The sequence below is a fragment of the Psychrobacter glaciei genome (assembly GCF_014652895.1).
GTDB lineage: Bacteria > Pseudomonadota > Gammaproteobacteria > Pseudomonadales > Moraxellaceae > Psychrobacter > Psychrobacter glaciei.
In genome coordinates, this window is record NZ_BMZR01000003.1 from 332,059 (window position 1) to 389,729 (window position 57,671).

Here is a 57,671-nt window from a genome sequence, read left to right on the forward strand (position 1 = left end):
GCGATACGATCAAGCTCAGCATTCAATGCATCAATATCGGTGATAGTGTTTTTGGTGAACTTATCTAGTGGCAAACCTTGCAATATTTTATGACGGCTAGTATGAGACAACTGGCTCAAATATAGCTTACCTGTCGCTGTACACCACATGGGTGATTTTGCCCCTACAGGGAGATAAATCTGCAATGGTAAGGTCGTTTGTGCACGGTTGGTATAAATCATATCCATATGATAGGGAATACCAATCCCGCAAGTTTCTTTAATTTCGTTAACCAGCTTTTGCAGGATCATCTGCCTTTCATTAAAGAATAGACGTTGTTGCCAGAGCTCAACACTCAGATTGCGTACCCGTTTGCCAGGAATAATACCGCCACCAATATCAACGGTCAAAAAACCATCATCAACTAAGTTTTGAATTAATCTATGGATGGTCGGTTTAGGAATGTCTAGTTCCTGTGAGAGCTCAAGTGGAGAAAGCGGTTTTGAAGCATAGGACACCGCTTCTATGATTTCTAGTACACGGGTAATCGACGATACTTTAGGCATATGTATGGCTCAGTAGGAGTAAAGAAATAAAGCAGACAGCATCACAAGATTTTCATAAATAAGACAAATAGTGACATTACTGACGTTCTATAACAAATCTATCATAACAACTAATTTAGCATAATATTCGGTTGAGGCAAGCGTTAGTCTCGTTATATGAGATCATTTATATCGTTTTATTTGTTAGCGTGAATTTTTATATAAGTAATAAAAGATACGTCAACTCACAAATCACAACAAATGGTAGTAATAAGCTAACTAACTACTATTGAGTTGGTTCAGCGGCTCATTCATCATAATGACATATTTTGTAATACCATCACATGAATATTAAGCCAGCTGATATTCATGTCTGTGCTCTTGAGTTACTTTGAGAGCGTTGTGTAACAGGAACATGAAGTTTTGCGGGTTAGTGTAGTAATTATTACAATTTCTATGCAATCTTTACATAATGGCAAATAAAAAGCGCGTCAATAGGGGTGACTTTTTGAGTCAAAATTGTTTTAATCTGCTCAACAAAATGGTGGTTTAAAAAAAAGCTAAATTATCATTTTTTACGGGCGAGTTATTTCACACTTTAGGAGAGTAATTATGAAACTTATTAAATTATCTGCAATCTCTGCTGCTATTTTAGCATCAACTGCAGCTTTAGCTGCTCAACCTGTTATCGTTGTTGACAGTGCTGATGCCGTCGTATACGAAGCTGAGCCTGTAGCTGTTGCTTACCAAGCTGAGCCTGCTTATGCATACAATGCTGATGCTGGTATGGTACGTAACACGACTGGTGCAGTTGTTGGTGGTACTAAAACTTTCTTTCAAACAGCTGTTAATCCAGCCGCTGTTAGCGCTGAAGTTGGTACACTAGGTTATGGTGCTAACGTTGCTTGGGCAATGAATGACAAAACTGAATTACAAGCCGGTTGGGCAGGTGGTGATGTAGCTGACCTTTTCGGCGGTGACTTTGATGCTAACGGCGTAAACTACGACGTTGATTCTGATTTCAGCAACCCATACCTAGGCGTACAACTACGTCCTGCTGCTAACTGGTTCACTATGGGTGCTGGTATCATCGTACCTGACAACGATATCGACGTGACTGCTAATGCGGATGGTGGTATAAGCGGTTTTTATGAAGTGGATGATGTTAAATATGATGCTAATGGTGTTAGCCTTGAAGGTACACTAGAGCACCGTAACAAGTTGGCACCTTATGCTACTATCGGCTTCCGCCCTAACATTAGCAAAAACTGGGGTGTGTTCGGTGAGATCGGTGCAGCATATATGGGTAAAACTGACGCTACTATCACTAGCTTAAATCCTGATCAAGCTCTTCTTGCAGAAGATTCTAACGGTACTCCTATTGTAGGACTTACTGGTAAAGATTTAGCAGCATCAGCAGAGCAAGAACTTGAAGAAGAAAACTACCTAGAGTGGTTACCAATTGTTAAACTTGGTGCAACTTACCGTTTCTAATCTAATCACAGTCTAAGCACTGTATTTAGATTAAGCGTAAAAAAAGGCGACCTTCGGGTCGTTTTTTTTCGTCTAAAATAAAGGGAAAGTCTTATCTGTGGAGATTGTTGCAAATACTATTTAAAAAACAATAACAGTTTGCTGAGAGGGCAAAACGACAATGCGATAGCTAGCCTTATTATCGCTGATAACAGATAAAGAAGCGTTTTCATTGACGATGTTGATCAGGCTAGGTATTAAGTAGGAATAATCCACTCCTAAGCCTTGTGCCAACTTATACTGATAAACCTTGATAAAACTTTCTTTTATTTGCCATAGTAGCTTAGTGATAGCACTACGTTCACTTGTGGGTAATACTTGTAATGCAGCAGTTTCATGAGGATGGTAAAAACGCTGCGCCACATGCCATGCAACCTCATTGGTCTCTATATCGATCCCCACGGTATGGCGACGACTGATGGCTACTGCGATATGATTGCTTGGCATTCTACTGTTGTTATGCTCAGAATCTTTACCACTATCACTTCGATGACCCATATCTGTATGACTGAAACATACATAATGTTGACTCTCAATCAGTCGATAGGGGAAGCTTGATTCATTTAAGATATCAGTGATTTCTAACTTATTGAGTAAGGCTTTTAGCAGTAACCGAACGCCTTTACGCTGCCGTTGACGTTGGTTGTGAGCAACTTCTTTTACGGATAACTGGCTTTGCAAGGGGTGGTAATACCAGTTAATACGAGATATTTTATGAAAATCCGTATTTAGGACATGAGGAGCTGATAAGCGTGTCGATTTACCCCATATAGCTTTAGTGTTTACATACAGCGGTTCGCTCACTTGTGCGGTTGCACACCATGTCATCGGATCGAGCTGAGTGTACTGAATGTGAGTTAACGGTAAGGTTGGCATTGTTTATATTTAATAATCATTAATGGGTTAGCTCTTTTTAGCATAAAAAGCTTGGAAACGAGTGATTCCGTTATCTTAACGCAATAAAAACTCAAAAGCCCAGCAATATTAATATTACTGGGCTTTTATAAAGCGAATGACGCTTTATTGATTGTTATCAGTTGTACCGGTCTTAGTAAGACAATTCAGCACGACGATTCTGTGCATAGGCGTCTTCAGTATTGCCGGCAGCAGCAGGACGCTCTTCACCATAGCTGATGACACGGATATTGTTGGCAGCAATACCTTGAGCAGCAAGGTAGTTACGTGCTGATTGGGCACGACGTTCACCAAGGGCAATATTGTATTCACGGCTACCGCGCTCATCGGTATGACCAGCGATCACGACACCAGCGGCTGGGTTTGAGCTCAACAAGCCTGCGTGTTGGTTCAAGACGCTGGCCGCTTGTGAGGTGATTTCACTGCTGTCAAAGCCAAAGTAAACAACCGCTTGCAGATTCTCAGCACCAGTAATAACCGCGCTTGAATTGTCTACAATCACGGCACCGTTGTAGCCGACTTGACCACCTGGGATGCCTAATGGCGCAACCACGACTTCAGAGGTAGTACGTTTAGTCGCACAACCAGTGGTTATTGCAACGGCGCTTGAGAGTACAGCGAGGACAGCGATCTTAGAAAAACTGATTGACATGATGAGCTCCTGAAATTTTAATAAAATTTGTTGTTCTGAACTGCTAATGATAAAAATTAGGCAATTATCATCTATCATATACTAAATGTTACTTTATGTAAGTAGTATTACTGTAAACAATCTATAAATTACATAACCGGCTCTACAGTATTCAAATAACCTTTCGACTTCTACCAGCGATGCTTGCCCCAGTTTTCAGGATTGGCCCAGTAGTCAGCGTTCAACCAGTTGGGTAATTGCTTATAATCGTACAAATTAAACTGCCACAGTGTTGGCAATGAGTCAGTTGACGAAGAGGCATGAATAGCACGGCTACCAGCGTCTTTCAAAGAAGGTTCGCTTAAAATATCAAATGGCGTAAAGCCATAAGCTTTTAAGTCTAGGGTGCTATCGAGTGCAATCAGTAGGTGCGCGGCATAAAGATCACGATAGCGCATGAGCAATGGGATATATTGGGGTAGCAGCTCTGCTGATAAGTTGGGTAGCCAAAAGCAAGCGAGCTCATAACGTTCAGGGAGTTGCTGCTGGGTGAGTTCTGACAACGTTGATAACTGTGTTTTCCCTTTTTTATTATCGAGATTTTTTAGGGATGTCTGTAGTGTCAAACGTTCAGCTTTATCTTGCACAATCCATAACAGCTCGGAGCTATCATCAGAGCTATCACTAGTCTGTCTAATAGCAGTTTGCTCAGGTGTTTCTGGTGTGGCTACCTTTATTGCTAACGATGGCAATAGTACATCAATGTAATCCATCAAAAGTGGTAAGGTAATGGTTGCGCGACTAGTAGGTTGCGTTGTCATAAAATAGGCCGTTTATTAAGTATTAGTGATCAATGCCTCTATTAAATCATTTTCATTGATACTATCCAATTGATGATTGACGTTTTTGATCTTTGTTTTGGATGATAGGCGTAATAACCTGAAGGGTGGCTCTTGAAATTTGGCTGTTTAGGTCAATGTAGCTAGGGCGTGTCATCATTTAGATTGTGAGGCTTAAAATGAGGAAAATTGCAGTCAAACAAGACAGGAATTGCCGTAAATATGAATATATTGACAAGATTGTTGACGATGTTTGGCAAAATTTAGCCATTTTAAGACCACTATTAAGACCACTATTAAGACCACTAAATGTATCAATGTGCTAATTGATGATAGGCCCTAAATGTCGCTATCATTCTAACAATCATAAAAATTGTGCTAATTGATTACCCGTTACAACGTAATTTATCATGCTTTTTACCATAAATAATAATAGGAATCCCTATGTCTACTGCTGAAACTGATGCTCAAATTATCAATCCTGACATGCCAGATGTGCCGCCGCATGCACCAAGTAAAATCAACTTAAAAGATTATAAAAAACCAAGCTTTGATGTGGAAACGGTTGATTTAGATATTAAGCTGTTCGAAGATCATGCGCAGGTAGACAGCACCCTAAAGATGGTACGTCAAACAGCAGGAGATCTCGTATTATTCGGTGAGGAGTTGGATCTAATCGCCGTTACGATGAATGGTAAGCCATTAACGGTTGAAGATTATCAACAGCAAGCAGGCACGTTGACGATTGCGAATGTACCTGATGAGCTTGTTTTAGAGATTCAAGTACGCATCTGCCCGCAGACCAATACCGCCCTAGAAGGACTTTATATGGCGGGTAGTGGCGACGACACCATGTTTGTGACTCAATGTGAGCCAGAAGGCTTTCGCAAGATTACTTTTTATCCAGATCGCCCTGATGTGCTCGCGATATTCACCACCCGTCTTGAGGCGGATAAGCGCTATCCGACACTATTGGCCAATGGTAATTTGGTTGAAGCAGGTGAGGTCGCAGATGCGCCAGACCGTCATTATGCGATCTGGCACGATCCGACCAATAAACCAAGCTATCTGTTTGCCTGTGTCGTCGCTGATTTGGATGTATTGACAGATTCTTATACCACCAGCGAAGGTCGAGACATTTTGCTGGAAATATACGCCAAGTCTGCCGATATCGATAAGTGTGATGTCGGTATGCAAGCCCTAAAAGATTCAATGAAATGGGATGAGGTCAATTATGGTCGAGCTTATGATTTAGACCGCTATATGATTGTTGCCGTTAGTCAGTTTAATATGGGCGCGATGGAAAACAAGGGTCTCAATATTTTTAACACTGCTTGTGTGTTGTCTAGCCCTGAGACCACGACGGACTCGCGTAGCTTTAGTGTGAAAGCCATCATCGCGCATGAGTACTTTCATAACTGGACAGGCAATCGCATCACATGCCGCGATTGGTTCCAGCTGTGCTTGAAGGAAGGCTTTACCGTCTACCGTGATCAATCCTTTTCAGCCGATCAGCAGTCGAGTGCCGTACAGCGTATCGATGATGTCGCGACTTTGCGTGCCCATCAGTTTGCCGAGGACGCAGGGCCACTTGCACATCCTGTACGCCCTGAAAGTTTCGTGGAGATTAATAACTTTTACACGACGACCGTCTATGAAAAAGGTGCTGAAATCGTCCGTATGATTGCCAATACCTTGGGGGCTGATAACTTCCGTAAAGGCACGGATGAGTATTTCCGTCGTTACGATGGGCAAGCGGTTACCGTTGAGGACTTCTTGTCTGCGCTCAGTATTACTGATGATAAAATTGAAGACTTTATCGACTGGTATCGTCAGCCCGGTACACCAGTGGTGTCTGGTCATCAAGATTACGATAGCGCCACGCAAACGTTAACCATTACTTTAAGTCAGCAAACCCGTCATGTTAGTGGTTTTGATGCGCCTAAACCTTTACCAATTCCCGTAGCGACCGCATTATTTGACAAAGATTCTGGTGACATCGTTACCGAGCGTATGCTGCTGCTCGATCAAGCAACGCAAACCTTTGTCTTTGAAAATGTGGCTGGTGAGCCGGTCGTATCGCTGCTACGTGATTTCAGTGCGCCAGTCCAGCTTAATTATGATTATCAAGATGAAGATTTGGCATTTTTGCTTAAGCATGAAACCAATGGTTTTAACCGCTGGCAAGTGACACAAATGCTGGTAAATCGCATTTTACTACAGGGACGAGGCTCGAAAAGCAGTCCTGACGTCTATCTGCAAGCAGTCGCCAAGACATTACCTACATTGGCTACTGACGATGCAATGTTGGCAGCGCGTTTGCTCGATATCCCATCAGCGCAAGAGCTGGCATCTGCCATTCATACAGATTACGACCCAGAATTGGTTAAACAACAGCGCGAAGGCTTATATCAACAGCTGGCAGATGCTTTAAAAAATCAATGGGCAACACTTTATAAACAGCTGCCAATGCAGTCTTATGAAGATAGTGCCGAAGCTCGCGGTACTCGTGCCTTGCGCAATGTGGTATTAGACATGGCATTGACGGCTAACGTTGATGGTGCCAATGAATGGGCACAGCAGCAGTATGATAATGCCAGCTGTATGACAGAGCGTTTCGGCGCGTTAAAGGTGATGGTCAATCATCAATTGGCAGATGCGGATGCTTATTTGGCGGACTTTTATAATCGCTTCCAAAATAATGACTTGGTCATCGATTTATGGTTTAGCGTGCAAGCATCAGCTGATACGGTCACTACTGAAGCTATTCAATCGTTGCTCACTCATACTGATTTTGATTGGAATACGCCCAATCGTGTGCGCTCAGTCATCAGTGCCTTTACCTCGCAGCCGACCGTCTTATGGACGGAAGAGGGTTTAGATATCTATATCGCTGTGATTAAAAAGTTGGATGATGCCAACCCTGTCTTAGCATCGCGTTTGTTGCAAGTGCTGGCACGCTGGAATACCTTGTCTGAGCCACGTCGTCAGATGGCGCATGATAAGCTGTTAGATTTACAGCAAGCTGTGTCTTCTAAACATGTGCTTGAAAGCTTAACGAGCGTACTAGGCGCCGCAAATAAGTAGGGCGGCTAGCTTGGGAGGGTGTCCTCAATTTATCTCATTTTTAAAGTGAGGACACGCCCTAAAAAAGCACATGATTTTATAAGTTAAAGCATAAAAAAGCCCGTTTGACACTAATTATGTCAAACGGGCTTTTTGCTGATTGGCCTAATAATGATTCATTATGGCCAATCGCTATTAACGGTTAGGCAATACATCTTTTACCATATCACGTAGACTGTATAGCGCAGTGACTGTGCTATCCCAATCTAAGCAACCATCGGTGATAGATTTACCATACTCAAGCTGGCTCAAATCAGCAGTAAGCTTTTGACTGCCGCCTTTTAGGTGACTCTCAATCATCATACCGATAATGGATTTGTTACCATTTTGAATTTGCTCGGCGACGTTATTAATAACCATCGGCTGCAAGTACGGGTCTTTACCTGAGTTGGCATGACTTGAGTCGATCATAATCTTGCTATTGGTCTTGCCTTTTGCCAGCTCGTTTTCCACTTGCGCAACGGCTGTCTCATCATAGTTAGGCTTGCCATTACCACCGCGAAGTACCACGTGGGCGTAAGGGTTGCCTTTAGATTTGATGATGGAGACTTTACCATCTGATGATAACCCTAAGAAGCTATGGCCTTCTTTAACTGCTTGCATGGCGTTAACTGCGACTGTCATACCGCCGTCTGTACCGTTTTTGAAGCCAACTGGGCATGATAAGCCAGAGCTCATTTCACGATGCGTTTGGCTTTCAGTGGTACGAGCGCCAATTGCTGACCAGCTGATCAAATCTTGCATGTACTGCGGGGTATTTGGATCCAATGCTTCAGTCGCGCAAGGTAAGCCTTTTTCATTCAAATCAAGCAGTAACTTACGAGCGGTACGCAGACCCTTTTCGATATCGAAACTGTCATTCATGTCAGGGTCGTTGATCATACCCTTCCAGCCGACCGTGGTACGTGGTTTTTCAAAATACACGCGCATCACAACAAATATGCTGTCTTCGATCTCTTTTGCCAATATAGCTAAGCGATCGGCATATTCGTGGGCGGCTTTGATATCGTGGATAGAGCAGGGGCCAATGACCACAAACAGACGCTTGTCTTTACCGTCCAAAATATCTTGGATAGTGTTACGACCTTTTAAAACGGTTTTGTAGGCTTCTTCTGATAAAGGCAGCTCAGTTTTTAGCTCATCGGGAGTGATCAAGGGAATAAATTTTTCAATATTCACGTCGTCAATATCTGCATTATGGGTAGCTGTAGTTGTCATGATTATATATCGTCTAGCTGATTTATAGGAATAATCATTATGAGGACAAAAGTGCTGGTTGACAAGGGCAGTCGTGCAGTTAATTGACTGATAACTGGAATGTCCAAACCAAAACTTAGTTATACTTGTATACACTTAGCGCTATATTTGAATTTTCAAATGCACGTTTAGCCTTTCGTTTTTCCGTCTATTAGGGTCAGTTAGATTTTTGGAGGCTTAACGTTCAGCTTTTATGCGTGAATTTAGCTATTTGTATCATCGTCACGTATGATAGCAACATCAACGATAGAAAGTTAAAGCCATGCAGGCTAATAATGTGTATCGGTCATAAGGCACTATCGCTGATTTGCTACGTTATATTTTATAATAACGTTTCATTTATTTTATTTGTATATTTCTAATATTGAGAGCTTGTCATGACAGATTCTGCTACGTCTCATCACCAGACTGACCTTATTCATCAAACAGAGACGGATTCTCAGGTACCTAATATAAATGCTGCACCGCTGGTGATAGCCATCGTTGCAGGTGAGGTATCTGGTGACAGTTTGGGCGCAGATTTTATGCAGCAGATGAACAACCTACGTGATGATATCGTCTGGGTAGGTGTAGGTGGTACAAAAATGCAAGCGCAAGGATTGCAAAGTATTTTTCCGTTAGAACGTTTAGCGGTGATGGGCTTGGTGGAAGTCATGGCACAGCTGCCAGACTTACTGAAAGCGCGGCGCGAGCTATTGAGCGCATTTAAGACGGCCAATATTGACTGGTTTATCGGTATTGATGCGCCTGATTTTAATCTACGAGTCTCTAAAAAATTAAAACCAAAAGGCGTCTTCTGTGTACAGTATGTGAGCCCTTCTATTTGGGCGTGGCGCGAGTCACGTATTCATAATATTAAAGCAGCGACCGACCTTGTGCTCTGCCTATTTCCTTTTGAGCTACCAGTATATGAGCGCCATAATCATCCAGCGATATGTGTGGGTCATCCTTTATTACGTACTATTGATCAGGCATTGATAGAGACGTCCATCAATCAGAGGCGCAGTGAGTTGGTCTGGCACAACGATGGTTTGCAGCAGTTTTTTATTGAACGGTTTGATGACGTTAGCCAGCTTATTTGTGTGATGCCAGGCTCTCGGCGCGGCGAGATAACGGCTATTTTGCCTCTCATGCTGGATGGCATTCAAAAGCTCATATTGTTAGATCCAAAGCTGTGCTTTATCATTCCGACGGTCGATCAAAATCATCAATATATTGTCCAAGATGTCATTGACCAGCGCTCAGAGCAGCTGCGTGCCGCGATCGTTGTGGTCTATGATGACAGTCAACCAGCATTCAGTCAGCAGGCCATGGCTGCATCGGATATCGTGATGCTGGCGTCAGGTACGGCAACGTTAGAGGCGATGCTGCTTGAGCGTCCAATGGTGGTGGTGTATCAATTAAATCAGCTGACCTATCAGATCGCCAAGCGTCTGGTCAAAGTTCCTTATGTGGCGCTACCCAATATTCTAGCCGACACCGCCATCGTACCTGAGCTGATACAAGAGCAGGCGAGTGGCGATAATATCTGTCGTACCGTCATGCGTCTCTTGCAACCGCGTGCTTACGCAGAGCAATTGAAAGCGCTTGTCGCAACCAAACAGCTATTACAGCAGCAAAGCAATCATTACCCTGCTGATAGCGTAATTGAGCAATGGTTTGTGCAAGAAAAGACCAGCATAAGCAGTAAGGGATAATTGCTCATCATCTATCTTCACCACTCTAGTGCGTGTCTTCAATTCACTCGATAGTCATCTAAATGGGCTAAATCTTGCCAAACATTGTCAAATAGCTGGTTAATATCCCGATATTATCTGCGCTGTTTTTCTTGTTTGACGGCAATTTATCTCATTTTTATCACCATTTTTGAAATGAAGACACGCCCTAATCAATAAGACAGCAAAAAATCATGAGCATTCAGAACGAAGTCAAAGATCTTATTATTCCGATTGACAGAAAAATTCAACAGATTGATATAAAATCTCAGTACATTGATTTAGCCGAACCTATCCATTTATATGGGCAAGTCAATGTGACTAAGCTGCTCGCTGAATATGGGATAAATAAAGAGCCACACTTAAATACCCAACAGCATGTAGAACGCTCAACGCTACAAATAGGTGTGGATGAGGCAGGGCGTGGTCCACTGTTGGGTAGTGTCAATGTTGCGGCGGCAATACTGCCTATGACTTGGGCAGGACTGATTGAGGCGCAACCGTTAAAAGACACACCTTTATCTATATTGACGGATTCTAAGCAGTTGAGCGAAAAAAAACGCGATATTCTTTATCCGTTGGTGCAGCAGCATGCGATAGGTTTTGTCATCGCTGAAATACCAGCAGCAGTCATCGATCAGGTTAATATTTTACAAGCAACGATGCTCGGTATGCGCTTATGTACGGAAGTATTGTTGGAAATTATTGCCAAACATATAGCTACATCTATGATGCAATTCGAGGTTTTGTTTGATGGTAATCGCTGCCCTAATATAGACTATGTGATGCTGGCCAAGTTAGGTATAGAAACCTCTAAGATTGACTGTCAAGCATGGGTAAAAGGAGACGCACGTCATACCAGCATTGCTGCAGCCAGTATATTGGCAAAAGTTAGCCGTGATACTGCCATGTATATGCTTGATACTGAGCATCCAGAGTATGGTATTGCCAAACATAAAGGCTATCCGACCAAAGCGCATATAGAAGCGATTGAAAAATATGGTGTGTTGCCAGCGCATAGACGTAGCTTTGCACCAGTGCGAAAAGCGATAGAGAGTTGAGGTTAAATAGAAAAAATACATTTTATAAATAGCTTGTACATAATAATTTAATTTTACATGTTTAAAAAAATCCGTTCACTTATTAATAAGCGAACGGATTTTTTTAAACATGTAAAAGCATATATCTGTTGTAATACAATATATATTTAGTTATATTAAAAGCTGACTAATTCATAATTAAGGTTGCGATGCTGATTTTTATCGTAAGTCATATAGATAGTTTAAAATATTTTGGATGCTAAGGAAGGCACAGAATAATATTAATAACACATTAAGTGAGCCTGACACTGTATCCGATTTATATAAAATTCACCATTTTATAGGATACGAGATCATGGTTAATACTTCTCAAAAAAACCTTACTGCAGTCATATTTTTGACGATGTTTTTAACGGCTTGTGGCGGTGGTGGCGGGGATTCAGATAATAAGTCGAACAGTGCGACACCACCTGCTGCTATTCCAAATGAGACCGCGACTGATGAGCCTAGTGGTCAAAATGACGATATTGCAAGTGACAATGATGCAAAAGCAGCATTAATAGCAAATAACACATTTAGTTTGGCACGTACTGGTTGTGGTCTTGGTGGTTTGTCCGTTGACCCCGCGCTTGTTAATATTGCAACGCAGCACGCCAAGTATATTAAGTATGTGTTTGCCAATAGCACACCCACTGTCTTTAGTGCCCATTATGAAAACCAGATAGAAGATATCGCGAACGTTACCGGTCGTAACAACCCATTTTTTAAAGGGCTTAGCTTTACAGATCGGCTAATACAAGCAAACTACAGAAACGTTCAATATGGGGTAATGGAGAATATTGCTCAATCTGCTTATTATAGCTCTGTAGGCAATATTATTGGCTCCGATATAGTGGCAGATGCAATGGCTAAGTCGTTATTAGCAGCGCCTTATCATCTACGCTCTTTGATGTTGCCAGGCTCGAGTTTGACAGGAACGGGCATGGTTACTTATAAACCCTATCAAAAAGACAAGGCTAATAACCAAGGCTATGTGCTGGTGAACCATTCGGCAGTGATGGAGGAGAGTAAGGATAAAAAGGTTGAAGGAATATTCACTTATCCTTGTCAAGGCGTCAGTGGCACTGTGACTGCGCTGTATAACGAAACACCAAGTCCGGTCGAAGGGACGGGTCGCGATTTACGAAATGACCCTATTGGGCAACCTATCTATATCAATATGCCTTCAGCTCAAACGATTGAACTCAGTAATATCAAGTTCCATGATGTCCAGCGTAATATTGATGTGCCTACTGAATTGCTCGATTATGGTCAAGACCCTCATAAAAACACCGTCAATGAGCTACCAGCAAACGAAGCTTTTATTTTACCTATTACAGACAATTTAAAAAGCTGCAACATTGCCAGCAAAAAAAATAAAAACTGTGGTCTTCATGGCAATAGTGAATATCGTGTCAGTTTTGATGTATTAGTGGATAATTCAACCTTAGAAAATAAACAATTTACCTTTAAAACGGGTACTGTAAATTATTGATGATTTCATATTTTTGATGATTTCATTTTTTAACGATGACCATCATTACTGATTCGATTTTGCTGACTATTTTTTCATATTAAGTCGTGTTTAATACACCTTAATATGAAAAAATAAATAGCATTAAAACGAAGAGCTTGGCTGTTTTAAAAATACTTTTTCGTCACTAGTTGTTTCTCTACCTAGCGTTTTATTACGATGCGGATAACGACCGAACTGATCGATAACGTCTTTATGACGATGTTCAAAGTCTAAAGTAGTCGCGTCATTTAGTTGCTCAAACAATGTTAAATAGCGCTCATGGATAACGGCTGATTCAGAATGCATAAACGGTATAATAGTAAATCGACGCCACTCCATCGGTAACGTGTCAAAATGCAGCTGTTGAATGGCTTCTTGTGCTAGTACCACTGCCATATTGTCTTGGGCAAAAGCGCACGCTTGCCCGCGGCATAGATTTCGTGAAAACTGATCTAAGACGATAATTTCTGCCAGACGTCCTGCCAAATTAGTCATTGAGCTATTCACATCATTTTGATTTTCAGACCATCGCCAAGGCGCACATTCACCTTGTTTTGCTGCCTGCCAGATTTTGCCAAACTTATCGTGAATACGCTGATCAAAATCATCATTTTTTGCAAACCAATGCTGCTCATTATTTTTATCAAACCAAAAATCCAACACTGCACGTGCATTAGGGTCGAGATGGGTCAAATCAATATTTCTGGATTCAAGTTTGGATAAGTTGGTTTGGCTGGCAGCGCTGGAATAATCGGTTGATAGTGACATAAGATATTCTAATTATGATGGATTTAGTCTACTATAGCGCACTTAATTAGCGATGTCACAATGCTAAGAAAGCACAGTACTAAAAAACGCTCATACTACAAACAAGCATTGTTATCACAAGCTTTACTACCGCATATACAAGCCATTAGGTTGTCTCTTATGAACTCAACAAAAAATACCAAACCAGTTTCGATGCCAACTTCGATACCAACGCCTTATTATCTGCTCGATGAAGCAGCAATCGTTGCCAATATGCAGATAATTGCGCGACTTTGTGAGTTGTCTGGTGCAAAAGCGTTGTTGGCGCTCAAATGCTTTGCTACGTGGGGCGTGTTTGATGTGATGCAGCCCTACTTACATGGCACTACTTCGTCTTCGCTTAATGAAGTGCGCTTGGGCTACGAGACCTTTGGCAATAATAGCGCTGATAAGAATGATGAAGATAAAAAAGAAACCCATGCCTATAGCGTTGCCTATAGCGCAGATGAAATCGATGAAGTATTGAGCTATGCCGATAAGATTATCTTTAACTCTATCTCGCAGCTTAATGCGTTTAAAGGTCAAGCTGGTGCAAAAAATATTCCAGTTGGACTACGTTTAAACCCAAAGACTAGCAACTCATCGTTTATCATCGCTGATCCTGCGCGTCCTTTTAGCCGTCTCGGTGAGCATGATAAAGATAAGATTGCAGCAGTGCTTGCTGACATCACTGGAGTCATGATTCATAACAATTGTGAAAATGACAGTTTTGAGGCCTTTAGTGACAGTTTGGCGGATATCGAAGACAGGTTTGGTGACGTTTTAGCACAGCTTGAGTGGGTCAGTTTGGGCGGTGGCATTCACTTTATCGCGCCTGATTATCCATTAGAAAAACTCGCCACGCGATTGAAAGATTTCAGTGAAAAATACGATGTACAAGTCTATCTAGAACCAGGTGAGGCGAGCATTCATGGCGCTGGATCATTGGTCACGACGGTCTTAGATACGATGCACAACGGAAAAAACCTAGCCGTTGTTGACGCTTCTATCGAAGCGCATATGCTGGATTTGTTGATTTACCGTGAGTCAGCACCCATTGCGGCTATTAATGAAGAGTTGATTGATATTGTACCTGCCGATATGGCTAAAACAGTGGACATTTCAGACAACACTATTATTTATGGTCGTTCTTGCTTGGCAGGTGATATCTTTGGCGAGTATGCCTTACCTAATCATTTACAGGTAGGCGATAAGATTGCCTTTGGTAATGCGGCAGGCTATACCATGGTGAAGAAAAACTGGTTCAATGGCGTCAATATGCCAGCGATTGTTATTCGTCGTTTGGATGGCAGTATTGATGTGCAGCGTGAGTTTGATTATCAAGATTATAAGGCGAGTTTGTCTTAGTATTCGCCGTTCGATGATGCTTGAGCACAACCAGATTGTATCTTAACCATTAATTATTGCCGAAAAGCCTGCAAAAATTGTTATAATCGCCACGGGCAAAACCAGCTATTTTTGCCCGACGGGTGCGTGGGTTTTCCTCGGTCTTCCTTTTTAATTCACGCATATCATTCACTCGTTTCTGTTTTGACTGGCCATTTCTTAGGCGATGACAGGGACACAAAGGAGGATTGTTGCATTGAATACCAACCAACAAGCTAAGCCCAACAAAAAAGATGTACTCATCATCGGAGCAGGCGGTGTCGCTCAAGTAGTCGCGCATAAATGTGCGATGCATAATGATGTGCTCGGCGAGATTCATATCGCCTCTCGTACTCAAGATAAGTGTGATGCTATTGCGCAAAGTGTCAAAGACAAAGGTAGTTTTAAACAAGCAGCTATTTTGCACACGCATCAAGTTGATGCCATGGACAGCCCAGCACTTATACAGTTGATACAAAATACTGGTGTGCAAATCGTTATCAATGTCGGCTCGTCATTTATCAATATGACGGTGCTAGAAGCTTGTATTGAGACAGGTGTTGCTTATATTGATACCGCTATTCATGAAGACCCACGCAAGATTTGCGAGACACCGCCATGGTATAACAACTATGAATGGCAGCGTAAACAGCGCTGTGCGGACAACAATGTCACGGCGATTTTGGGTGCAGGCTTTGATCCCGGCATGGTCAACGCTTACGCGCGTCTTGGCTATGACATGATGGATAAAGGCTCGGTGACTGATATTGACATTATTGATATCAATGCTGGCAGCCATGGTAAGTATTTCGCCACCAATTTCGACCCTGAGATTAATTTCCGCGAATTTACCGGCACGGTCTATTCTTGGCAGGACAGTAAGTGGCAATCTAATAAAATGTTTGAAGTAAAGCGTACTGATGATCTGCCCGTCGTTGGTGTGCAAAATAGCTATTTAAGTGGTCATGATGAAGTGCACTCGTTGTCTGCTAACTTGGATGTGCCCAACATCCGCTTTTGGATGGGCTTTGGTGAGCACTATATTAATGTGTTTACGGTATTACAAAGTTTAGGTCTACTCTCTGAGCAGCCAGTAATGACCGCTGAAGGACAAGAAGTCATTCCGTTGAAAGTAGTCAAAGCAGTGCTACCAGATCCAAGCTCGCTTGCGCCAAATTATACGGGCAAGACTTGCATCGGTGACAAAGTCAAAGGCACTATTAATGGCGTCCATACTGAGGTGTTTATTTATAATATCTCAGATCATGAAGACGCTTATAATGAAGTTGGTAGCCAAGGTATTTCTTATACTGCAGGTGTGCCACCCGTTGCTGCCGCTATGTTGATCGCGACTGGCGAATGGGACGCTGGCAAGATGGTTAATATCGAAGAGCTAGATGCTAAGCCGTTTATCAACCTACTCAATAAGATTGGTTTGCCAACACGTATCAAAGATAGCGAAGGCGATAGAGCACTAGCGTTCGACATTTAATACGTTATCTGCATTCAAAAAAAGCCCGTTTAATTTCTCAGTCAGAGAGTTAGACGGGCTTTTTTGTGTGGTCTGTGTCGTTTAAATAGAGATGTGTCTAAAATTGATATCAGCAATATGTGATGTATCGATATGACTTTTTACTGACTATATTTAATGAACGTCTCATGATTGGGAAGATTATCATTATTAGTACGGTGATTTGCCTATTTGATGTGTTAACTGATAGCCACGCTTGATAATCGTTATCACGGGGTATCTAACAGGCACAAAAAAGCTGAGATATACTCGGCTTTTTTAATGCTTTCTTGATAGATATTTAAGACCTATTGTCTAAGCTCAATACTTTCTTGAGAATTTAGTCATTTTCAAGGAAAGAGCGCAAGTGCTCAGAGCGTGAAGGATGACGCAATTTACGTAGTGCTTTTGCCTCGATCTGACGAATACGCTCACGCGTCACATCAAACTGCTTACCAACTTCTTCCAGCGTATGATCCGTTGGCATATCGATACCAAAACGCATTTTTAGCACACGTGCTTCACGTTCAGTCAAGTTACCCAATACGTCACGGGTAGCTTCACGTAGACCAGCAGACGTCGCATCATCGACAGGACTTGAGATAGTACCATCTTCGATGAAATCACCTAGATGCGAGTCTTCATCGTCACCGATTGGCGTCTCCATAGAGATAGGCTCTTTAGCGATTTTTAGTACTTTACGGACTTTGACTTCGTCCATCTCTAAGCGTTCGCCTAATTCCTCAGGCGTCGGCTCGCGTCCCATTTCTTGTAGTAGCTGACGTGAGACACGGTTGATTTTGTTAATGGTCTCAATCATATGCACAGGGATACGGATGGTACGTGCCTGATCTGCGATAGAGCGGGTAATCGCCTGACGAATCCACCAAGTGGCGTAGGTCGAGAACTTATAACCACGACGGTATTCAAATTTATCGACCGCTTTCATCAGACCAATATTACCTTCTTGGATAAGATCCAAGAACTGTAGACCACGGTTGGTATATTTTTTGGCAATAGAAATAACCAGACGTAGGTTGGCTTCGACCATTTCTTTCTTAGCGCGGCGAGCTTTTGCTTCACCAACAGCCATACGGCGTGCCACATCTTTCATGTCGTGGATTTTCATGTCGAGCTGCTGCTCGTAATCCCGAATTTTACGCTGTAATAAAATCACGTCATCGGTGACTTTTTCTAGAGTGCCAGCAAACGCAGGCTTACCTTTAATACGCTCAATGAGCCAATCAACGTTGGTTTCGTTACTAGGGAAGGTCTTGCGGAACTCGTCACGCGGCATACGACCACGGCGAATGACCAAACGCATGATTTGACGTTCTTGTTTACGCACATCGTCATACACGTCATGCATAATAGCCATGACTTGATCTGACAAGCGGTTGTTTAGCTTTAGCATCATAAAGCGCTCAGCAAGTAGAGCATACGCTGTGTCAGCCTGTACGCTACCACGGCCATAATCGAGCAAGGCTTGCTTGGCTTTGATAAATAGATTTTCGATCTCTTCTAGACGTAGGCGTACTTCTTCTGGATCGATGCCGCCAGTTTCTTCTTCCTCTTCCTCAGTGTCATCAATATCATCAGAGTCGTCGTCATCGAGATCGTCTTTAGCATTGGCTTTTGGCTTGACTGGTGGTGGGTTTTCTTTTTCTTCTTTGATGCGTTCTCTTTCTTCTTTTGCCGCCTCTTTGGCTTCTTGTGCGGCTATTTTGTCTTCTTCGGTTTCAGGATCCAAAAAGCCAGTAATAACATCAGAGAGCTTTTTGTCACCATCTTGTACTTTTTGATATTCATCAAGGACGAATTGTACTGTACCAGGCCAATAAGACATGGCATGCTGCACGTCACGAATACCTTCTTCGATACGCTTGGCAATAACAATCTCGCCCTCACGGGTTAGCAAATCGACCGTGCCCATTTCACGCATATACATACGCACAGGGTCGGTGGTACGACCTGGATCGGTTTCAACTGCGGCTAATACGGCGGCGGCTTCGTCTGCTGCCGACTCATCATCACTCGAATCATCGTTCATCAAGATGTCATCGGCATCAGGTGCAGATTCAAAGATTTTAATACCAACGTCGGTCAGCATTTGCACAATATCTTCGATCTGATCGCTTTCGGTAATAGAGTCGGGCAGTTGGTCATTCACCTCAGCATAGGTTAAATAACCTTGCTCTTTACCCATTTGGATTAAGGTGGCCAGTTGAGATGTGGACTTAGAAACTGACTTATCGTTCATAAATACTCGCTTACTTGCATCGGACATTTTTATATTGTGACGCGCTATCGCTGGCTGGGTGCGTTGATCTTATCAATCGATTGATCAAAATGTGGCGTAGAGGTTGTCAATAATATCAAAAATGAGTGGATATGAATAAAGGCTCAAAACACTACAATAACAGGGCTAAAAAACCACTAAAAAACTGTTAAAAATATATCAAAAATAATAATTGCTAAAAATAATACTTAAAATTCGTGCTTAACGATGCATGCTTATCATTATTTCGTAAGCCATGCCATAAATAGTTAGCGACACAGTTTAACACAGACCAGTGTAATCAAGCACGAGGTAGTGAATGCTCTCTACCATTTTTTACTATCTGCTTAACGATAAAGAAACGGTCTGAGCGACTGACCATAATCATTATTAGTGGGGTCAATCATCATACTTTTAAAGGGCTGGCATTTTATAAAACATAAATAACACCAAATATTAAGACTGAACCGTGACCATCTGCGCTGATTGTTCGGCTTGCTGTGCACGTAGCCAATCATTTAATAACTGTGACTGCTTACGAACTATCGCTAGCTTAATGTGGTCAGGATTTTTAATCAGCTCTTGCATCTTTTTTTGCAAATGTAGCTTAAGCAATTGCATGACTAAATTTTCGACCAATTCATCAAGGCTTAAAATATTTCTTGCCGTTAACGTTTTATAGAACCCACCCCAACTACGGCTGAGTGTCTCTTGAGTCATCGGCTGTACGTTAGACAATATAAAGTGCGCTGCTGCGTTAGCATCTGTTGGTAGATGCTTTAGGCAACGCTTGATCGTACTGACAATATCCAACAGGTCGGTATCTTGCAGGTCTTCCCAAGCAAGTGGACGCAGGGTATCGCTCGCAGCTTTCTGTTTGATATGCGCAGGCAGCTGTAAGTCACTGATACCTGCTTGTTGCCAAATCGATTCAATAGGGTCTTCGAGTAAGGCGCGCGGTTGGAATAAAAAGCACAGCTGCAACTGCTGGCTGATGGTCATGTCACCATCAAAATCTAGCAGGGCGTCTTTCGCTTCGATGTTTTGACTGCGTTTGCCACCAAGCTTTTGATAAATGTCATTATTCAGCAGGTAACGAAAGCTACTGCCTTTGGGAAGCGCCATGGTTAGTGAGCGTACCTGTGACATCAGCTTGGCTTTGCCTTCTACCAAGGTCAAATCGTAGCGTTCGCTTAAGTAGGCAAAAATATACTGTGACAGCGGCATGGCATTTTTGATTTGCTCCCGCATGGCGTCACCGCCCTGACTCTTGATAAAGGTGTCAGGGTCATGATTATTCGGTAAGGTCAAAAACCGCAGCTCTTTATCATCAGCCAGTACAGGCAGAGCAACTTCTAGCGTGCGCCAAGCGGCTTTTTGTCCAGCACTATCACCATCAAAACTCAGTGTGAGGGTTGGGTTGAGGGTCAATAGCCGTGATATTTGGCTCTCATTAATCGCTGTACCCATAGAAGCAATTGCGCCATAGATACCGGCTTGGTAAAGGGCAATCACATCCATATAACCTTCGACCACTAACCAGCTGTCTGCGCGCTGCTGGCGAGATTCATAATAGCCATACAGTACGTGCTGCTTATGAAAAACGGGCGAGTCGGAGGAGTTAATGTATTTAGGCTTCACTTCATCATCGAGCGCGCGACCACCAAAGCCAATGGTGCGGCCTTGATTGTCTCGAATTGGAAAAATCACCCGATCACGTAGTAGATCATAATCGCGTCCGGACTCCGATTGGCGAACCAGACCTAGAGCTTTGAGTCCTTCAATGTCCTGCGGAAACTGATGCTCAAGATGCTGCCAACCAAATGGCGCATAGCCTAGACCGAAAGTCTCAAAGATGTCTTCCGTGATACCACGCGATAAAAAGTAATGTTTGGCATGAGGGTGGGTCGTCAGACTGTGCTGATAAAAATGCTGAATTTGCTCTAACAGATCGTATAGGTTTCCGTCTTTATCAGAGACACTATTATCACTAGGTAAGCCTGCACCAACATTGGTATCGGTCAACCATGCAGGTGGAGCACTATTATCAGCTGTGTCTTGATAATCGGTGGGATAAGAATCCGTCGGGTAAGGCGCTGAATCGTAAGCGTCTAACGATGGATAACCGTCGTAGCTGTCTTCATAGCTATTGTCATAACTGGTGTCATGGCTATTGCTGTCATTATAAGTAGGCTGATCTGCATAATTTTTCTGCTGATAATCAGGCGCTATGCTTGATGGTAATTGCTCATCGGCAGTTGGCTGAAATTTAACGGTTTCAGCCGGCGCACGCGTGGTAGGTTTTATAGCAGGTTGTTTTTTTGTGCGCTGATAACTGACGTTTTGCTGTTCTTCTTTTGGGACTTCAATACCGGTTTGTTTTGACAGTTCATTGACCGCTTCAATAAAAGTGAGGTTCTCATAATCACGTAAAAAACTGATGGCATTGCCGCCGACACTACAGCCAAAGCAGTGGTAAATGTTTTTTTGTGGATTGACATAAAAAGAAGGCGATTTTTCACCATGAAAAGGGCAGCAGCCCTTAAACTCACTTCCAGCACGTTTAAGCGTCGTGTGACGCCCAATAATACTGATTAAGTCAGCTTGGCTATTTAATTGTTCGAGAATGTGGTTTGGAATGCTCATAAGGACGCATATTTTACCACAAGGTCTACATACAATTCATAAATGGGGACTACCGATACCTAAAATAGTTTCAGACTAGGTGAGAAACCGCTTAATTTGTCATGAAATTCGGTGCAAGATTGTAACAGAATTGTGTTAGTGTGTTCGTTTGAACTCTCTCTCACTGCAATGAGCATCCATTTTATAGGGAAGTTATTAAGAGAGCGGTATGAGTTCAATGAGCCATGGAGTGCGCGTACTTCATGAAGATTTGCGTAAAAAACCCTGTCTGCTAATTCTGCTGTAGGTAAAAAACAGTGAAATAATCGGCGCCGTTGGTGACCGAGATCTACCCCATGATAGATAAACATCTGGACGACAGCTAAGGCAGCAGTAGCCGCACCCAAATAGCCATAAAAACACAAACCGCAATGGGATTTGATTATGAACGTCCGTAAAGCCACAGCAGCAGGGTTGGTCACAACCTACCTCATGCTGACAGCGTGTACAACAATGCAGTCCGCGCCGCAAGCAGTACAATCCACGCCGGAAAAAGCCAAAAATGTCATTATGATCATTGGTGACGGTATGGGGCCACAACAAGTTGGTCTACTATTGGCGTATGCCAAGCAAGCGCCAAATTCGGTAATCACCGACGGCACGACAGCCTTTGACCGAATCGCCGCCAACGGCCGTATGGGTATTTCCATGACCCACGCCAACAACAACCTAGTGGTCGATTCTGCCGCTTCCGCCACACAACTGGCAACCGGTCAGCTAGCTGGCGCTGAGATGGTTGGCACAAATAAAGACGGTAATAGCGCAGAAAGCATACTGGAAAAGGCCAAAAAACTAGGAAAATCTACCGGGCTGGTGTCCGATACCCGTATTACTCATGCAACCCCAGCAGGCTTTGCCGCGCACCAGAGTCACCGCAGTCTGGAAAATGAAATTGCGGTTGATCTGCTGAACAATAACGTAGATGTCATGTTGTCCGGCGGTCTGCGTTACTGGATTCCTGAATCCGCTAATGACGAGCAATCAGCTGTCCGCCAAGAATTGGAAGTGCTATCAGAAGGTAGCGTCGTTATTAAATCTAAGCGTAAAGACAACCGAAACTTGATCGCCGAAGCACAGCAGAAGAACTATGACCTAGCATTCAATCGCTCACAGATGGAAAAGGCCGACGGCAAGATACTCGGCCTGTTTGCTTACTCAGCGTTGCCAAACGGTATTACCGAGCACCAAACTAAGAATGACCCCGCACGCACTATACCAACGCTGAAAGAAATGTCAGAAAAAGCGATTAATTCGTTGTCCAAAAACGATAAAGGCTTTTTTCTGATGATCGAAGCTGGGCAAATCGATTGGGCAGGGCATTACAACGACACTGGCACTATGCTGCACGAAATGCTGCGGTTGAACGAAACACTTAATCACGTATTGGATTGGGCGGAAGGCCGTGACGATACTCTTGTTGTGGTGACTGCCGATCACGAAACAGGTGGCTTTGGCTTCAGCTATTCTGCTAACGATCTACCCCATGGACGTGACCTACCGGGCAACGTGTTCAAAGAGCAACAGTTTCAACCACTCTTCAACTTCGGCGACGTAGCGACCCTCGATAAACTATACGAGCAGAAGTCCTCCTACGGCGATATCTTCTATAGCCAGTTCGATGCATTAGAAGCAGACCAGCAAACACCTGCTAGCTTAGCCCGTATTGTAAACGCTGAAACTGGTTTCGATATCACCGAAGCTCAGGCCAAGCGAGTGCTCGCAACCGAAGACAATCCTTTTTATACCGAAGGCCATCCTTATCTGAGCACCAAAACTGTCCCAAAAATGAACGCTAACGGCGCCTTTTTCGCTTACCAAACTGACGACAATCGCCAGAATCTGCTGGCTCGCGAAGTGGCAGAACAGCAAAATGTAGTTTGGGCCACCGGCACTCACACCAATACACCGGTACTAGTATTCACCCAAGGCCCAGGAGAAACTACCTTACCCTTTGGTAAGGTGCTGCATCACACAGAAGTAGGTCAACACGCTATTGAAGCACTAGAAAACTAATGTATTAATAACCGCCTGAAGACCTTTTGAATACCTTACCGGCCCTCGATACTTATCGGGGGCCGGTCTACTTTTGGTATCTTTCTTATCTTCTGAGAACTAAGGATATAGACTCGCTGCGCTTCATGTTGCGCATGTCCTCGATTCCTATAATATTATGCCACTACAGTATGGTTGACTTTAAGAAATAAAAAAGTCACGCGATTACATGATGAGGGTTGGAAACGTTGGGCATAAAATGAGGGGACAGGTGAAGAGTTTCTGGGCTGAGCTTATAAGTGTCGTTATCGGTGCAATGAGATGCGATCATCATGCGAGTGGAAATGCTGTGATTAATATTTTTAACCCATTTAGGTGCTTTCGTTCAGATTGAGGAAACACCCTAGTATGAACTAAATAAGGCCAACATGAGCGTTGGCCTTATTTAGTTCATACTGTTTCTTAATATGTTAAAAAGAAAAAATGCTATCTTAATTAACGTAGATAAGCCATCTTAACTCTAGAGCATTTATTCATCATCCATATCAGTACTATCGACATTTGGATTTGATGGCGTGATACCAACACCTTGGTCAGATAGCGTTGTACGGCGTGTAGGGTTGATATTTTGTGGATCTACATTCGCTTCTCTAGCGGTAGAGCCAGTGCTCGATTGGCTAGTCACGCGCTCAGTTGACGCCTCAGGCAGACCCAATCCTACATTGATGCCATTACCACGTGTAGGAGAAGTATTGGCTCTCGGTGCGTTGGCAGACGTAGTGTTTTCGCTAGGCAGTCTCAATTGACTAGCATTACGAATAACTTGAGTTTTGGTTGCGCCAGTATAATTGCCTTCAGAGACCGAGCTGTCTTTAATACCTGAACGGCCAAGCTTACCAAAGGTTAGCTTGTTAAACCAAGTGCGGTCACGTTTGGTGTTGAGCTTAACGCGTCCATCACTGGTCAGCCAATTCGGATAGTTGATCTGTAATAGAGTTTTGTATTCTTTTGCTAAGTCCGTTAGCCCCAGTTTTTCATGGCTATAGGCCAAAATGGCGATGGCTTCGGGTACAGATTCACTCAGTGGATAGTATTGAAACACCCATTTGGCACGGTTGACAGCAGCGACATAAGCCTCACGCTCAATATACCAACTAGCGGCACTCAGCTCACTTTCGGCAAACTGGTTGTAAATAAAGGTCATACGCTGCGCAGCATCTGGCGTATAAGGACTATTTGGGTATTTATTAATGAGCTCTTGGAAGTTGGCAAAAGCGATACGCAGATAGGCAGTATCACGTTCAGCTTGGTTCAGTTTAAACAGTTTAAGGCCTTCAGACGAGCCTTGCATATTGGCGACACCGCGCACGTAATAGGCGTAACTGACTTGAGGGTTAGAAGGGTAGAGACCGATAAACTGATCGGCACTAGCCGCTGCCAATTCGAACTTACCGCTTTCATACTGGGCATACATCATATCGAGCAGGGCTTGCTCAGCATATTGTCCGGTAGGATAAAAGGTACGCAGATTGGTCAAGTCTTCAATCGCTTGAATATAACGAGATTTATCAATCTGAGCGATGGCATCGTTATAGTAGCCTTGCTCTGACTTTTCCGCAGTTTCGACTGCATCGACGTCTTTGTTGGTCAGGTTCTTAAAAGTTTGACAACCCACCAAGTTAACGCTTATTGCAAGCAGGGTGATTGAGGATAGTTTGATAAACGTATTGCCAACAGCGTGCATACTTCTTCTCCGACACAAGGCGCATAATAGCAGCGACGCTATCATACTATATATTATAAGGTTAATAATAAAAACGATGCTTATCGCACCAGTTAACTGTCTATTATTGAGCGTGCTAGTGGTTAAGACGACTCGTAATTGACATGATTTTTATCAAAGGCAGTTTTTGCTATGACCTATTAAGAGGGACGTTTTTAAAAATACCGTGCCATAGCATACAGTAAAATAACGCTTACTTTATAGAATAACCACCGTTTCGTCTATTTTTTCGTCATCTATTTTGCAGTTCATTTATCTAGGCTGCTTTGAATTTTAGCAAGCCTGCAATATTTATCTTAGTGTATGACAGTTTGACCTGCGGATATATCCTAAACGTCTTTGTCTATTATGTTTCATCTATAACGTGTCAGCTTTGCAGTTTAGCATGAGCCGCCGCAACGAGCGATATCGAATGTCACTGACATCGACAAATATACAGTAAATTACAGCAATGTCATATTTTAGAGAGTTAATCGTCAATGATTTAGGTATCAAATGATATGCATAAAGTGAGAGATAACAGTCAGCTTCTATAGGGCTTGAGCGCTTGGCATGCTACACTATGGCAGTATTGCCTCTGCTTTTTTGACCATGATAGATTTTAATCATCAAGGCACGGCATTGTTTTTCTTATACAGCACTATATTTTCTCATTATGTTTTCCTATTATATTCTCTTATAAAGTGCCTTACAAAAACCTGTCAGGGACTTTGCTATATATAAATATAAATCTGTTATGAATAATAATACTATGACCACCCATTTATCACCGAATCAATCGCTAGATACTGATTTATCAGCGCCACATTTATCAGCGCAAGAGCCTTCCATGCCAAATAAAGTTTTAAAAAGTAATGAATCATCTGATGCTAAGCAGCTAGAAACTGAAGACCGCATCAACGCAAAAACTGTGTCCAATGAAGCCCTCTCAGACGATGCTATGTCACAAGCGTCAGAAAGTATTGTTTCAGAAGGTGCTGTCTCAAAAGATGCTGCCTCAAAAGATAGTGATATGCTCGATGACGAGATGATTGAGGACTATGAAGCCGATGAGGCTGATGAAGGGATTGATGACAGTGACGACGATGACGCTGATTATGAAGCGCCAACTATAGGCCAAGCGGTGCCAGTCATTATCGATGCCAGCTACACGGTCACCGAAGAAGAAGCTGGTCTACGTATCGATAAGCTGGCATCACTGGTGTTTACCGACTTTTCGCGTGCGCAGTTGCAAGGCTGGATCAGCGATGGTAGCTTACTGTATAACGATAGCGTGCAAAAACCAAAAATTCGAGTCAAAGTAGGTGATGTCATACATCTATCAACGACGTTGCAGCAGCATAGTGAAGATCAGCCAGAAGACATCGATATCGATGTGGTGTATGAAGACGATGATGTCTTGGTGATTAATAAGCCAGTTGGCATGGTTGTTCATCCTGGCGCTGGCAATCAGACGGGCACCTTGGTTAATGCGTTGCTATATCATTATCCACAGCAGCATCATTTGCCGCGTGCCGGTCTGGTGCATCGCATTGACAAAGACACTTCTGGATTGTTGCTTATTGGCAAGACTAAACCTGCACAAATGGCATTGATGGATCAGCTAAAAGACAAGTCAGTCTATCGTCATTATCAGTGTGTGGTGGCAGGGGATGCGGCAAGTTTATTGCGTCATCGCCGTATCGATGCACCGATCGGTCGTCACCGTAGTCAGCGTACCAAAATGACGGTCATGACGGCAGGTCGTGAAGCAGTCACGCATTTATTAAATGTGACCGCGCTCAATGGTAATTACTGTCTGTTAGACGTGGGTCTTGAGACGGGTCGTACGCACCAGATTCGTGTGCATTTAAGTCATATCACCTATCCGATTGTAGGCGATCGCGTCTATGGCGGTCGCCGTCAACTGCGGGCAGGTCTGACAGAAGCACAGCGTCAGGCGATCAGCAACTTCCCGCGCCAAGCCCTGCATGCCTATACGTTGGGTTTTGTTCATCCGACGACAGGTGAGGATGTCGAAGTCACAACGCCAATCCCTGAAGATATGCAGCAGCTAATGACAGTGTTAAGTGATGGCTACGATGAAGAGTAACCGTTCTGTGTAAGCAGTGTAAATACGCTTATAATAGACAGATAACAGCAGTAAATAGCTATCAGTGACGTAAAGACGACTCATTAAGACGGTAAATCAGCCATGACTCATAAGCTTCCTATGACATTACTAGCGCAGCTAGAGGATGTGGCGGTTTTTCAGACAGCCGCATTCACCAATAAGGATGAATGCGAGGCTGATATAACCAGCCAGCTGAGACAAGCGGATTATGGCACGCTCAATTTAGGCTTGCACGTCAATGATAGCGCTGCCGAGGTCTTAGACAATCGCATGCGGCTTCTGACGGCGATGAATGAGCAGTTTACTAGCTTGCCATCAATCAGCGCGCGATATACGCCTATTAAAAGACTGCATTGGGTCAATCAAGTGCATGGCAATCGCATTCATGATACTGACGCCACAGCGCTAAGTATGCGACCGGTGGCGGCTGATGCTATGTTGAGCCAGCAAGCAGGGGTGGGTCTAGCGATAATGACTGCTGATTGTGTGCCTATCGTTCTATACCAACCAGCCAGTGGCAAAATTGCCGCTATTCACGCGGGTTGGCAAGGGTTGGCATGTGGCGTCATCAAAGCAACGACTGAGTGTTTTACTGATTCAGGGCAAATCATGGCATGGATTGGTGTCTGTATCAGCCAACAAAATTATGAAGTAGGCAGTCAAGTTCGCGATAAGCTGCTGGCAGGGTGTATAGACAGTCAGTCATTGACGTCAGCCAGTATTGAAAAATTTGATGAGCGCTACGTGATGGCTTCTAAGAATCAGATCGCTGATGACAGTCGTACTGATATGAGTAAAGAGTTAAATATTGATCCTCGATACTTACATAAGTCAGTTGATAAACTATCAAATTACGCTAAAGTAAACACGGATAAAATTAAGCTGAACTTACCAAGACTTGCTGCTGATCAGTTAAGCACTGCTGGTGTAATATTGTGCAACGAGTCACCTATAGACTGTAGCTATGCCGATGCTCGTTATTACTCTTATCGACGTCAGACGCATTTACGGCAGCCAGCGACAGGACGGATGGCACTGGTGATTGCGCGCCGCTCTGCTACCCAGTAAGAATAAACCTACCGGACACTGGTAGATACTAAGTGCCCTGAATCCGTTTTATTTCTATTCAATTATTTATAGCTATTATTAGAGTTTGTATGAATACATCTGCCACAGCATCTTTGACATCTACACTGACTGACAACAAGCAAAGTGTATCGATTGCCGTCATCTATCATAGCAACTACGGTCATACCAAGCGTGTGGCTGAAGCAATCGTCATGGGGGCGCACCAGCAACTTCCAGAAGCGCAGGCAAAAGCCGTCGATGTTCACGATGTCGACTGGGATTTTTTAGATCAGGCAGATTTGCTCGTTTTTGGTAGTGCCGTCTATATGGGCAGCGTGACTGCTGAATTTAAGACTTTTATGGATGAGACCTCAAAGCGCTGGTATCACAGAAAATGGGAAGGCAAGTGGGCAGCCGCTTTTGCCAACTCGGGTGGACTGAGTGGTGATAAACTTGCTGTGCTACAGCAGATTTCTCTATATGCCATGCAGCATGGTATGAATTGGATCGGCTTACCATTAATGCCGACAGGTCATGAGGCTCATGACTTGAACCGTCTATCTAGCTTTTTAGGATTAATGACGCAATCCCTTGATGGTCCACCTGAAGAGACCCCAGGGAAAGGCGATATCGATACAGCTATTTGGTTCGGTGATCATTTGGCTAAGACTATCATAAAGCATCAACCAGCCACATCAACTTGCTAAAGTACGATTATGATATGGTCAATCCCATATAAATTAGATACGGTGTCAGGCTCGCTTAGTCTACTATTTGTAGTACTTTCACTCGCCTTCTTTGTATCCAAATTATATTGAACCGACTATAAAGCGTGCTGATAATGTCAATATTATTAGACCTTAGCATTTAGTAAGTAAACCAAAAAAGCAGATATCAATTTGATATCTGCTTTTTTTATTGTCATGAGTAAAGCTATTTATCAATGACCTTGGTTGACAACGCCGTAACAGGAATAGGACTGTCGAAAAATTGAAAAGATTGGCATGCGGTTAATAGCATCGTCGCCGAAAGTATATAAGTCATAATGAAGAGTTTCATAGGGATATCTCAGGACACAGTTGGCATTGTTAAAACAGCGTTCATCATAAACAAATTACCGTGTTATACAACGGCTAATGCCATACATATAGTAAATACTAGGGAAAGCAGGGACAGTATGCTGATTCTGTACTGTGTATGTATTATGTACAGTGGAAATTAAAAATAACAGCTAAATTATGCGTTCATTAAGTTTTTTTTAACTGGTTCGTCACTAGAAAAAAATGAATTGAGCGATTCATAATGATGAGTAGTTGTTTTTCATCAGTATTTTAAAACATCAGTAATAATAATATAAAAAAATATATTAATTAATTAAAAACTCAGTGCTGATTATAGGAACTTTTATTTTTGTAAAAAAATAGGAGGATTAAGTTACTAATCGAACAATTTTAGCAAAATAGTTTTACCTTAGTAAGGAGGACAGACATTCTACGGTAACTAAGCTTGATAATTGCCTTATGAATAATAAAGAAAAATTCGTTATCGACTTTTAATATTTATTACGAAGAACACACAGCAAAAGTATAGATAAATAGTGGAAGACTTGGATTTTTTGAATGTAGATACGGTTGAATAATCACTGTCACGAATTAAAAATACTTAAAACACCCTAGGTGCCAGCTATATGAGGATATTATGAAGCCACTTTCTATGATGTTATCGATGCTCGTCATTGGTATGACCTCCAACGCTGCGATGGCTGAAGGTGCAAGCAGCGTTAATACAAGCCTAGCCAATGCCAGTTTACCTAATACTAGTTTACCTAATACTAGTTTACCTAATATTAGCCCTGCCAATAGCGAGCTTGTCAATCGCGGTGCCTACATTGCCCGTGCGGCCGATTGCATGGCATGTCATGGTGAGGACTATACCGGTGGGACACCAATCGAGACCCCAATGGGGGAGATTTACTCCACCAATATTACGCCATCCAAACGTTACGGTATCGGCGACTATACCGAAGCGGATTTAAAGAATGCGCTGCAAAAAGGTCGTGCGCCTAATCATATGCTTTATCCTGCCATGCCATACCCTTCTTATAGTGGTATGAAAGAAGAAGATATCAGTGCGTTGTTTGCTTATTTACAAACAGTACCAGCGGTTGAAGAAGCTCCTAAAGAAAAAACAGACTTGCCATTTCCTTTTAATATTCGCAGTTTAATGATTGGCTGGAATTTGCTCAACGTACCGTCTACTGAAAAGCGCGACGGACTGAACGAGACCCAAAAACGCGGTGAATATCTGGTCAATAATCTGGAGCACTGCGGTACTTGTCATACTCCGCGTAATAGTACGATGGGTTTTGATAAGAGTATGTACTTATCTGGTGCCCAGCTCGGTCATTGGCATGCACCAAATATTACGCCTGATGAGTCGAGCGGTATCGGCAGCTGGAGTGAGCAGGATATCGTCACTTATCTGCGTACGGGTGAGCTTGATCAACGTGCTTACGCTGGTGGTCCCATGGGCGAGGCAGTTGCACATAGTACGCGCTACTTAAAAAACGAAGACTTGAGTGCCATTGCTTCTTATCTGAAGGCAGTACCTGCTGTCCAGACCGACGATAAAGTGTCTGCGGTAGATGTGTCGCGCCTACCAACGCCAATCAACGAATCTATCACTCATGATCTACTGGCGCAAAAAGAATATTTGAAACAGGCAAAAGCTAAAGTAGGTAATGGCAGTAATTCCCCCGAATCATTATATTTAGCCACCTGTGGTAGTTGTCATGGGGTTGACGGTTATGGTCAGCCTGATGCACGTTATGCCCCTATCGTCGGCCTGAGTAGTATCCGCCGCGAAAGACCTGATGCGCTGGTCAATATGATTCTTCATGGGGTAGCAGGGGCAACCAATACGTCGCCCATCATGCCAGGATTTTCAGACGAATTAAATAGCGAGCAAATCGCTGGTATTACCAATTACGTACGGGTGAATTTTGGTGGTCTTACCAGCAGCGACGTGAATGCCAGCGATGTCGATCGTATCGCAAATACTGGCGTTGATAAGCCTTTCTTGATTAAGTACGCAGGCTTACTGGCGATAATCGGTATTATCGTCGCGATTGCTATTATTATGTTTATCATCCGCGCCATCTTACGCTCTAGACGCCGCGCTTAGTTTGACTCTATTTAGATAAATGGTCGAATAAAGAACTTATAAAGGCGTTTTAGACGCTGATTACAGTAAGAGAATTAAGGTTAAAACGGTAATGCATTAAGGCTTGGTAAGATAAAGGTTCGATATAAACTGAGCCGATAATAAAAGCAAAATGCCAAAGACGATTGCCTACCGTTATACATGACGTCTACTTTAAGGACATTATTATGAAAGACATGCTTCAATCACCAACGCGGCGCCAACTGCTCTCGATGATTGGTAAAACCGCAGGCGCGACAGCGATGTATCAGGCAATGACGACGTTAGGATTTGCGTCAGAGTCGAGTTTTAAAGAGACCATGGATCTTAAAGGTGCACCTCCGGGCGCTAGTATCGTCATTCTTGGTGCGGGTCTTGGCGGACTGACCGCGGCTTATGAGTTACGCAAAGCGGGCTACGATGTGAAAGTGCTCGAATATCAAAATCGTGGCGGCGGTCGTAGCTGGACATTGAACAGCGGTGATAAATATACCGAGCTTGGCGGTGAAGAAGTCACTTGCGATTTTGAAGAGGGCAATTATTTTAATGGTGGGCCGTGGCGTTTACCAAGCCATCATTATGCCATCTTCCATTATTGCAAACAGTTTGGTGTTGAGATGCAGCCCTTTATCCAAACCAATGATCGCGCTTATTTGCATCGTACTGATCATTTCAATGGTGTACCTCAGCGTTTGGGTGATGTGAAAAACGACATCCAAGGTCATGTCGCGGAGCTGCTATCAAAGTCAGTCAACGTCGGTGGTCTTGATCGTTCGGTCAATACTGAGGACAAAGAAAAGCTATTAGAAGGTTTAAAAGGCTGGGGTGTGCTGGATAAAGATTATCGCTATCGCGCCAGTAATGAAACCAGTAAACATCGTGGCTTTAGTGTCTTTCCCGGCGGTGGCTTGATGCCCGATGCGACACCATCAAAACCTTTGCCAATCAGTGAGATATTGGATTCGGGTATGTGGGCAGATATTTATGGCAACCATATGACTTATGCTCATCAACCGACGATGTTTCAGCCAGTAGGCGGCATGGGGAAAATTGGTGATGCGTTCACCCGTGAATGCCGCGATATGATTGAGTTTAATGCAAAGGTCACTAAAATTCATCAAGATGACAGTGGCGTCACCGTCGATTATGTAGACAGCAACAGTCCAGATGGTGCTACCAAGACCATTCGTGCAGATTGGTGCGTGTGCAATATTCCGCTAACGGTGCTGACGCAGATTGATATCAATGTCTCAAAACCGATGAAGCAGGCGATGGCCGCTGTGCCTTACGAAACCTCTTATAAAGTTGGTCTAGAGTTCAACCGTCGCTTTTGGGAAGAGGATGAGTGGATATTTGGTGGTCTGACTTATACCGATATGCCCATTGCGCAAATTGCCTATCCGTCACAAAATATGTTCAAAGACGGTACGGGCGTGTTACTCGGCGCGTATGGTTATGGTCCTACGTCTTATAAGTTTAATACCTTAACGCCACAAGAACGTATTAATGTCGCGCTTGCTTATGGTAAATACATCCATCCTCAGTATCCAAAAGAATTCCGCGCAGGGACATCAGTTGTCTGGCACCGTATCCCATGGACGCTTGGCTGTTATGGGATTTGGAATGAGTCGACCCGTCGTCAGCATTACGACACTTTGTGCAGTATTGATAATCGTATTGTGCTGGCGGGCGAGCATTGCTCACACATTCCGGCATGGCAAGAAGGCGCTATTTTATCTGGTATGGATGCCGCGAAGCGCCTACATAAAAAAGCAAAAATGCTTGTTTAATAACGCTTGGTTAATATGAGTAACTACAAAATTCAGAGGCTATCATGGACAATGCAATCGTGAAAAAGGCAATCTTGAAGAAAAAAGTCATGAAAGACATGACACCCAAATTGCTGACGGTGATGCTGCTGAGTGGGATAAGCAGTGCAGCACTGTTAGGCTGTAGTCAACAGTCAGATGATGAAGTGACGGTTTCCAGTGTGCAAGATCAGGATTCCCTAACAACCAATGACTATCAAGAAAGCCGAAATACGGGTGCGTGGGGCGGTGTTTATATGAGCCGTGAGGAGCTTAATGCACCTCCTATCAATATTGTCGACGACAGCTCATTGCCCAATATGGAAGATGACCCAAGTATTACTAAGTGGGACGCAAAGTTTGAAGGCACAAATGGGTTTGTGACGACAGATGGCAAAAAGCTGTATCACGACTCTTGCGCGGCGTGTCATATGCACAAAGGCGAGGGTGCTGATGGCGCAGGCTACTACCCACCACTGGCGAATAACAGTAAGATGCAATCAAAGTATTACATCATTGATATCTTGATTAATGGCTTTCGAGGTATGCCGTCATTCCATGGGATGATGAACGATGCGCAGATGGCTGCGGTTACTCAATATGTGGTCAGTGACCTAAATGGTTTTACCGATACCGTTACCGCTGAAGATGTGGCAAAATTGCGGCATCCCAATCCATCAGCGGGTGATCCAAGTGATGAATAACACTATTATTTAAATTCTTAGCTAATAGTTTTTTAAGCGAAAATGGTTCGTACAAAAATGACTTAACCATTCTCTGCAACATAAAAAAGCGCCTAATTATTTATTAGGCGCTTTTTTATAGGCAAGGCTTAATGGATTAAGAAAGATAATGAGCGAGAGGGTTTATTTAGGGCTGGATGACCAGACTGGTGAGCGAATAGTGCCTTGACCAGACTTACCGAATGACTCACCACCGTTCAGTGATTTGATGGTTAATATACCTTTGCCGCCTTGGGTAGAAGCATAGACCACACGCTTACCGTTAGGCGAAAAGCTCGGTGCTTCATCGATACCCGTATTGCCCAAATTCGTAGTGATAGCACCGCCGCTATTCATGATCGCCGCTGAGCGACCACTTAAAAAGGCAATTTGTGAGCCATCGCTACTAAACTGCGGACTAGTGGCATAACCGCTATTTGATACTTTGGTCGTATTTCCTGATCCAAACTCATAACGGTAAATCTGTGGTTTGTTAAATCCTGATCGGTCACTGACGAATACAAAAGATTTGCCATCGGGTGCATAGCTTGGCTGTACCTCGCTGCTTGGCCAATTGGTGATTCGTCTAGGTTTACCGCCGCTGGCACTTATCTCATAAATATTAGCACTGCCTTCAAAGCTGCTAGAAAACAGTATCTTGCTGCCATCTGGTGAGAATGATGGGCTTAAATTGCTACCAGAAAATGGCGTCAAAGCACTTGCACTGCCGCCGCTCACGTTTTGTACATAAATAACAGGATATGATTTATCGCGCTGTACAGAATAGGCGATGCGATTACCATCTGGTGACCACGATGGGGAGAATATAGAACCAGCAACTTCAGTAATGGTTTTAGCGTTTTCGCCATCAGCATCCATGACTTTTAAGCGCGATACTTTTTCTTTACCAGTGCCAACTTCTTCGATGTAAGCAATACGTCCGGAGAAATCACCTGGAATGCCAGTAATCAGCTCGTAAACTTTGTCAGCGATGACGTGACCGGCATAGCGCATGCTTTCTTTATTATTGTCAGCCGTTAAGCTTTGCTTGCCTTCAATCACTCGGCCAGATTTGATATCAATCACTTCGTAATCGGTGACTACTTTACCGCGGTTGCTGCGAGTACTACCGACCACTAGGTAAGGAATTCCCATACTTTGCCAAACCGGTAATGTGCCTGACAGCTCGCTAATACTGCGCGGCTGTTGTGGCAAATCTTTACTGGTCACCTTTAATTCAGTTTTGCTCAAATCATTGAGAATAATCGGCGATAGCACAGAATCACCGGCAAACGGCACAAAAGCCACTTGGTTTTGTTGGACTGGAATATCATAATCCAATTCTAAGACGACAGGCGCCGCCAACAAGTTGGAAGAAATAAGCAAGGTTGAGGTGCTGGCAAGTAAAGAAAGGCATAACTTCTGATGAGTACGCATGACCGAATTGAACTCCTGAAATAGTCTAATCGTTATTTTTTATAGGGGCTAAGTTTACCGTTACGGTATGGCAATATTACACGCAGTGCAAGCAGTTTAAGGTAACGTTATCAATAATATAGGAACTGGGTAACTGATTAATTGCTACCTTTAAATTGTATGGTAAAAGTAGGGTACTTAGGATCATCAGCATCAATCGGTAAGCTGCCAGTATTCAAAACTGCTTGTTTGGCTGCTTCATTGACCGCGCTATCAGGTCCTGAAGCGGAGACGTTGACCACATTGCCGCTCGCATTGACAGTGATGGTTAAGGTGGCGCGCTGATTCGAGCCTTTGGCAGCGGTTGGCGGGCTATAATTGCGTTTGATTAAATTGATAATTTCACCATTGCTGGCACCGCGACTGCCACTTGAGGCAGAGCGACTACTACCTTTTGCCGTACTAGAAGTAGAAGAATCACCAGAGAGGGTCGACTCACCATCTTCTGATAAGCTAAAGTTTTTACTGGCACTGCCAGAGCTACCAGTGTCAATTTTTAAATTTTTATCAGTAGCAGTAGGGCGTGTAATTTTAGGCGGGTTGTTTTGTTTATTACGGTAATCCCTAAGCTGTTTTTGTTCTTCGATGAGCTGTTGTCTTTTATCTTGTTCAACTTGACTGTGTTCTTCTACTACCGACTCATCTAGCTGTGCTGCCCATTCAGCCATATTGCGCTCATATTCTTGATTTTGCTCAAGTAGCCGCTGATGCTGTTCTTCACTCATCAGCATCGGGCGACTGGCAGGATCGTCAGAGCGTGTAAAGACAGGCACGCGCTGAGAGTTTGGTTGGTTGGGGTTTTGAATGCTAGCGCTACTGTCAGCCGTGTTCTCTGGCATATCACTGAATGAGCCAATCGTACCACTATCAGCTTGCATAGCACTGGCAGCAGCGGCACGATTGGCAAGGATTTGCCCTTGCATCTCAGCCAGCTGTTCAGGGGATACCATGACGGTCTCTAAGCTACCTACCGTTTCAACTTCTGTATTCTGATAGGTATAAATAAGTATGCCAATCACCAGACCATGTGCAAGCAAGCTGAGGAGCGTAGGCAGTGTCAGCCCATTGCCTTCAGGTTGGGTCGGCACATAAACAGCAGGCGCATTATTCATGGCAGTGATACTCATGGACATGATGTTGAAGGATGAGGTTCATCAGATTATCTACTTTATTATAACAAGCGGTGCTAACAATAGGATTCATTATGATGAGGGTGTGGGCAAGGGTGCGCCCGTTAATAATCCCACCTTTTGGATACCTGCTTGCTGCAAGCTTGCCATCAAGGTCATGATAGCGCCATATTGATTGTTTTGATCGGCATTGATCATGACCTGTAAAGGCTGCGCGCCCGCATCGCTGCTTTGCGCCTGCAAATTAAACAAGGTGTTAATCAGCTCTGGCTCACTAATCGGCAGGTCAACATTGTCTTCATAACTGATAAAAATCTCGCCACTATCGGTTAAGGAGACAATCACGGGTAGCTGGCTTTGACTCATGGTATTGGTTTGCTCTTTTGGTAGCTCGACATCGACGCCGGTGATCAGCATCGGCGCAGTTACCATAAATATCACCAGTAGCACCAGCATCACGTCGATATAAGGAACGACGTTCATCTCCGCATTCAGCGCTTTTTTCTCACGGCGATAAGGGTTTGGTTTCATAGCCCTGTCACCTGACCTGCATGACCATTAAGTGCGCTGTCTCTATCTACCACGCTTTGGACGCTTGTCTCACGTTGGAGCATACCGGTCATCTCATCGCAGAATAGTGCGCGTGAATCATACAAACGGCTTGATTTGGCTGTAAAGTGGTTGTACGCGAGCACAGCAGGAATAGCCGCAAACAAACCCATGGCAGTGGCGATTAGTGCTTCAGCAATGCCTGGCGCGACAGAGGCTAGGGTCGCCTGCTCAGTTTGGGATAGTCCCAAAAAGGCATTCATAATGCCCCATACGGTGCCAAATAAGCCGACATAAGGTGCAACTGAGCCGATGCTGGCTAGGGTAGTGAGCCCAGATTCTAGTAACTGCTGCTGACGTCCTAAGCCGACCCGAAGCTTACGCTCAACCCCATCGATAATGTCATCTTTTGGCTGACGTTTTTTGTGCATTCTGAGATATTCAGAAAAGCCCACATAAAATATCTGCTCAAGTCCTTGGCGCTCAGGGGAGCCTTGCACGCCTTGGTACAACTTTGCCAAATCTTCACCCGACCAAAACCAAGTCTCGAACTGTTGATCAAAGTTCTTAGCCGTACCAAGCCGTGCACTCATACGAAAAATAATGACCCAGCTGAGCAAAGACGCTAATAACAATAGCGCCATCACAATCTGTACCAATAGACTGGCTTGGGTGATAAGGTCGATAATATTTAATGATTCAGGCATGTATTGGACTCACGGGTAATTAACAATAACTGGTATACGCGCCATACGTAGACCAGATAAGACCTCTAAACTATAGAATATAGGGCATCGAAACTAAGCTGGTAATAGCTGGTAACACAAGCTAGTAATAATAGAAGGTATTCAACAAAATACACTTATATTATGCACGAATAATATTTTTCATATAGCACAGCGTGCAGAAACGATCATACTATGAAGCGTCAATGCATTATGCACACTTATATCAACCGACTAGTGTACTGCTAAATGAAGAAAAGGTCATTTTTTTAAAAGGTTAAAGCGAAAAAAACTGCATTTTACTGATAGAGGTGTAATATATCGTCGATATAAAATGGGTTTAAAGGTAGGGTTGGGCAGTAATACAACTATTATCCAGTATTTAAATGCCAAGACAGCCTTATTTCCGTTTTAAACCAGCAAGGCACGGGTAATGATTGAATTTGTATCTCATTTTCTCTAAAATGTTGCTCTTTGTTACCGTTGCCTTTTGATCATGACGTCGCAACCTGCTTGTTGACGTCATCTTTATTTTAGGCACCAATAAATTTGTTCTTTCACTAGCAAGCTGGGCGCGACACTTATGAATGCAATTGAACGCTATTTTGGGATCAACGGTGAAAACACCACGGTCAAAACGGAAATTCTTGCCGGTATTACTACCTTTTTGACGATGGCTTACATCATCTTTGTGAACCCCAATGTATTAGCAGAAGCGGGTATGGACAAAGGAGCGGTGTTCGTTGCTACTTGTTTGGCAGCGGCAATAGGCTGCTTTATTATGGGTATTTATGCCAGATTGCCAGTGGCATTAGCGCCAGGTATGGGCTTAAACGCTTTCTTTACCTACGGTGTGGTGCTGGGTATGGGCTATGCATGGCAGACAGCGTTAGGAGCAGTATTTCTATCTGGTTGTTTGTTTATCCTTTTAAGCTTATTCAAGATTCGCGAATGGATTATTAATGCCATTCCAACGAGCCTTAAGCAAGGTATCGTTGCTGGTATCGGTGCATTTTTGGCATTTATTGCCCTGCAAAGCTCTGGCATCATCGTAGGTCGTGATGCGACCTTGGTCATGCTTGGTGATATGACTGCATTTGCCCCTATGATGGCTGCTCTCGGTTTCTTTATTATTATCGGTTTGGTGTATAAAAAAGTCCCAGGTGCGGTAACCATTGGTATTTTGCTGATTACCTTGATCAGTTTGGTTACTGGTAACACGCAGTTTACGGGCATTATGTCGGCACCGCCATCGATTGCGCCAACACTCATGCAGCTTGATATCGCAGGCGCGTTTGATATTGGCATGATTAGCGTTATTTTTGCTTTCTTGTTCGTTGATCTGTTTGATACAGCAGGCAGCTTGGTTGGTATTGCCAATAAAGCAGGCCTCATTGATAAAGACGGCAATATTCCTAATATGGACAAAGCGCTATTGGCTGATTCAACGGCTACGGTTGCCGGTGCCATGCTGGGTACTTCGTCAACGACCAGTTATATTGAAAGTGCGTCAGGAGTGGCGTCAGGTGGTCGAACCGGTCTGATGGCTGTGACGGTGGGTGTGCTATTCTTGCTCAGTATTTTCTTTGCGCCATTAGCTGGTATGATTCCCGCTTATGCAACCGCAGGGGCGATATTCTATGTGTCGGTATTGATGCTGTTCACCCTCAAAGACATTAATTGGGAAGACTTGACGGAAGCAGCACCAGTAGCAGTGGTATTATTACTAACACCGCTTACGTATTCTATCGCTGATGGTATTGCGCTTGGATTTATTACCTTTACAGCGGTGAAGTTGATGACAGGCAAGTTCTCTGAAATTACGATTCCAGTGTGGATTTTGACAGCCATTTTATTGGCAAAGCTGGTACTTTTATAAGTCGCTAACGTGATGTGGATAGTCTATATCATGTAGCTAACCATACTAGCATTACGTATATTCTGACCCTCTTTATTATGGATTAATAAGGAGGGTTTTTTTGTGTTTCAAGTAAAGTGCCTTGCGATAACTAACCGAAATTCTATGCTCTACAAAACAATTAATGACCAATAGTAAACAAAAAATTATAACTAAAGCGTCATTGCCGTTATGATGGTTATAACTAATTGTTTTTAAAGTAGATATTTATTGTCTTAAATCCTAAATATCGTTAGTTTGAAATTTTTTTTCATGATACCATAGCCAGGTTAAGCGCATCACCTCAATCAACGCCGTAGAGGTTTTTCTTACAGTGAATTAGCGTCATATAAGATGGTAGATTTTGGCTTATTAGCATGATAATCGATAGATTATTGTCCTAATGATATTCAGCCTTGAACCATTAATCGAACTCCTTTCACTACTAACAAGAAGAAGGCACTAATGCCGCTTAACTGTTCGTTGTTGCCTTTATATTGTTAACGTAGCCCGTTTAACACTCGAACGACCTACTTAAACGTTTCCAGCTTATGCTGGATTTGCTCGTTTTACGATGGCGCCGTTTGGTCTTTTGATTATTGCTGTGAGTTACAGTCAATAATTCCTATTAAATATGGTAGGGTTATAGACAGTGAACCAGAGCGCTCAGTTTTCCTCATGGACCATTTATCATGGTTTTTAGACGATAGTGATGGAGTTGGTATGAACCCAGTAGAGCAGTTTACCCCGAAAGAGCCGATTTTATTTAATCCTGTCGATATGCTATCGCCAGACTATATTGACCTGTCTGCAGATGAGCTGTATGCACGCATCTCACCGTTATATAGTGTTGATGAGCAGCGCTGGTTGTCTGACTTATTGCCACTTGCCAAACCGAGTGACGAAGAGCGTGAAGCTGCGAGTGATCAGACGCGCCAGCTGGTTGAGTATGTGCGTAATGATGGCAAAGCGATCAAAATGGTCGATTCATTATTACTTGAATACAGCCTTGATACGCAAGAAGGTATTTTGCTGATGAGTTTGGCTGAAGCCTTGATTCGGGTGCCAGACAATTATACGGCTGATGCGCTGATTCGTGACAAAATGAGTGTGGCGGATTGGAAAAAGCATTTAAAAGATGACAATGGTTTTATGGTCAATGCCTCGACGTGGGGCATGATGATGACAGGCCGTGTCGTCAGCATCGACAACGGCACGACTGCCTCAGGATTTTTGGATCGAATGACCAAAAGAATGGGCGAGCCAATGATTCGGGCGGCGATGCAAAAAGCCATGCGTATTATGGGGCATCAGTTTGTCCTTGGTGAGACGATTGAAGACGCCAACAAAAACAGTCAGCCGTATCGCAATAAAGGCTATACCTATTCGTTCGATATGCTGGGTGAAGCGGCGATTACCCATAGAGACGCTGAAAAATACTTTAATGACTATTTGCATGCGATCAAAGCGACTGCCAATGTCAAAGTTCAAGAGGGTATGCCAAAGCCGTCTGTTTCTATCAAGCTGTCTGCACTGCATCCACGCTATGAAGCCACGCAAGAAGCTCAGGTGTTGGGATTATTGCGTCAGCGTTGCTTATTGCTGATCGAAGCGGCACGCGAAGTGGATGTGGATTTGAGCATCGATGCCGAAGAAGCCGATCGCCTTGAGATATCTCTAAAGCTGTTTGAGTCGCTCTATCGTGATTCGCTAACCGCTGGTTGGGATGGACTGGGTCTGGTAGTGCAAGGCTACTCTAAGCGTGCCATTGCTATTTTTGCTTGGCTTGCACGCTTGGCAAAAGAAGTTGGCGATCGTATCCCGTTACGCTTGGTTAAGGGCGCTTATTGGGATACTGAGATTAAACTTGCCCAACAAAAAGGCTTGTCAGGATATCCCGTTTGGACACGTAAAGAAGGCACGGACACCGCTTATTTAGCCTGTGCTCGCTTCTTGTTGTCTGAGCATCTGCGCGGACTTATTTGGCCGCAGTTTGCGACCCATAATGCTCATACTTTGGCATCAGTGATGACCATGAGTGCGCATAGAGATTTTGAATTTCAGCGTTTGCATGGCATGGGTGATGCGCTTTATGACCATATCTTACAAACATACAAGATCCCTGTTCGTATTTATGCCCCAGTTGGTGCGCACAAGGATTTACTGCCATATCTAGTACGTCGTTTACTCGAAAATGGTGCAAATAGCTCATTTGTGCATCAGTTATTAGATAAGTCTTATCCGATTGATAAGCTGACGGTGCATCCGTATGACAAGCTAGTAGCGAATGATACGTTAAACAATCCAGAGATTCCGTTGCCTTTAGAGATTTATGGTGATCGCCGTGCCAGCTTTGGTCCCAATATATTTGTAGAGTCGCAGTGGCTATTGTTCAAAGCCGCGATTGACAGTCATTTAACAAAGACATGGTCCGCGTCTCCTATCATCAATGGGCAAGCAATTCATGACTCTTCAGTGGATGGTAAAGCTCAGAAGCTTGATAGTCATACAGTGCGTGCGCCGTGGAATCATGAAGTTATCGCAGGCGACGTACAATACGCCAATGCAGACTTGGCGCGTCAAGCCATTGATGCCGCAGTAGCCGGACAAAGCGCGTGGCAGGCAGTGCCAGCGGCAAAACGTGCGGCAATATTGCGCAAAACCGCTGATCTTTACGAAGAAAACTATGCTGAACTAATGGCCTTGTGCCAAGTTGAAGCTGGCAAGACCATGCAAGACAGTATTGATGAGATCAAAGAAGCCGTTGATTTCTGCCGTTTTTATGCGGATGAAGCGGAACGCTTAGACGCAAAAGCGCATGAGTTTACTGATTTATCTGGCAAGCAGTCGCGTCAGGTGTATAAAGCGCGCGGCACCTTTGTATGCATTAGCCCTTGGAACTTTCCATTGGCTATTTATACTGGTCAGATTGTGGCAGCACTCGCCGCGGGTAATACCGTTGTCGCAAAACCTGCTGAGCAAACCAGTTTAATCGCGCATTTCGGTGCGCAGCTGATGTATCAAGCTGGGGTACCAGTCGAGGCGTTACAGTTTGTCACTGGAGCAGGTGAAGTGGGTGGGGCATTAACCGCCGCTGACAATTTATCTGGTGTCATCTTTACTGGTTCGACCCAAACCGCGCAACGTATCAATCAAAGTCTAAATGATCATGCGCAAGCCAGCGGGGAGTTGCCCGTGTTTATCGCTGAGACAGGTGGTCAGAACGCCATGATTGTCGATTCAACAGCCTTGCCTGAACAAGTGGTCAGAGATGCCGTACTGTCTGCATTTGGTTCGGCAGGTCAGCGTTGTTCAGCTTGTCGCATACTATGTGTACAAGAAGAAGTGGCTGATGAGTTGATTGAGCTACTGCAAGGCAATATGGCTGAGCTAGTCGTGGGTAACCCGCTGTATGCAGCTACCGATGTCGGCCCAGTCATTGATAATGATGCCAAGCAAGGTCTTGAGGCGCATATCGAACGCATGGTCGCTGAGCCAACGGCCAGTATCTTGGCGCAGACACCGATGAGTGCCAGCTCGGTTGTGAGTCAAGAGCAGTCTACCTTTGTGTTACCAACCGCGATTGAAGTCAAAAGTATCGACGTGATTGGTGGTGAGCATTTCGGCCCGATATTACATGTGCTACGTTATCAAGCTCGGGATTTAAACAAGCTTATCGATGCCATCAATGCTACTGGCTTTGGCTTAACGCTAGGTATTCACAGCCGTATTGAAAATATTGTTGAGCATATTGAACGTCGTGCCTTTGTCGGTAATACCTATGTCAACCGTAACCAAATCGGCGCAGTCGTAAACGTCCAACCGTTCGGTGGTTGTGGTCTATCGGGTACAGGTCCAAAAGCGGGTGGTCCACATTACGTTGCCCGTCTCATGCAGCTAAGCTCTGAGTCAGTCGCTACTGAGCAAACAAGTGCTACTGAGCAAAACACTGCTACCAATACTAAAACTGAATCACTTACTCAACCAGAAATCGCATAAGGAGCAGCAACATGGCGACTGAATTTAAAAAAAATCATGCCCAGGTTTGTGAAGCTTGGCGATTACTTGGCGCAGTCAATCGTGCAACGTATCTACAAGCAGCCATCCCAAAACTGGCGCTGCTGACTGGTGATGTCAACAAGGCAAAGCGTCTATTCCATCATTTATTGAGCGCCGCGCCCAGTCTGGATGAAGTACAGCGTATGACGGGTGCAACGGGTGAGTCCAACGACTTATATGTCACTGGTCGTGGTAAGACGATGGTCATCGGCAGTGAGTCTGCGCGTGCAATGGCAGTACTTGGACAGCTAATCGCTGTATTATTGACGGGCAATGAAGTGATATTGCATTGTCCTAGTCAGGCTGAGATGTGTGATGAAGCAGCAAAAGTGCTTTATGACACTGGCATTAGCGATGATGTATTGAGTGTGGCTAATGATTCGCAAACAATCACGCTGTTATACATTGACCGTCTCGCGCAAGTTGCTGTTGCAGGTAATAACAGTGAAATACAGACAATCAGTCAAGAGCTTGCCAATACAGATGGTATTTTGACGCAAGTAATTGCTGTGACCGATATGGAAGGCATGTCAGAGATGCTAACGCCTGATTACCTCCATCGTTTTGTCACTGAGCGGGTAAGAACGATTAATACCACTGCTATTGGTGGTAATGCGAGCTTGCTTGAGCTTGGTACTTAGCCAAGGATTTAAGTAATGTCTGATGTCACAATAAAGACTCTAACTTAAAAAGTAATATGTATAAAAAAACCGATATCTGAATCAATCAGGTATCGGTTTTCTCATGTCTAGATAAGCCAATTACGTGCAACTTTATGCAAAGTTATTCAGCCGCGTCGATCCACACCCAGCCGTTCTCTAGCCATTCGCTCAAATCATCTGCATCAATGTCGGTGACATCTTGGCTATTTAGGTGTTCGCCATTCGCCAAACGTACCAATACAGCGCCTGCTGCCTCGTCAAGCCCGTCAATGCGCTGACCATTGGCGTATAGCGTAATGCCCTCACTAGTCTGGCTATAGAGTAGACGATTGCTATAGTCAGCTTGCAACGTGGCACCTTCTGCTAGAGCTTGTATCAACTCATCGGTGTCTAACGTCTCTTCTGGCATCAGTGCATCATACTGGCGCTTGCTGACGACTTCAGACACTGCTTGGCGAATGATATCATCACCACGCTCAGACTGTAGCATTTGTAATAGCTGATCTTTGATGGCATTAATGCTGCTCGCTTGCAATTCACCTGATGCTTGCAGCGCTTGTGGCAACAGCATTGGGATAAATAAATCGCTATCGTTGGTGGCGATATCAGCCAAGCTATCAATGATTTGCATCAAGTTTGGACGACGACAGCCAAAAGAGAAAGTCAGGCAATCATCTTGTGCGACACCAAAATGCGATAGTTTCGGCGGCACATAAAGCACGTCACCAGCTTCTAGTATTTCATCAAATATAATCTCGCCCATATCGTCAAACAATCGAATCGGCTCATCAGCGACGAACTCAGTATTTTTATCACAGAATTTACCCAGCTGCCAACGTCTAGACCCAAATCCTTGCGCTAAAAACACATCATAATCGTCATAATGTTTGCCGACTGAACCACCTTTTGGCGCATAAGAAACCATGATGTCATCACGTTGCCACTGCGGAATAAAGTCAAAGGCTTGCCACAATTGACCAAGTTCAGGTGACCATTGCTCCATGTTCTGCACCAATACCGTCCATTGATCTGGTAATTTATTAAAATCAGCTTCAGCCAGTGGGCTTTTTTTGAGTTGCCATTGCGCTTGACCTTCTTTTTTACTAGCTGCTTGGGTCAGCAGACGCGCGCTGGCGTCTTCTTCAAGGGCTAGACCAAGCATGTCGTCAGGTTCAAACATGCCAGCCAGTTGTGGTAAACCTTGCTTGATAAGCAAGGGTTTTTTTTGCCAATACTCGCTCAAAAATTGCTCAGGAGTAATGGCGTCGGGCAAACAAAGGGGAATTGAGGTCATTGATAAGTCCATATCTGAAAATGGGTGTAAGATTAATCGTGAGGAGTGCTTTATAGGAAGGTTTTAATAGTTTATGATTATCGCTTATCTGATAACCAGTCTTATTGACGTTAATTGCTACTTGTTAATGGCCAATATCAGAGCATCCCATCAATCGTAGGAAGTTTATGAAAAAATTACATTTTATCGTCATTATCGCTAGTATTTTTTTACTACAAGCCTGTGTACACAAGATAGTAACCGTACCAGCTAAAATCGCTTATAAAACCACTAAAGGTGTGGTTAAAGGTACCGTCGCTGTGGGTAAAGCCATCATACCGGGCGACAGTGATGACGACAAAAAAGATGATTAAATATTTTGATTATTATGTAGTTACTTTGATTGTTATTCAATAATCATTCGTTTATGACGGGTTTGAAATAGAGTAATCACCGCAGCAATCAGCCCACCGAGTAGTGCTAACGCCATGTCTTTGTGGGCATCCCAACTATCACCTTGCTGACCATTATAAGCCTCTGCCGCTTCTGGCGATAAAGTCGCTGCAATTCCCCATTCTAATAGCTCGTAAAGCAGGCTTGATGACATATTAATCATGAGTGCAATGGCTATCAAAAGTTTGATGGATGATATCTTAAAAATAAATTTTGAGCTCTCAACCATCGCACTGAATAGCAAAAGCCCATAGCTAAAATGTACGAGCCTGTCATACATATTACGCTGCCAACCAAACAAATCGTTTAAGCTGACACCAAATATGAGCTGTGTCCAATCATCATAGGGCACATATGAGTATAGATAACGTGCACCGATAATATGAATGAATAGAAACATCGAAGCGAGGACATAGGAGCGTGAGCTAATATGCCAGTAGCGATATGAGAACAGCATCAACTCTAAAAAAATCAAGGTACCCAACTGATGTAGTAGGTAGCTTGACCATTCTAGAGGCTCAATACTTGCCAGTACCATAACGATGAATACCGCCATAGTACTGACAACTACAGATTTAAAATTTCGCTGCATGTTGCCCGCTTATTTTTTGCTAGCTATTAATAGCAGCCAACTAAAGCTTGGCAATCCAATCTTTAATGGTAAGGGCTTGCTCAGTAGCATTACCAATATAAGTCGCTGGTGTCATGTCACGTAGGCGTGCTTTATCCGCATCGCTAACGGCAGACAACTCATCACTTTCAACAAACGTTAGCATGGCTTCGCGAGTCATGGCGTTACCACGGGTCAATGCTTTAAGCTTCTCATATGGGTTTTCCACACGATAGCGACGCATCACAGTTTGAATCGGCTCAGCCAATACTTCTTGTGCATTGTTTAAGTCGTCATTCAAACGCTGTGCATTTAATTCAAGTTTACCAACGCCTTTTAAACAAGCGTCAAAAGCGATCATGCTTTGTGCTAAACCAACACCGATATTACGCAATACGGTTGAATCTGATAGGTCACGCTGCATGCGTGAAATCGGTAGTTTCTCACCCAGATGTGCCAGCATAGCATTGGCAACACCCAAATTACCTTCAGAGTTTTCAAAATCAATCGGGTTGACTTTATGCGGCATGGTAGAAGAACCCACTTCGCCGTCTTTTAGACGCTGTTTAAAATAGCCTAAGCTGATATATTGCCAAATATCACGGTTAAAATCGATCAAGATGGTATTGAAGCGTCTTACTACATCAAACAACTCAGCGATGTAATCATGCGGCTCAATTTGCGTGGTGTAAGGATTAAAGGCTAGCTCTAAACGCTCATTAATAAATTGCTCAGCATGCGTTTGCCAATCAACATCAGGATAAGCTGAGAAGTGCGCATTGTAGTTACCAACCGCGCCATTGATTTTACCCAATAGCTCTACTTGGTTGATTTGTTTGATTTGACGGGCTAGGCGATAGGCCACGTTTGCCATTTCTTTACCAAGAGTTGTTGGGCTAGCGGTCTGACCATGGGTACGTGACAGCATAGGTTGGTCTGCATGAGTAATAGCCAAATCAATGATGCTATCGGTCACTTGTTGCATCCTAGCAACCACAATCTCGCGGCTGTCTTTGAGCATCAACGCATACGATAAGTTGTTAATATCTTCACTGGTACAAGCAAAGTGAATGAATTCTAGCGAATCAACCAAGGCCTCCTGACCACGGAATTTGTCTTTGATGAAGTACTCAACGGCTTTTACATCATGATTGGTCGTCGCTTCAATGTCTTTAATGGCTTGCGCATCTGCTTCACTAAAGTCATCAACGACTGCATTCAAAAAAGCATTGGTCTGGTCATCAAATGCTGCTAATTCACCAATTGCGCTGTTGTCAGCCAATGATTGCAACCAACGAATCTCAACGGTGACGCGAGCTTTGATTAGACCGAATTCAGACAAATAAGGGCGTAAACTGTCAGCTTTTGATGCGTAACGGCCATCAATCGGGGAGAGTGCGGTAAGTGGAGTCATGGTCATGCCTCATTGGTTATGAAAGTGAACGAAGTTAAAAAATATTAAAATACAAGAAAAAAATATGCTTAAAATCCGCAAGGCGCATCAATTGACGCAATCACGCCACCGCCTAAACAAACCTCATCAATATAAAAGACTGCTGATTGACCGGGAGTGACTGCGCGTTGTGGCTCGTCAAACACCACGCGGACATCACTTCCGTCAGTACTTGTCGCAAATACACGACACGCTTGATCTGGTTGGCGATAGCGTGCTTTTGCCATACAGCGTAAACCCTCTGTGGTAAACACTTCCGCAGGTGGTAGACCATCAACCCAATCCATTTTATAAGCGGTTAGCTCATTACTGAGCATCATTGGATGTTCGTGACCTTGACCGACAATCAAACGGTTTTTGTCTAGGTTTTTTGCCAATACAAACCAAGGTTCTTCAGGACGATCTTTGACACCGCCAATACCGATACCGCCACGTTGACCCAAGGTATAATACATCAAGCCATCATGAGTGCCGATGGTATGCCCATCGTCAGTCACGATATCGCCTTTTTGGGCAGGCAGGTATTGTTGTAAAAAGTCCTTAAAACGACGCTCACTGATGAAGCAGATACCTGTAGAGTCTTTCTTTTTGGCAGTCGCCAAATCATGCTCTTCTGCAATCTGACGTACGACAGGTTTTTCGAGCTCGCCAACTGGAAATAACGTCTTGGCAATTTTATCGCCACCAACCGCATGTAAGAAGTAACTTTGGTCTTTGTTATTATCCAAGCCACGTAATAGTTGCGCAACTTCTGTACCGTTGTCGTTTTTATAATTGACGCTGCGGCGCGTATAGTGACCAGTAGCGATGTAATCAGCACCAAGGGTCAAGGCATAGTCTAAGAACGCCTTAAACTTAATCTCTTTATTACATAAAATATCTGGATTGGGTGTACGTCCAGCTTTATATTCCGCTAAAAAGTGCTCAAAAACCCGATCCCAATATTCCATGGCAAAATTGGCAGTGTGCAGCTTCATACCAATTTTATCGCATACCGCTTGCGCATCGGCCAAATCGTCCATTGCTGTACAGTATTCGGTACCGTCATCTTCTTCCCAGTTTTTCATAAACAGACCCTCGACCTTAAAGCCTGCTTTCTGAAGCAAGACGGCCGATACGGAAGAGTCGACCCCGCCTGACATACCGACAATCACATGCTTGCTGCTAGGATTATCGATATCGGCAAGCGTCAAAGTACGCTGGGCGTTAAAAGAATCAGAAACGGGTATGCTTGAAGTATTTGGCATGACTGACATAGAGCGGCTCAACTTTTTATACCTTATCCAAATTTGAACGACTACTGAAATTAATGTAACCCCTAGGGTAACAGGCTTAGCGATTTGATAATCTCAGCTTATCTTTTGGACTTATCTCTTAGACTGGGTATTATGATAAAATAAGCGTCATATTATACCAGTTAATTAAAACTGGTGGCGAGCTAAGCGGTCTTACCGTCAGAAAATAGCTTTAAAAATTCAGATAGTGGTTTTCAATTATTTTAATCACGCTCAATTTGGAATAATAATGATAAAAATTGGTCAAGGTATCGACGTTCATGCTTTTCATAACAATGGTCAGCAGCAGCAATATGTCATCTTAGCTGGCGTGCCCATTGAGCATACCCACAGTTTGCTTGCACACTCTGATGGTGATGTAGTGCTACACGCCCTCGCGGATGCGCTGCTTGGCGCACTGGCACTTGGTGATATCGGTCAACATTTTCCTGATACCGATGCGGCGCATGCAGGCTTGGATTCACGAGTCTTGCTACGTTATGTCTATGGTAAAGTACAAGAAGCAGGGTATCGGTTAGGCAATGCTGATATAACCGTAATGTGCGAACGTCCAAAGCTGGCGCCGCACAGTCAGGCAATGCGTGACAATATCGCCAGTGACTTACATACTGATATTGGAAATATCAGCGTTAAGGCGACCACCACTGAAAAACTAGGCTTTACCGGTCGGCAAGAAGGCATCATGGCTAATGCCGTGGTATTATTAGTTCCTGTCATCTAACCTAACGTCATCGAACCTAGCTAGAGAGCGATTGACTAAAAGAATGATTGGCTGAACCGATATGTAGATTTTTCTTGTAATACTATGACGACTGCCCCATATCTTCATATAATTATTTTGTTATATAAATAACCGTTTTAATGAACCGCTTTATCAATAGGAGCTTTTATGAGTGAACAAACCCCAAATACTGCTGCAAACGATGTTGAACAATTGATCCGTGATCAAATCAAAGATAATAAAGTTATCTTATACATGAAAGGCACGCCGCAATTTCCACAATGTGGCTTTTCTGCTAAATCGATTGAGGTTCTTACTCAGATCGGTCGTCCGTTTGCCTTTGTAAATATTTTAGAAAATCCAGAAATTCGTGCAACGTTGCCAAAAGTTGCCAATTGGCCAACGTTCCCTCAGTTATGGATTGACGGTGAATTGATGGGCGGATCAGATATCATTTTGCAGATGTATCAATCAGGTGAGCTTAAGCCGTTGGTTGAAGCAAACAGCCCTGCTGCCTAATATTTAAGCGCTTTTATTGGACTGTGTTAATGTCTAAATAATCGTCGCATAATAATGACGCACAGCGAATCCGAGTAGCCTCTCTTAACAGATTGGACTGGCTGCTCGGGTTTTTTATTGTCTATGCAATTGATTGTTTTTATAGGTTTTAACCCCATATAGTGTTCAAGATAAACCCAGTTTACATAATAAGAGAGACTTATGAATACTAAATCAAATAATAATGAACTCACTGAACCACAAGCTGCTGATCAAGAAAATGACCAAAAAAATAAGCAGCAAGAAGCCGCCGAGCAAGCTGCGATTGAAAAGCGCCGTGACTACTTAAAAAGTGAATCGACACGCATTACAGAAATTGCAGGTAACGAGCCAAATTCAGCACTCAAATGTATTCATCAGCTTAGTGTGGCAGGCGGCGCGACAGAAGCGACGTATATTGCTATCGAACAACGTGTCGTTGCGGATCAAGATACCGCGGGTGCTTACCATCTAGCTTTGATGGCACAAAACACGCCAGATCTACCGATTGATGCCCGTCAGCTTATTGAGCTGGTTGTCAATAAAGGGGATAACGATCAGCGCTTGGCACTACTTAAGAACTTACCACTGCCGCCAGTAGATATGATTAAAGAACAGATTTTAGCCAGTGACGATGGTGATGCCATTGGTTTGATGAATGCCTATTTACAGATCAATCCAGAGGGTTATGGTAGCCATCATATGCTGGGTAGTGGTCAGGCAGATCGTATTGTACCGCTGAGTCCTGGTAACAGCTTAGACCTGAAGTAATCATGATAATTTAGCATTTGTGAGAAAGTGCTCATGGGTTAAAGGGTACTGAGAAAGCTTAATTTCAATAGTTTTTGCAGTAACGTTTTTTAAGCATCAAAAAATTGTTATAATGATGGGTTATCTATTAAGCTCCTTTTTTTCTAAAGGTCTTTAGCGATTTACCTTATCCGTTCTTAAAATACGATTGACGCCTATTCATCACGCGACAAGTTAGGGTTAATAACCCATAACTTGTCGCCAGAAATATCGTCATTCAAGCGAGGCATGCATGCAATATCCAAAACATTACGACGTGGTAGTTATCGGTGGCGGTCATGCCGGTACGGAAGCTGCCTTGGCAGCCGCACGTATGGGCGCGCAGACCTTGCTGTTGACGCATAATATTGAAACGCTCGGGCAGATGAGCTGTAATCCAGCGATTGGCGGAATTGGTAAATCGCATTTGGTACGTGAGATTGATGCGTTGGGCGGTGCCATGGCGCTAGCAACTGATAAAGCGGGTATTCAGTTTCGCGTATTGAACAGCCGTAAAGGTGCTGCCGTACGCGCGACACGTGCGCAAGCGGATCGTATTTTGTACAAAGCTGCCATCCGTCATACATTAGAGAACCAGCCCAACCTAGATTTATTTCAGCAAGGCGCTGATGATATTTTGGTAGAAAATGGTCGTGCAACGGCGGTTGTCAGCTCGACAGGCATTATCTTTAAGACTGAAACAGTGGTTTTGACTTCAGGCACCTTCTTAGGCGGTGTTATTCACATCGGACTTGAAAACTCAAAGGGTGGACGCGCAGGAGATCAACCATCTATCAAGCTGGCTGACCGTTTACGTGAATTAAAATTGCCAGTAGGTCGTCTAAAAACAGGAACACCAGCGCGTATCGATGCGCGTAGCGTTGATTTTAGTGTGATGACCGTACAGCCGGGTGATACACCGCTACCAGTCATGAGCTATATGGGTGATGTGTCTATGCATCCAGAGCAGGTCAACTGCTATATCACGCATACCAATGCGCGCACCCATGACATCATCCGTGAGAATTTAGACCGCTCACCGATGTTCTCTGGCAAAATCGAAGGCGTGGGTCCACGTTATTGCCCATCGATTGAAGACAAAATCCATCGTTTTGCAGATAAAGACAGCCATCAAATCTTTATCGAGCCAGAAGGTCTGACCACGCACGAGCTATATCCAAATGGTATCTCGACCAGCTTGCCGTTTGATGTGCAGTTAGACTTTATTCATAGTATGAAAGGGTTAGAAAACGCGCATATTACTCGCCCAGGTTATGCGATTGAATATGATTACTTTGATCCACAAAACCTAAAGCCAACGCTTGAGACCAAGTCTATCGATCGTTTGTACTTCGCGGGTCAAATTAACGGAACGACTGGCTATGAAGAAGCGGGCGTGCAGGGTCTACTAGCAGGTACTAATGCGGCACTCGTCACCACTAATAATAGTGAGTTTGAGACGTGGACACCGCGCCGCGATGAAGCGTATCTTGGTGTGCTTGTTGATGATTTGATTACCCATGGTACGACTGAGCCATATCGTATGTTTACGAGCCGCGCAGAATATCGCCTACTGCTACGTGAAGACAACGCGGATCAACGCTTAACTGAGACGGGTCGTAAGCTTGGCTTGGTAGATGATGTGCGCTGGCAGGCTTATCAAGAAAAAGTGGAAGCGATTACGACAGAGACTTCACGTCTAAAAGACATGTGGGCAACACCTGCCAATGCGCTAGGTAAACAAGTCACTGAGCAAACTGGTGAAGTGCTCTCTAAAGAATCGACAGCCTTTGATTTGCTTAAGCGTCCGCAGATTCACTTTGCTGATATTGCTGCTATTACAGACTCAAAAGTCGACACACAAGTGGGTGAGCAGATAGAGATTTCTGTCAAATACGCAGGTTACATTGATCGTCAGCAAGAAGACATCGATCAAATGAAGCGTCTAGAGAATACTGCACTGCCACTAGACTTTGATTACAGTGTGGTATCAGGATTATCAAATGAGATTGTGCAAAAGCTCACGCAAGTTCGTCCTGCCACGCTGGCTCAAGCTGGACGTGTGAGCGGCGTTACGCCTGCTGCCATACAGCTCTTGGCAATGACGGTCAAAAAGCACAAAAAAGCGAAAGCGGCTTTGGGCTCTTAAACTTAGCACAATCACGCATATAGAGTACAAAAAAGCCCGTGATAATACGTTATCACGGGTTTTTATTTGTCAAAAATACAGTGGCCATTAAAAGAAAACGACACAACCTTGTTTTACAGGCTACTTTGTCTCTATACTGGGTCAGAAAGTTTCGTTATTACTTGTTAATTTATCTCGTTGATGTCCATATTATGATGGGCTTGTCATCGAATTGAGCCTATTTATGATTGATGCTATTGTCTTTGCCATTACTATTGTCCTGCCCAACCTTGCCTTGATGTGGTTGGGTTTTTTTATGCAAAGACGTGGTGAGGCGAGCCAGACGTTTATTGACCAAGCATCGAGCTTTGTCTTTAATTACTGTTTGCCGTGTTTGCTTTTTTTTAGCGTTGTCGATAGTGATGTCGATTACAGCAAACAAATCACGCTGATAGCGGCTGGTATTTTGGTGACATTTATTTTGTTTATTGGTGCAGAGATTTACGCCAAATATTTTGTGAGCAAACCGGCTGATCAAGGGGTGTTTGTACAAGGCATATTTCGGAGCAATATGGCCATTATTGGACTGGCAACGGTGGCTAATGCCTATGGGGAGCGGGGCTTAAGCATCGGTGCAGTCTATATGGGTGTGGTCACGATATTGTTTAATATCTTAGCAGTTATAACCCTCAGTCGTGTGTCTAAAAGTGTGGATGATACGTGGGTTAGTCGCAGTACCATGATTGTCAAAAAGCTGTTTACCAACCCATTGATCATCGCATTAGTAGCGGCATTTGCTTATAAGGCATTACCGCTACCACCTATTACAGGTGTGATTCATACGACTGGTGATTTACTCGCCGCGGTGGCATTGCCGTTAGCGTTGATTTGCGCCGGTGCCAGTATTGATTTGAAGTCAATGTTGCACCCTTCTGGATTGTCCATGCAGGCCAGTATCGGTCGTATTGTCATTGCGCCATTGATTGCCATCGCTATTGGATTGGGTTTTGGTCTATCAGGTGTGCATATGGGTGTATTGTTTTTGATGGCAGCAGCACCCACAGCTGCCGCCAGCTACGTAATGGCAAAAGCCATGGGTGGTAATGATGTGTTAGCGGCGAATATCTTAGCTTTTACCACTGTCGTAGGCATGTTTGGAATGGCGATTGGCGCGGCAATATTACGTGGTATAGGTCTTATTTGAACTATATCATCCTTAATTACATGGGAACCTAATTGACTCTAATTTAGTATTAATGAAATTTAGTCAGGTTTTTATTGAAATATTTAAATCTGTGATGTATTGTTACCTAAAATTACTATCTATAACAATATAAAGACACTGTTGAGTCTAACTTCAGGTAACTAAATGCTATTTATTATATTAAAGAATTTAATTGCTGTTGCTTGTGTTTATGCCGCTTATAAAGTTTCCAAGAATTTCTTTAATGATAACCAAAAATTGTTGCGTATTATAGTTGCTTTTATACTGACGATCGTTTTTTTTGGTATTACGAATGGAATACTTAATTTAATAACGCCAAGCGTTAATGTTGAAAAGCAACTACAAAAAGAAAAGATATTTGTTACCTTGAAGCAAAAATATCCTAAAGAGTACCAGTCGATAGTTGAAGAGGTTAAGCTTGAATCAAAAATAAATAAACTCAATGAAAGTGAAGTTGTTTTATCTGCTGATCAACTATTAGCTCCTTTAGCCTTAAAGCTTGTTATCGATGCAAGTGATAACTCTCGTTATAAATTCACTAAATCCTATTCTCAAACAATCAGTCTGCTCAAAAATAAGGGTGGAACTTTATGCTACGACATGATGCATAATCAAGATGACATTACCCATGCTGAGATGAATATAGTAGATGAAGTGTTTACAGAAAGTGGTATGCAAGAGGCTGTTTTGACTATTATTAACGACAATAAAATAGGCAAAGCAGTCGCTTCTCAAAGAGATATGGATAAAATGGAGAAGAAAATATTTAAACAATTAATGAGAAAACATGGTGAAGATATAACGTTACTCATAAATCCGAAAAATGCTGTATCAGTTGAAGATAAACAAACAGTTTGTCAGATAGTTATTGATCTGTATGGGCTAATGAATGACCCTAATAGCAAAGTAAAAATGGCAGTACTACGACGAAATATGCAAAGTATGTCGCCCAGCATGACTAGCCTAAACACGAAAAATAGTAGTACAAAAATCGCGGCACCAGTGCTCACGCCAGAGCCAGAAATGGCGGCACCTGCATTTTAATTGATTATAAATTACGTATGACTATCTTTGCTTTTAATTAATTTTGTTGTGAATTTTGAAAATGCTGCTATTGTCTTGCCTGATAGATAAAGGCATTATAAGACGTACATGGGTATTGTATAAATGGATGTAAAAATAACTCTATAATAAATACAAATATAAGTTCATAAATTAAATAAGCAAGGAGCGTTCAAGTGCAATTATTAAATCAAGCGGTAGTGACCGAACATCTCAATATGCAAGCTGCGATTGAGGCGATTGAAAGCTTATTAACTCAGCAAGCAGCACATCCTAATTGGGTTAAAGCACCTGAGCGCTTGGTTATTGAGACCTTTAGTGAAGATAAGAATCACAGCTCAGGCTCGCATCTATCAATGCCAGCGACTATTTATGATGGTGATCAAGAGTACACCACGGTGAAGCTAGTCACCATTTGCCCTGATAATCCCAGTCGTAATATGCCAACGACCACTGCTATCGTCACCGTCTCCAACAATGATACGGGTGAGATATTAGCGATTATGGATGGCATTTATATTACGCAAGTGCGTACGGCCGCCTTATCAGGTATCGCAACCAAATACATGGCAAAGTCTGATTGCCAAAGTGTGGCGGTTGTCGGTTGTGGCGGTATGGCTTATGAGCAGCTGCATGCTGTAATGACAGTGCGCCCTGATATTAAAAAAGTATATTTATGGAACAGAAACAATGAAGGTGCTGAGCAATTTAAGACTAAATTTGCTCGTGATTATGCGCAGTGGGACGTTGAGATTCAGGTTTGCAAAGAGATCGGTGAAGCTATCCGTGATGCCGATATTATCAACGTAGCGACTCGCGCAACCGAAGGTTTATTTGGCATCGAACAAATTAAATCTGATGCACATATCAATGCCGTTGGTGCTTATCAGCCCTCGATGAAAGAGATTAGCAATGATGTGGTAGCAGGTAGTAATATGGTCGTCGTGGATGATTTGGCTGGTAGTCGTCACGAGGCTGGCGATTTGATTCAAGCGCATGATGCTTCTGACTGCGCATGGACATGGGATGACCTTAGTGGCGACTTACAAGCGCTGGTAACAGGCGAGCTAAAAGAAGATACGACTAAGTCTAAAAAAGGCATCACCCTATTTAAATCAGTAGGTGCCGCCAGTTTCGATGCGGCAGTCGCTCTGTATATT

The 57,671-nt window shown here is 43.5% G+C and carries 42 protein-coding genes (1 of these 42 running past the window's edge); 25 read left to right on the forward strand and 17 right to left on the reverse strand.

Features of this window, described 5'->3' with window-relative positions:
* On the reverse strand, positions 1 to 545 hold a 545-nt coding region (locus IE130_RS09000; RefSeq protein WP_227676177.1), incomplete at its 3' end, for an IclR family transcriptional regulator.
* A gap of 591 nt (positions 546 to 1,136) precedes the next feature.
* Here IE130_RS09000 and IE130_RS09005 point away from each other — a divergent pair.
* A complete protein-coding gene (locus tag IE130_RS09005) occupies positions 1,137 to 2,018 on the forward strand; it encodes a hypothetical protein (protein ID WP_189584801.1) in 882 nt (293 codons plus the stop codon).
* Between the two features lie 120 nt (positions 2,019 to 2,138).
* On the opposite strand, the gene IE130_RS09010 is transcribed toward IE130_RS09005, so the two are convergent.
* From IE130_RS09010 to IE130_RS09020, 3 genes are all read right to left on the reverse strand, one after another.
* On the reverse strand, positions 2,139 to 2,933 hold the full coding sequence (locus tag IE130_RS09010) for a 4'-phosphopantetheinyl transferase family protein (RefSeq protein WP_189584803.1): 795 nt from the start codon (positions 2,931 to 2,933) through the stop codon (positions 2,139 to 2,141).
* A gap of 172 nt (positions 2,934 to 3,105) precedes the next feature.
* Positions 3,106 to 3,624 (reverse strand): peptidoglycan-associated lipoprotein Pal, encoded by a 519-nt coding sequence (gene pal / locus IE130_RS09015; protein WP_189584806.1) that lies wholly within the window; start codon positions 3,622 to 3,624, stop codon positions 3,106 to 3,108.
* A 170-nt stretch (positions 3,625 to 3,794) separates the two neighbouring features.
* Positions 3,795 to 4,424, reverse strand: coding sequence for a DUF6231 family protein (locus tag IE130_RS09020; RefSeq protein ID WP_189584809.1), 630 nt, complete (start codon positions 4,422 to 4,424; stop codon positions 3,795 to 3,797).
* Between the two features lie 504 nt (positions 4,425 to 4,928).
* Between IE130_RS09020 and pepN the strand changes: the two genes are divergently transcribed.
* Entirely contained in the window at positions 4,929 to 7,529 is a 2,601-nt protein-coding gene (pepN, locus tag IE130_RS09025) for an aminopeptidase N (protein WP_189585267.1), read from the forward strand.
* 174 nt (positions 7,530 to 7,703) lie between these two features.
* On the opposite strand, the gene IE130_RS09030 is transcribed toward pepN, so the two are convergent.
* A complete protein-coding gene (locus IE130_RS09030) occupies positions 7,704 to 8,786 on the reverse strand; it encodes a 3-deoxy-7-phosphoheptulonate synthase (RefSeq protein WP_010201135.1) in 1,083 nt (360 codons plus the stop codon).
* A 416-nt stretch (positions 8,787 to 9,202) separates the two neighbouring features.
* Between IE130_RS09030 and lpxB the strand changes: the two genes are divergently transcribed.
* The 3 genes from lpxB to IE130_RS09045 all read left to right on the forward strand — a co-directional run bounded on the left by lpxB (position 9,203) and on the right by IE130_RS09045 (position 13,114).
* A complete protein-coding gene (gene lpxB, locus IE130_RS09035; protein ID WP_189584813.1) occupies positions 9,203 to 10,522 on the forward strand; it encodes a lipid-A-disaccharide synthase in 1,320 nt (439 codons plus the stop codon).
* Between the two features lie 212 nt (positions 10,523 to 10,734).
* Entirely contained in the window at positions 10,735 to 11,601 is an 867-nt protein-coding gene (rnhB, locus tag IE130_RS09040) for a ribonuclease HII (RefSeq protein ID WP_189584815.1), read from the forward strand.
* 334 nt (positions 11,602 to 11,935) lie between these two features.
* Entirely contained in the window at positions 11,936 to 13,114 is a 1,179-nt protein-coding gene (locus IE130_RS09045) for a CAP domain-containing protein (protein WP_189584818.1), read from the forward strand.
* A 123-nt stretch (positions 13,115 to 13,237) separates the two neighbouring features.
* Here the strand turns inward: IE130_RS09045 and IE130_RS09050 are convergent, their stop codons facing one another.
* Positions 13,238 to 13,903, reverse strand: coding sequence for a DUF924 family protein (locus IE130_RS09050; RefSeq protein ID WP_189584822.1), 666 nt, complete (start codon positions 13,901 to 13,903; stop codon positions 13,238 to 13,240).
* Between the two features lie 159 nt (positions 13,904 to 14,062).
* On the opposite strand from IE130_RS09050, the gene IE130_RS09055 reads away from it, so the two are divergent.
* Together IE130_RS09055 and IE130_RS09060 are read left to right on the forward strand one after the other, a co-directional pair.
* A complete protein-coding gene (locus IE130_RS09055) occupies positions 14,063 to 15,289 on the forward strand; it encodes a carboxynorspermidine decarboxylase (protein WP_189584825.1) in 1,227 nt (408 codons plus the stop codon).
* A gap of 235 nt (positions 15,290 to 15,524) precedes the next feature.
* Positions 15,525 to 16,799: a saccharopine dehydrogenase family protein gene (locus IE130_RS09060; protein ID WP_189584830.1), complete on the forward strand. Its 1,275-nt coding sequence runs from the start codon at positions 15,525 to 15,527 to the stop codon at positions 16,797 to 16,799.
* Between the two features lie 358 nt (positions 16,800 to 17,157).
* Here IE130_RS09060 and rpoD read toward each other — a convergent pair whose 3' ends face one another.
* A complete protein-coding gene (rpoD, locus tag IE130_RS09065) occupies positions 17,158 to 19,077 on the reverse strand; it encodes an RNA polymerase sigma factor RpoD (protein WP_189584832.1) in 1,920 nt (639 codons plus the stop codon).
* 474 nt (positions 19,078 to 19,551) lie between these two features.
* The gene (locus IE130_RS09070; protein WP_189584834.1) at positions 19,552 to 21,741 is read right to left on the reverse strand and encodes a DNA primase; all 2,190 of its coding nucleotides are present in this window, start codon (positions 21,739 to 21,741) and stop codon (positions 19,552 to 19,554) included.
* Positions 21,742 to 22,164: 423 nt separating this feature from the next.
* Here IE130_RS09070 and IE130_RS09075 point away from each other — a divergent pair, with 423 nt between their 5' ends.
* Positions 22,165 to 23,793: an alkaline phosphatase gene (locus IE130_RS09075; RefSeq protein ID WP_189584836.1), complete on the forward strand. Its 1,629-nt coding sequence runs from the start codon at positions 22,165 to 22,167 to the stop codon at positions 23,791 to 23,793.
* Between the two features lie 508 nt (positions 23,794 to 24,301).
* Here IE130_RS09075 and IE130_RS09080 read toward each other — a convergent pair.
* The gene (locus tag IE130_RS09080; RefSeq protein ID WP_189584838.1) at positions 24,302 to 25,516 is read right to left on the reverse strand and encodes an outer membrane protein assembly factor BamD; all 1,215 of its coding nucleotides are present in this window, start codon (positions 25,514 to 25,516) and stop codon (positions 24,302 to 24,304) included.
* 1,051 nt (positions 25,517 to 26,567) lie between these two features.
* Here IE130_RS09080 and IE130_RS09085 point away from each other — a divergent pair.
* From IE130_RS09085 to IE130_RS09110, 6 genes are all read left to right on the forward strand, one after another.
* Positions 26,568 to 27,647: an RluA family pseudouridine synthase gene (locus tag IE130_RS09085; protein WP_373299662.1), complete on the forward strand. Its 1,080-nt coding sequence runs from the start codon at positions 26,568 to 26,570 to the stop codon at positions 27,645 to 27,647.
* A gap of 102 nt (positions 27,648 to 27,749) precedes the next feature.
* The gene (locus tag IE130_RS09090; protein WP_189584843.1) at positions 27,750 to 28,736 is read left to right on the forward strand and encodes a purine nucleoside phosphorylase YfiH/LACC1 family protein; all 987 of its coding nucleotides are present in this window, start codon (positions 27,750 to 27,752) and stop codon (positions 28,734 to 28,736) included.
* An 89-nt stretch (positions 28,737 to 28,825) separates the two neighbouring features.
* Positions 28,826 to 29,443 carry a flavodoxin family protein gene (locus IE130_RS09095; protein ID WP_189584845.1) on the forward strand — a complete coding sequence of 206 codons (618 nt, stop codon included), beginning with the start codon at positions 28,826 to 28,828 and terminating at the stop codon, positions 29,441 to 29,443.
* Between the two features lie 991 nt (positions 29,444 to 30,434).
* Positions 30,435 to 31,919, forward strand: coding sequence for a cytochrome c (locus tag IE130_RS09100; protein WP_189584848.1), 1,485 nt, complete (start codon positions 30,435 to 30,437; stop codon positions 31,917 to 31,919).
* Between the two features lie 206 nt (positions 31,920 to 32,125).
* Positions 32,126 to 33,727, forward strand: a complete 1,602-nt coding sequence (locus IE130_RS09105; RefSeq protein WP_189584851.1) for a flavin monoamine oxidase family protein — start codon at positions 32,126 to 32,128, stop codon at positions 33,725 to 33,727.
* A gap of 89 nt (positions 33,728 to 33,816) precedes the next feature.
* Positions 33,817 to 34,449: a c-type cytochrome gene (locus IE130_RS09110; protein WP_189585274.1), complete on the forward strand. Its 633-nt coding sequence runs from the start codon at positions 33,817 to 33,819 to the stop codon at positions 34,447 to 34,449.
* A 162-nt stretch (positions 34,450 to 34,611) separates the two neighbouring features.
* Here IE130_RS09110 and IE130_RS09115 read toward each other — a convergent pair whose 3' ends face one another.
* The 4 genes from IE130_RS09115 to tolQ form a co-directional block, all read right to left on the reverse strand.
* Positions 34,612 to 35,904 carry a beta-propeller domain-containing protein gene (locus IE130_RS09115; protein WP_189584854.1) on the reverse strand — a complete coding sequence of 431 codons (1,293 nt, stop codon included), beginning with the start codon at positions 35,902 to 35,904 and terminating at the stop codon, positions 34,612 to 34,614.
* Between the two features lie 137 nt (positions 35,905 to 36,041).
* Positions 36,042 to 37,070: a cell envelope integrity TolA family protein gene (locus tag IE130_RS09120; protein ID WP_227676178.1), complete on the reverse strand. Its 1,029-nt coding sequence runs from the start codon at positions 37,068 to 37,070 to the stop codon at positions 36,042 to 36,044.
* Positions 37,071 to 37,145: 75 nt separating this feature from the next.
* The gene (tolR, locus tag IE130_RS09125; RefSeq protein ID WP_189584857.1) at positions 37,146 to 37,604 is read right to left on the reverse strand and encodes a protein TolR; all 459 of its coding nucleotides are present in this window, start codon (positions 37,602 to 37,604) and stop codon (positions 37,146 to 37,148) included.
* Positions 37,601 to 38,329 (reverse strand): protein TolQ, encoded by a 729-nt coding sequence (tolQ, locus tag IE130_RS09130; protein ID WP_189584860.1) that lies wholly within the window; start codon positions 38,327 to 38,329, stop codon positions 37,601 to 37,603. The genes tolR and tolQ overlap by 4 nt, the downstream gene beginning before the upstream one ends.
* A gap of 601 nt (positions 38,330 to 38,930) precedes the next feature.
* Here tolQ and IE130_RS09135 point away from each other — a divergent pair.
* From IE130_RS09135 to IE130_RS09145, 3 genes are all read left to right on the forward strand, one after another.
* Positions 38,931 to 40,226 carry an NCS2 family permease gene (locus IE130_RS09135; RefSeq protein ID WP_010201193.1) on the forward strand — a complete coding sequence of 432 codons (1,296 nt, stop codon included), beginning with the start codon at positions 38,931 to 38,933 and terminating at the stop codon, positions 40,224 to 40,226.
* Positions 40,227 to 40,967: 741 nt separating this feature from the next.
* The gene (gene putA / locus IE130_RS09140) at positions 40,968 to 44,243 is read left to right on the forward strand and encodes a bifunctional proline dehydrogenase/L-glutamate gamma-semialdehyde dehydrogenase PutA (RefSeq protein ID WP_189585280.1); all 3,276 of its coding nucleotides are present in this window, start codon (positions 40,968 to 40,970) and stop codon (positions 44,241 to 44,243) included.
* A gap of 11 nt (positions 44,244 to 44,254) precedes the next feature.
* Positions 44,255 to 44,944 carry a 1-pyrroline-5-carboxylate dehydrogenase gene (locus tag IE130_RS09145; RefSeq protein WP_189584864.1) on the forward strand — a complete coding sequence of 230 codons (690 nt, stop codon included), beginning with the start codon at positions 44,255 to 44,257 and terminating at the stop codon, positions 44,942 to 44,944.
* 142 nt (positions 44,945 to 45,086) lie between these two features.
* Here IE130_RS09145 and IE130_RS09150 read toward each other — a convergent pair whose 3' ends face one another.
* The gene (locus IE130_RS09150; RefSeq protein WP_189584867.1) at positions 45,087 to 46,259 is read right to left on the reverse strand and encodes a cupin domain-containing protein; all 1,173 of its coding nucleotides are present in this window, start codon (positions 46,257 to 46,259) and stop codon (positions 45,087 to 45,089) included.
* 167 nt (positions 46,260 to 46,426) lie between these two features.
* Here IE130_RS09150 and IE130_RS09155 point away from each other — a divergent pair, with 167 nt between their 5' ends.
* On the forward strand, positions 46,427 to 46,612 hold the full coding sequence (locus IE130_RS09155; protein WP_010201200.1) for an NF038104 family lipoprotein: 186 nt from the start codon (positions 46,427 to 46,429) through the stop codon (positions 46,610 to 46,612).
* 32 nt (positions 46,613 to 46,644) lie between these two features.
* Here IE130_RS09155 and IE130_RS09160 read toward each other — a convergent pair whose 3' ends face one another.
* The 3 genes from IE130_RS09160 to mnmA form a co-directional block, all read right to left on the reverse strand.
* Positions 46,645 to 47,283, reverse strand: a complete 639-nt coding sequence (locus IE130_RS09160) for a DUF2238 domain-containing protein (protein WP_189584871.1) — start codon at positions 47,281 to 47,283, stop codon at positions 46,645 to 46,647.
* Positions 47,284 to 47,323: 40 nt separating this feature from the next.
* On the reverse strand, positions 47,324 to 48,715 hold the full coding sequence (purB, locus tag IE130_RS09165; RefSeq protein WP_189584874.1) for an adenylosuccinate lyase: 1,392 nt from the start codon (positions 48,713 to 48,715) through the stop codon (positions 47,324 to 47,326).
* 68 nt (positions 48,716 to 48,783) lie between these two features.
* A complete protein-coding gene (gene mnmA / locus IE130_RS09170) occupies positions 48,784 to 50,001 on the reverse strand; it encodes a tRNA 2-thiouridine(34) synthase MnmA (RefSeq protein ID WP_373299663.1) in 1,218 nt (405 codons plus the stop codon).
* 277 nt (positions 50,002 to 50,278) lie between these two features.
* Between mnmA and ispF the strand changes: the two genes are divergently transcribed.
* The 7 genes from ispF to IE130_RS09205 all read left to right on the forward strand — a co-directional run.
* Complete coding sequence (gene ispF / locus IE130_RS09175; protein ID WP_189584877.1) at positions 50,279 to 50,770, forward strand: 2-C-methyl-D-erythritol 2,4-cyclodiphosphate synthase; 492 nt, start codon at positions 50,279 to 50,281, stop codon at positions 50,768 to 50,770.
* Positions 50,771 to 50,938: 168 nt separating this feature from the next.
* On the forward strand, positions 50,939 to 51,289 hold the full coding sequence (grxD, locus tag IE130_RS09180) for a Grx4 family monothiol glutaredoxin (RefSeq protein WP_010201219.1): 351 nt from the start codon (positions 50,939 to 50,941) through the stop codon (positions 51,287 to 51,289).
* Positions 51,290 to 51,490: 201 nt separating this feature from the next.
* Positions 51,491 to 52,078 carry a hypothetical protein gene (locus IE130_RS09185; protein ID WP_227676179.1) on the forward strand — a complete coding sequence of 196 codons (588 nt, stop codon included), beginning with the start codon at positions 51,491 to 51,493 and terminating at the stop codon, positions 52,076 to 52,078.
* Positions 52,079 to 52,349: 271 nt separating this feature from the next.
* Positions 52,350 to 54,245 carry a tRNA uridine-5-carboxymethylaminomethyl(34) synthesis enzyme MnmG gene (gene mnmG / locus IE130_RS09190; protein WP_189584880.1) on the forward strand — a complete coding sequence of 632 codons (1,896 nt, stop codon included), beginning with the start codon at positions 52,350 to 52,352 and terminating at the stop codon, positions 54,243 to 54,245.
* A gap of 223 nt (positions 54,246 to 54,468) precedes the next feature.
* Positions 54,469 to 55,428 (forward strand): AEC family transporter, encoded by a 960-nt coding sequence (locus tag IE130_RS09195; protein WP_189584882.1) that lies wholly within the window; start codon positions 54,469 to 54,471, stop codon positions 55,426 to 55,428.
* Between the two features lie 165 nt (positions 55,429 to 55,593).
* Positions 55,594 to 56,493: a hypothetical protein gene (locus IE130_RS09200; protein ID WP_189584897.1), complete on the forward strand. Its 900-nt coding sequence runs from the start codon at positions 55,594 to 55,596 to the stop codon at positions 56,491 to 56,493.
* A 194-nt stretch (positions 56,494 to 56,687) separates the two neighbouring features.
* Positions 56,688 to 57,671: the 5' portion of an ornithine cyclodeaminase family protein gene (locus IE130_RS09205; RefSeq protein ID WP_189584900.1), read on the forward strand. Its footprint extends 48 nt past the window's final position; the window shows 984 of its 1,032 coding nt (coding positions 1–984); its start codon is at positions 56,688 to 56,690; the stop codon falls past the right edge of the window.

Excerpts from the sequence above, each read along its gene's own strand:
- IE130_RS09005 (WP_189584801.1), top strand. The coding sequence starts at position 1,137 with ATGAAACTTATTAAATTATCTGCAATCTCTGCTGCTATTTTAGCATCA.
- IE130_RS09010 (WP_189584803.1), bottom strand. The coding sequence starts at position 2,933 with ATGCCAACCTTACCGTTAACTCACATTCAGTACACTCAGCTCGATCCG.
- pal (WP_189584806.1), bottom strand. The coding sequence starts at position 3,624 with ATGTCAATCAGTTTTTCTAAGATCGCTGTCCTCGCTGTACTCTCAAGC.
- IE130_RS09020 (WP_189584809.1), bottom strand. The coding sequence starts at position 4,424 with ATGACAACGCAACCTACTAGTCGCGCAACCATTACCTTACCACTTTTG.
- pepN (WP_189585267.1), top strand. The coding sequence starts at position 4,929 with ATGCCAGATGTGCCGCCGCATGCACCAAGTAAAATCAACTTAAAAGAT.
- IE130_RS09030 (WP_010201135.1), bottom strand. The coding sequence starts at position 8,786 with ATGACAACTACAGCTACCCATAATGCAGATATTGACGACGTGAATATT.
- lpxB (WP_189584813.1), top strand. The coding sequence starts at position 9,203 with ATGACAGATTCTGCTACGTCTCATCACCAGACTGACCTTATTCATCAA.
- rnhB (WP_189584815.1), top strand. The coding sequence starts at position 10,735 with ATGAGCATTCAGAACGAAGTCAAAGATCTTATTATTCCGATTGACAGA.
- IE130_RS09045 (WP_189584818.1), top strand. The coding sequence starts at position 11,936 with ATGGTTAATACTTCTCAAAAAAACCTTACTGCAGTCATATTTTTGACG.
- IE130_RS09050 (WP_189584822.1), bottom strand. The coding sequence starts at position 13,903 with ATGTCACTATCAACCGATTATTCCAGCGCTGCCAGCCAAACCAACTTA.
- IE130_RS09055 (WP_189584825.1), top strand. The coding sequence starts at position 14,063 with ATGAACTCAACAAAAAATACCAAACCAGTTTCGATGCCAACTTCGATA.
- rpoD (WP_189584832.1), bottom strand. The coding sequence starts at position 19,077 with ATGAACGATAAGTCAGTTTCTAAGTCCACATCTCAACTGGCCACCTTA.
- IE130_RS09070 (WP_189584834.1), bottom strand. The coding sequence starts at position 21,741 with ATGAGCATTCCAAACCACATTCTCGAACAATTAAATAGCCAAGCTGAC.
- IE130_RS09075 (WP_189584836.1), top strand. The coding sequence starts at position 22,165 with ATGAACGTCCGTAAAGCCACAGCAGCAGGGTTGGTCACAACCTACCTC.
- IE130_RS09080 (WP_189584838.1), bottom strand. The coding sequence starts at position 25,516 with ATGCACGCTGTTGGCAATACGTTTATCAAACTATCCTCAATCACCCTG.
- IE130_RS09085 (WP_373299662.1), top strand. The coding sequence starts at position 26,568 with ATGCTCGATGACGAGATGATTGAGGACTATGAAGCCGATGAGGCTGAT.
- IE130_RS09090 (WP_189584843.1), top strand. The coding sequence starts at position 27,750 with ATGACTCATAAGCTTCCTATGACATTACTAGCGCAGCTAGAGGATGTG.
- IE130_RS09095 (WP_189584845.1), top strand. The coding sequence starts at position 28,826 with ATGAATACATCTGCCACAGCATCTTTGACATCTACACTGACTGACAAC.
- IE130_RS09100 (WP_189584848.1), top strand. The coding sequence starts at position 30,435 with ATGAAGCCACTTTCTATGATGTTATCGATGCTCGTCATTGGTATGACC.
- IE130_RS09105 (WP_189584851.1), top strand. The coding sequence starts at position 32,126 with ATGAAAGACATGCTTCAATCACCAACGCGGCGCCAACTGCTCTCGATG.
- IE130_RS09110 (WP_189585274.1), top strand. The coding sequence starts at position 33,817 with ATGAAAGACATGACACCCAAATTGCTGACGGTGATGCTGCTGAGTGGG.
- IE130_RS09115 (WP_189584854.1), bottom strand. The coding sequence starts at position 35,904 with ATGCGTACTCATCAGAAGTTATGCCTTTCTTTACTTGCCAGCACCTCA.
- IE130_RS09120 (WP_227676178.1), bottom strand. The coding sequence starts at position 37,070 with ATGAGTATCACTGCCATGAATAATGCGCCTGCTGTTTATGTGCCGACC.
- tolR (WP_189584857.1), bottom strand. The coding sequence starts at position 37,604 with ATGAAACCAAACCCTTATCGCCGTGAGAAAAAAGCGCTGAATGCGGAG.
- tolQ (WP_189584860.1), bottom strand. The coding sequence starts at position 38,329 with ATGCCTGAATCATTAAATATTATCGACCTTATCACCCAAGCCAGTCTA.
- IE130_RS09135 (WP_010201193.1), top strand. The coding sequence starts at position 38,931 with ATGAATGCAATTGAACGCTATTTTGGGATCAACGGTGAAAACACCACG.
- putA (WP_189585280.1), top strand. The coding sequence starts at position 40,968 with ATGAACCCAGTAGAGCAGTTTACCCCGAAAGAGCCGATTTTATTTAAT.
- IE130_RS09145 (WP_189584864.1), top strand. The coding sequence starts at position 44,255 with ATGGCGACTGAATTTAAAAAAAATCATGCCCAGGTTTGTGAAGCTTGG.
- IE130_RS09150 (WP_189584867.1), bottom strand. The coding sequence starts at position 46,259 with ATGACCTCAATTCCCCTTTGTTTGCCCGACGCCATTACTCCTGAGCAA.
- IE130_RS09155 (WP_010201200.1), top strand. The coding sequence starts at position 46,427 with ATGAAAAAATTACATTTTATCGTCATTATCGCTAGTATTTTTTTACTA.
- IE130_RS09160 (WP_189584871.1), bottom strand. The coding sequence starts at position 47,283 with ATGCAGCGAAATTTTAAATCTGTAGTTGTCAGTACTATGGCGGTATTC.
- purB (WP_189584874.1), bottom strand. The coding sequence starts at position 48,715 with ATGACTCCACTTACCGCACTCTCCCCGATTGATGGCCGTTACGCATCA.
- mnmA (WP_373299663.1), bottom strand. The coding sequence starts at position 50,001 with ATGCCAAATACTTCAAGCATACCCGTTTCTGATTCTTTTAACGCCCAG.
- ispF (WP_189584877.1), top strand. The coding sequence starts at position 50,279 with ATGATAAAAATTGGTCAAGGTATCGACGTTCATGCTTTTCATAACAAT.
- grxD (WP_010201219.1), top strand. The coding sequence starts at position 50,939 with ATGAGTGAACAAACCCCAAATACTGCTGCAAACGATGTTGAACAATTG.
- IE130_RS09185 (WP_227676179.1), top strand. The coding sequence starts at position 51,491 with ATGAATACTAAATCAAATAATAATGAACTCACTGAACCACAAGCTGCT.
- mnmG (WP_189584880.1), top strand. The coding sequence starts at position 52,350 with ATGCAATATCCAAAACATTACGACGTGGTAGTTATCGGTGGCGGTCAT.
- IE130_RS09195 (WP_189584882.1), top strand. The coding sequence starts at position 54,469 with ATGATTGATGCTATTGTCTTTGCCATTACTATTGTCCTGCCCAACCTT.
- IE130_RS09200 (WP_189584897.1), top strand. The coding sequence starts at position 55,594 with ATGCTATTTATTATATTAAAGAATTTAATTGCTGTTGCTTGTGTTTAT.